The organism is Chryseobacterium jejuense (genome assembly GCF_017877355.1).
GTDB classification, from domain to species: domain Bacteria; phylum Bacteroidota; class Bacteroidia; order Flavobacteriales; family Weeksellaceae; genus Chryseobacterium; species Chryseobacterium jejuense_A.
On the sequence record NZ_JAGIPR010000014.1, the window covers coordinates 1 to 57671 of the forward strand.

The window sequence follows — 57671 nt, forward strand, 5'->3', positions numbered from 1 at the left end:
AGCCTTTATTAGATCTGGAAATCTATCATTCTATTTGAAGCTGTTCAACAATATTCAAGGAAAAGCAGAGGACTAATGCGCAGCATAGTTCTTAACTAGCAAAGTCTAAAGTTCACCTCTGCTTTTCTTTGAATAAATTTATTTTATTTTTTACTTACATCAAAGTAAAGGCAAAGTCTGTGACTTTGAGCTCATAAACAATACCCCCCTGCGTACTGCCGGGGGGGGATATGCTATCGTTGTTTTGAAATATAGATTTACCTCTCAATCAAAATGTTTTTAACAAGAGTTTGATCTCCCACTTTTAAAATTCCCACATAAACGCCTCTCTCCAGGGTTGAAACATTAATTTTAGTTTCATTATTCACTTTCAATAGGGTTCTTCCTGATACATTGGTTATTTCAAAACTGAAATTGGCTGTTTTATCCGGTAATTCAATATTAAGGATATTATTGGCTGGGTTAGGGTAGAGCTTCACATTTTCTAATCCATTTTGTGATGCTGACTTATTCACTGCTACCGTTGTAGAGGCTGTTGCAAAATGCTGTAAAGCTCCCACTGTGGCCTTTCCAATATTATAAACATACACAGGATCTACATTGGCGAAAGTATCTTTGGAACTGTGTGGAAAAGTACTTCTTATTCTTTCAAAAAAACCGGTGATGATTTCACCTTTCCGCTCAAAAGGAATATAATCAGTATCTGCAGCAGGATCTACAGCTGTTTGAAGCGGAGAATAAAGGGCAGTACAGTTTCTGAGCTGTTGTGTTACCACAGCAGAAGCAGCATTGTTACTGGAAAGACCTCCCTGATCTTCGTCACAGTACACCGTATTATTGTTATTTCCCTTTACACCACCTACCTGATCGAGGTTAAAGACCAGCTTTATATCCAGTTTACGAATTCCGTTTTGATAGACCACATTATTAACGTAATGCGAACTTCCAATCAACCCTTGTTCCTCTCCGGAAAAGTGAATAAACTTAATAGAATACTCTGTTGGTACATTTTGTAATATTCTGGCCGCTTCAAGAATAATAGATGTACCACTTCCATTATCATTAACTCCTGGTCCGTTAATGGTATCAAAGTGCCCACAGATAATCACATATTTATTAGGATAAAGGGTTCCGGTTTTAGTAATAATCAAATTTTTTGAAGTTACTGATCCATAAGTGAAAGGGCTTTCTGTAATTTGGCTGGCTGTATAACCATAAGCAAGATACTTGTTTTTGATCCAGTTTAAGGTATTGGTATTGGCTTGAGATCCCGTCTTTTTAATCCCAAAATTACCGAAATCCTGAAGATTCGTTGTAATGTTGGTTTGGGTTACCATATCAGCCCTGTCCTTATAAGCCTGAATAAAAGTTTGAGCGCTAATGCTTTGTGCAATTAATGAAGCGCATAAAAGAGTGGTAATTCTTTTCATATATTTAATTTTTAAATGGTATTACGAATGTAGTAAATAAATCACAACGAAGTGTTTAAAATTTTATGGTATCCATAAAATTTTATCAGAAAATTTAAAAAATAGCAGAGCAGTACTATTGATGCTGGTTAATGTTAATACTAACCAATAAAACCCTTTGAAGAAATTCAAAGGGCTAAGTATTTTAATAAATCTTTTTAATGAGATAAAATTATTTGGCTATAATAACCTTCCTTACTACAGTCTTGTCGTTGGCCTTTATAATCCCAACATAAGCACCGTTTTCCAGGCTTGAAATATTAACTTTAGTTTCATTATATGTTTTAAATAAAGAACGCCCCTCAAAATCAGTGATCTCAAAACTGAAACTTTTTATTTTAGAATCTGGAAATTCAATACTGATGAAATCCTTTGCCGGATTAGGGTAGATTTTAATAGATTCTAAAGTGTTTTTTGAAATAGTTTCCTGAGTTCCTAATGTTTGTGTAGAAGCAACAGCAAAATGTTGCAGTGCCCCTACAGCTGCCTTTCCAATCTTATAAATATACTCCGGATCCGTATTGGCAAAAGTGTCATTAACGGTATGTGGGTAGCTACTTCTGATCCTTTCAAAAAAACCTGTGATAATCTCACCTCTTTCTTCGAATGGAATATAATCTGTATTTTCGGCAGGGTCTACAGCGGTCTGAAGAGTGGAATACAATGCCGTGCAATTTCTTAACTCCTGAGTTATGGTAGCAGAAGCAGCATTATTACCAGGAAGGCCTCCCATATCTTCGTCACAATATACTGTGTTATTATTATTTCCCATTACACCTCCTACCTGATCCAGGTTGAAAACCAGTTTAATATCCAGGACACGATTATTTCCTTGATAAACAACATTGTTTACATAATGGTAACTGCCTAAAAGCCCTTGCTCTTCTCCTGAGAAATGAATGAACTTAACGGAATATTCTGTAGGTATTGTTCTTAAAATTCTTGCCGCCTCTAAAATAATAGAGGTCCCACTACCATTATCATTAACACCTGAACCAGCAATGCTGTCAAAATGTCCACAAATAATCACATATTTATTAGGGTAAACTGTTCCTGTTTTTGTTATGATTAAATTTTTTGAAGTGGTATTCAAATAAGGAAAAGTGTCTTCCGATATTTGGCTGGCTGTATATCCGTAAGAAAGATATTTGGTTTTAATCCAATTGAGTGCGTCAGCATTAACCTGAGTTCCTGTTTTTTTTAACCCCAAACTAGCAAATGCCTGCAGATTCGTGATAATATCTGTTTGAGAAACCGCATCAGCTCTGTTTTGATAAGCTTGAATAAAACTTTGTGCGCTGATACTATGTGAAACTATAGCGATTAATAAAAAAGAAGTGATTTTTTTCATCGTGTGATTATTATACGGCTAAATAATGCATTATTATAGGAACTGAGACCAGTTCATCATTATCATATATTGGTTATTTTTCAATGATAATCTTCTTAATGATATGATCTTTGCTTGTTTTTACAGAGATCATATATGTTCCATTAATCAAAGGGGTAGTATCTATTTTGTTTTGATTCTCAGAACGAAGCACTGTATTTCCGGTCATATCGGAAATTTCAATACTGAATTGCTTAATGTTTTGGGGCAATTCCACCGTTAACAGGTTCTTTGCCGGATTAGGATAAATATTTACAGTCTCTGATGTTTTTTGTCCTGTACTTTCCTGGATTCCAAGAACATTATTTGTAGTAGAAGCTACCGCAAAATGTTGTAATGCTCCCACAGCTGCTTTGCCTACATTGAAGACATAAACAGGATCTATATTGGCAAAAGTATCTTCTGTAGTGTGTTCATTTTCGCTTCGGATATGTTCATAGAAACCGGTAATTGTATACCCTTTGGCTTCAAAAGGTATATAGTCTGAACCATAAGTATTGGAAATAGAAGTCTGAAGAGGAGAGTAAAGGCCTGTACATACAGCCAATTCCTGAGTTACAGTAGCAGATGCAGTATTATTTCCGGACATTCCACTGATATCTTTTTCACATTTAATAGTATTATTGGTATTACCCAGTTGACCACCTACCTGGTCAATATTAAATACTAATTTGATATCCAATGTACGCGTACTTCCCTGATAAGCTATATTATCAGCATAATGATAACTGCCTTTCAGTCCTTGTTCTTCTCCTGAAAAATGAATAAACTTAATAGAGTATTCAGTAGGAATGTCTTTTAATATTCTTGCTGCTTCTAAAAGAATAGAGGTACCACTACCGTTATCACTAACTCCAGCTCCAACGATTGTATCATAATGCCCACAGATAATTACATACTTGTCTGGATAAACAGTTCCTGTTTTAGTAATTACTAAATTTTTAGAACTGATATTATTTCCGTTAAAATTTGTATAAGTAAAAGGGTCTTCTTCAATCTGGCTGGCCGTATATCCATAAGAAGTATATTTGTTCTTCAGCCAGTTCAGCGTACTGGTATTTACAGGCGAGCCTGTGGTTTTTACTCCAAGATTTTCAAAATCAGTAAGATTGTTTGTGATATTTGTTTGGGAAACCATATCCGCTCTGGTCTTATAGGCCTGAATAAGATTCTGAGCCCCGATATTCTGCAACGCTAAGGAGGTAAACAAAAAAACAGCTATTTTTTTCATTTATTCAATTGAATTAATTTTCAGTTGCTAATATAAGAATTAATGGTGATTTTATTTTGCTAATTGATGTTATTTATCAGTATTCAACTGTTTTTTTAATAATGATATAACCTGTGATGTTATTTAATCTTAAAATTAATTTTATTTTCATCTAAATATCATTTCAGCTTTATATTTTACATTTAGGGTGAAAAGTATTGAACAGTGTAAAAAAATGTGGTGTATACATAAAAAAAATCCCGGATAAAAACCCGGGACTATATTGATAACAAAAATAGTATTCTACATTATTTTACTTGATCTACAACAGCTTTGAAAGCTTCAGGGTGATTCATTGCTAAATCTGCTAAAACTTTTCTGTTAAGCTCAATGTTGTTCTTTTTAAGAGCTCCCATAAATTGAGAGTAAGACATTCCGTGCTCTCTAGTTCCCGCGTTGATACGAGTGATCCAAAGTGCTCTGAAGTTTCTTTTCTTCTCTTTTCTACCACGGTAAGCATATTGCATTGCTTTTTCTACCGCGTTTTTAGCTACAGTCCAAACGTTCTTTCTTCTACCGAAGAAACCTTTAGCTTGCTTAAAAATTTTCTTTCTGCGAGCTCTTGAAGCTACCGCATTTACTGATCTTGGCATAATTTAAATTGTTTTTTTTGAAAAGGGCGGCAACTGATGTTACTCTTATTTGCACCGTTTCAGGGTTGAAATTTTGAATTTGTTTTTGAATTCTTATAAACCGAATATAGATTTATAAAAACTACTTAATTGCTAATTGACGTTGAACGCTTTTCTCGTCCACTTTAGCTACGTAAGAAGTACTAGTAAGATTTCTCTTCTGCTTAGTCTCTTTCTTAGTTAAGATGTGGCTTTTGTAAGCGTTTTTTCTTTTGATCTTACCTGTTCCAGTAAGAGCAAAACGTTTCTTAGCACCTGATTTCGTTTTTAATTTTGGCATTGTTTTGCTTTTTTATTGTTTTTGTTATCAATATCTGTTTATGGTTCCCTAAAGACATTAGGAATAATAGTTTGCAAAAGTACGAAAAAAATATCAATATTTCCTTTCCAGAACAAGACTTTCTAAAAACATATGATTTTTTGGAGTAATTTCAATGGTTAACTGTCCATTTTTCATCCGAATATCAGCATTGAAATCTACATTTTTCTCTTCTGAACCTGATATTTTCCAATCTCCGGATGGAAGATCATCTATAGATAGAGTGTAAGTATTTCCTTTACTCATTGTTTTTAACAGTTTATTATTGGAAAAAACATTCACATTATCTGATGAATTCTGAAACAGATATCCTGGAATAATTAATTGATTTCCATTGTTTTTAATACCTGTATTCTTCCCGTATTTATTGAAGAATAATTGATATTCTTCCTCTTTTTCTTTTACCTTAATATAATTGTTATTGAAAATCGTATTTGTCTTCAGCTGATCACCAATATTAAATCTGGGTTCGCTCCCAATATTGAATATAATAATATCAGGATTTCGCTTCATAACATAATTGGCATCCCCTAATTCATGGGCTAAAGATCCCCTTCCAAAGTTTTTAGGTGGATGTCTTGGGATATAATAATCATTTAAGCCCAGCATATCAATAGTAGGCAACTCAGACGAGTAAGGAATACAGCCTGCAGCAGTAACGGCAACCAGTGTTTGATTAGGGAATGTTTTCTTTAAAGTTTCTCCCAGTTTCATTCCTCTGAATTCCCATCTTTCATCCACAGCACGTTTATTATCAATAATTAGAGATTGGATAAACCCGTTTACTATTAAAAGAAAAACAAAACTCCAGCTTACTTTTTTTGAAGTCAGATTGATCTTTTTGAAATAATGTAATCCAAAAATAATGGAAAAAACAAACAGGATAAGGACAACATAATAATGTCTGAAGGCAGGAAATATATCACCGCCAACCAAAGTCACATATCCAACCCAGGCAGCAGTTAACAATGATAAATAATATCCGAAAAGATTTCTGTTTCTTAAAAGATAATAAAGAGATCCTAATCCTAATCCTGATAATACTAAAGTAGCTAAGAAAGCTTTAATATTATAAAAGCCACCACGTAAAACATGATGGATTGTTACTTTTACCTTCACCAATGCTGTATTAGGAACCAATTCCCCGTAAAAATTATAGCGAAATGCAAGTTGCCCCAGTAAAAACAGTGATGGAATAATTGCTGTGGCAAAACCTATTTTAATGAACTGATCTTTCTGCTTTCTATATATTGCTAATAGAAACCCTGAGGTAAGTAGGGTAAATAAAAAACCATCCGGTCTGGTAAGTGCTAAAAGTCCCAGCCAAAATGACAACAGATAAATAGTTTTGAAATGATAATCATTAACGATCTTGGAAACTTCAATTAAAATTAAGGTCAGCAGCAGTACGTATAAAGGCTGTTCTAATCCGCCAATTGCCCAGACGACAAAGCATGGAGTAGTAGCCAACAATGCAACAGCAAGAAAAATATATTCCCTTTGTATATTTTTATTTCTAAAATAATAAAGAATACTTCCTAATATTCCCACTGAACACAAAATGCCTATAATTCGGGCAGCAAGAATAAGATCCACACCTAATTTGCCCAATAGGGATACGGCTAAAACCCAAAGCAAATTGGAATACCCTTCAACCGGATGACCATCATTCCAGGTTAAACCTTTACCTTCAATAAAACGTTGCGCATAGCGTAATGAAATTAAACTGTCATCAGAAAAGAAAGGGTAATAATAGAAACATCCGAGAGAAAAAAGGATAACTGCTATGAAAAAAAAGGATAGGTATCCTAGTCTCATGGTTAATGTATTTATACTAAGAGTTTCCTAAACTTTTTAGGATAACGACTGCAAAATAACGAAAAATATAAAAAACTACAGATATTTTTATCTGTAGTTTGCTTCTATATGTTCAATTACATTATGATTGAAAAAATGCCAAAAGGTCTTTATTGATTGTCTCAGCTTCAGTGGTTGGCATGCCATGAGGAAAGCCGGGATAAGATATCAGCTGACCATTTTTAAGCAGAGTGGCAGCCACTTTTCCTGTGGTTTCAAACGGGACAATCTGATCATCCTCGCCATGCATTACCAAAACGGGTACCTCTACACTTTTAAGGTCTTCAGTGAAATCTGTTTCAGAGAATGCTTTAATACAATCGTAATGAGCTTTAATGGAGCCATTCATTCCCTGTCTCCACCAATTTCTCTGGATACCTTCAGAAACTTTTGCTCCTTCTCTGTTATATCCGTAAAAAGGGAAGGTAAGGTTTATAAAAAACTGCTGCCTGTTATTCGCTGTATTGTTTCGGATATCATCAAAAACAGAAATAGGAACTCCATTCGGATTATTCTCATTCTGAACCATGATAGGGGTTACTGCACTTACTAAAACGGCTTTGGAAACTCTTCCGTTACCATGTTTTGCAACATATCTGATTACTTCACCACCACCGGTAGAGTGTCCAACATGAATCACGTCTTTCAGATCCAATGCTTCTACAATTTCTGCCACGTCTGAAGCGTAGGTATCCATATTATGTCCGTAAGGTGTTTGCTGAGATCTTCCATGCCCTCTTCTGTCATGCGCAATTACTCTGTAACCTTGCTCCAGAAAGAAAAACATCTGTGCGTCCCAATCATCACTTGATAAGGGCCATCCGTGGTGAAAGAAAATAATTTGTCCCTTTCCCCAGTCTTTATAATAGATTTCTGTTCCGTCTTTTAATGTGAGTGTGCTCATTATTTTTTATTTTATTAATTGTTTAATTTTTATATTCACAAATGTAGGTGGAAAATTTTCGCAATATCTTGATATAAGATAATTATTGAACGAAATATAAAAATAAACCCAATATATCATTAACGTTAATTCAATAACGCTTATAGAAAGCCTATGCCTTATGAAAATGTTGCATAACATAAAATATGGCTGATAATTGGGATTGTATTATACTGTACTTCTCTCTAATATTGAGATATATTTCAGAGTATGAAAACAACAGTATGCAGTATCCTTTTTATGTTGACTTCGGCTATAGCCTGTACACAGGAAAAAAAAGATAAGTTGCCATTAATTTACTCAAAAACAAAGACCATCAATAGTGTTCCCTATTTAACAGAGCAGAATAATTTTGTTTATGTAGATAAAACAAGTCTGAAACCCATCACTAATCAAAAATATCAAACCGCATCACTGTTTACTACTACAGGATTTGCCGTTGTTATGAATGAAAAAGATGAATATGCCGTTATAGATGAAAGTGGAAAAATAATGTTGGGATTTTCTGCTGAGGAAATTAATCTAAATGTTATTAATGGACTTACATTTTATAAAAAGGACATTGAATACGAAAAGAAAATGCCGGCCTGGAAATGGGATTGGAATATCTTAGGTGGTGGTATCAAAAAAGAACAGACATACCGTAAAATAGAAATTGGCATTTTAGAAAGCAAACAAGTCTTACTTCATGAAGACGTTCCGTACTTAGAAGATAATTATTATCTCAATGTTATATCTGTAGATCAAAACCATGTTTTCTGGAATGGTACACTTTACGAAATCAAAAAAAGCAGTCTATATAAAATCGAAAATAATATTGTAGAGCTGTTAGAAAACAAACGATTTATCAAAGGCTCCAATCCAAACTTTTCAATGTATGAATTGAATCATAAAAAAGCGATTTACGGCGGACTGAAAGGTACAGAAACACTTTCAATGGTGTTGGGGAAAGAAACCATAACGTTGAAAGAAGTTAATAAAGAACGTTATGAACCAGAAGTTCCTAAACTTTTAACAGATAACAAAACCAAGGATGTCTATGCTTTTCCACAATATGAAAAGGTATTCCCAAAGGAAATTACAAAGGCAACAGCTTCGCAAATCGATTTCATTAAAAATACTTCTTTAGTGTATTCCATCACCAATTCACCTTATTTTTTACTAGGAGTTTTTAATTACGATCATGACATTTGGGCGTACGACTGGCTTTACATCGATACCAAAGGAAATGTTACAGATTCCATTGGCTCCTGCAATTTTAAAGTTTTAGATCAGGTTGGGAATCTTGTTTGGCCTGATAGAAAAATGATTTTACCCAATCAATACGTTGACAAAAACTGGAAATTCGGTAAAATAAATTATTATACAGGGATGAATGACACCTATCTTATCCGAATTGAAAACGAAAAACAATTGAAAACCATGGGCTTGTGGAATAGTCATGAAAAAGCCTGGGAAATAAAGCCTGAATACTATAATATATCAGTTTTGGATACTGAAAAACAAATTTATGCCCTTCAGAAAGAGCAAGACGGATCATATATACTTTTTGACAACAAGAGTAAAAGAAATATAGGATTTAAAGCTTATAAATCTATTAACTCGGAGGGGTTGGTAAGTATTAAGTCTGGTTCAGAGCAAACAATTTACTACTATATTGATATTTACTCCGGAAAGGAATATAAAGAATGATGTAAAGTTTTTACTAAACCGAGTTGGTGAAAAAAATTATGTATAAGTGGGCTGGAAGCTACTTTCAGTTATAATTAGTGACAGCCACAACACAATTAAGTAAAAAAAGATAAACGGTTATTCCATATGACTTCTATAACTCCCTTCTTCCAGCTTCCAACTTCAAATCTTCTAAATATTTAAACATGCTTTCATCCGCAGATTTACACTTGGAAAGAGCATTATTTCTTGCTGCTTTGATGATTTTTTTCGGAGCCGGATTTTTATGTACGCTCATTATTTTTATAATGAATTCCCTACGAAAGAAAAATAAAAATGGCTTATATTATCTTCTTGCATTCCTGATTTCCGGAATTACTGTAGCCAGCTTAGCAGCTACTTATTTCTGCATGTTACTGATTTAATATATGCTTTGATATATCAGATTAGAGGTGAAAAACCACTATTATCAGGGATATTTTGATGTAACAACTTTTATTACCTTTAATTTCAGGATTTATTAAAGATAAGCGGGTGAAACATTTCGTGATTTTAACTTCACTTTTTACACTATTGGGCTGTAAAGGCAATGCTCAGAAATTGCAGGTTTCTGCTATTTACTCAGAACCCAACCGGGTTACAAAAGAAATTCCCGAAACAGGTAAAATGCATACCTATACAACTCGTAAGACGGTTACAGAGCGTCTTTGTCCTATGGTTTTCATGCTTTCTAAAAATGCTGAAGTACTACAGTTTCGTATACAGGGAAATATCAGTTCCGGTGGACATTCCATTCATCAGGTGAGAAAAATCCGTTTTGAAAGGGGAGAGCAAAGTGGGAATACTATTACGCTTAAGTATTATGTGGAAATCAAAAAGAAGCCCGGGAAAGAAAGTGCAAATGTACAGGGATATAATTATACACAGGATGGAATTTACAAAATTCCGAGTGATATTAAAATCATAAGAATAGAATTGTATGAAGAACAGATTAATGATCCATCAGATACAAAATCCAAGCTAGTTGCTCAACAAACGTTTAATTTCTTTGCTAAAATCTAAATGCTGAAACATTTTAATAATGAATGCACACTGGAGGAATAACCAGCGATTATAGAAGGATATTAAAGTAAAATCATGGCCAAAAGCGATAATAAAATAAAACTGAGTGAAGAAGAAGCTATTAAAATAATAGTAGATATTGACCGGATTGTGGTTTCACTCGACAAAATAAAAAGTCATTTTTCAATAGAGAAAGAAGATCAGAAGCACGACAAAACCCTTAGTGACTATATTGTTAATGAAAGAGTGAATCAGACATTGGCACAAATCAGAGGCTTATTAATCTCTAAATTTTTGCTTCAAATGGAGAAAGATGATAGAGATGTTCTGGAAAGAGCATGTGATACGAATCAATATTGGTCTCCTATCAATAAAAAGAATAATAAAAAATTAAAAGAACTATTGGATAGTTTATCTGTTTAAAAGTGCTAATCTTGCAGGTCAAATTTAAAAAGGAAAATTAAATCGTTTATCTATGTCAAATGCTGAAACGATAATAGAAGAGATCGGATTGTACTTGGAAAAATCAAGTCTCAAAAAATCAAATATTACCAAAGAAGAACTCATCACTTTCATTGAAAACAAATGGAAAGAAGCCGATGATGAAAAATACAATATTCATCAAGGTTGCATTTACATTGGAAGAATGACTAACGAGTACATTTGGGTAAAAGATTTTGATAATATGATGCGCTGGCTGGCAGAAGATGATAAACATACCTCTTCTAAAAAGCATGAGGCCTATATCAGAAATTACTACAAAGGGAAATGTTGTTTAGAATGTGGAAATGAAGAAAAAGCACTGGAATTTTTCAATCTTTCATATGCTGAAAACCCTGATTATATTTTTGAAAGAGCTCCTTTTTGTTACGAATTTTTCAACAGGCATCTTGAAAATCCAAGAGATTTAAATTCTGAGATTGATGAAGATGAACCGGAAACAGATTATTATATTGAATTGGATTACTGGAGAACGTTTTTTGAGGAAGAAGGTGAGCTTTGCTATCATTTTTTAGATGATGATGGTGAAATCATTGAAGAACCTTCAGCTTTTCAGGAAAAAGGAATTTTGTATTTAGAAGATCACCAGAAAGAAATATTGCAAAATATGCTTGGAGAGCTTCTTAAAATATATCCTGATCTCCAAAAAGCTTATGGTTACACTGAAGATTACAAAAAAGATTTTATGCCTGATATAAAAACAATCAAAGGTTTTTCCAGTCTATTATCACCAACTATTTTCTATGTGACGTCTGTAATCAAAGACGATTATCCATACATTGGTTTTAGTTTTAACTGCCCATGGGATATTGAACATGATCTGGGTTTTATGGTACACAAAGACCGCATTGTTGAGATTGGTGATGCTGCATTGGCTTTTGATATATTTGCTGCTGAAAGTGATGCTGAAATAAATTAGAATAATATGAAAAAAGAATTAGCAAACCCACCATCGGATGAACGTGATCGTGAATTGTGGATGCAAAACGGGGCCGGATATATTGTTTTCGAAAATATCCGGAAATATGCCATCAACAAAATCCCATCAGAAGCAGACAACATACTTCGGGAAGCTCATATAAAAGCCATAGACAACACTATTTACGGAATGATGATGCAAATGGACGGAATTTTTGGTTCGTTGGAAAATGAAAACTATCGCTTAGCCATGCAAACCAATATTGTCCTCTATAAAGATGACGAAATAATCGAGGAACTCAACACCCTTGATGGTGATGGAATGTGCATGGGATTTCATGGGTGGATTGAAAACGATTTTGGAAGCGATGAAATTGTAAATCATTAAATAAAGGTATCTAAGTTAAGAACTTAAAAATGCTATTAATCAATTATTTATCAAATATGAGTCTTACTTCAGAGCAACAACAGTTTATTAACAATAATTTCTATGAAGGCATTGCACAAAGTGAATTGGATGAGTCAAAATTCAAAGAATTAAAAACTTCAGAAGAGTTGCATTATCTTGCCACTCATCACAATTGGGATGATGGTGTAAAAATCTTACAGTGGATTGCAGAAAGCCCCATTTGCAGTGAAGCCACTGCTTTAGAACTCTTCTGGCTGGCTCAGCCACAGGATTTTCAGCAATATAAATTAGATCAAACGCTCAAAGATGTATCCCAAAATGAGGTGTTTAGCCTTTTAAAAATACTTTTAAAGAACTATCCCAATAACTTTTATCAAAAAACAGAGATTCAGTTTGACCCTGCACCATTGTATGAGGATGAATTCATCATTCCGGACTGGATTTTTCAAAAAACAAATGGCGAAGAAACCTATATATATTACGAAGAGGATGATGTAGATGTGTGGTTTGACAGAGAATGGGAAAAGAACATCAGAGAGGCTGAATCAGCGATTGAACTATTCAACATTGCCTATTTTATAGATGAACCGGAATATGCAGCTCAGATCTTACAACGCCGGTTATGTGATAAAGGGATTGCAGTACTGATATTCTGGAGATTGTATACCGAATGTTCTGCATATACCTATACAAACACAATGCTGCAGGGCATTATCAATAATATTGTAAACAACAAGTATCCCGAAGTATTGAGCTACAACCCTCAGACCGACGAGAAAGTTAAGTATAAAAAGAAAAAAATAGTTTGGGAAGTTCCGGATATCTTTAGAAAAACTGTTTAAAACATATGTATGAATACATTAGAAGACTTAGAGAAGAAATTTAATTTTACTTATCCAGAGCTTTATAAGCAGTTATATGATGATAGAATGATCATTGACGATTGGGATACTAATGTTCCTTTTTCTACGCTAAAAGAAAATCCTCCTTTGCTTTTATTTGGAAACGATATCGAAATTTGGGAGCCAATTTCTTATCGTGAGGGAATTAGGGAAATGATTCATCACGAGATTTACGACATCAGCCCAAAATACCGAATGGTTCCTTTTGCCGGAAATGGAGCTGGTGATATGTATGTTTTTCAATTGGATATGCAGGTAAATGGGGAAGTTCCCATTACTTTTTTTCGGCACGACTCAGATGCTGAAATTCTAGCTAAAAATCTTCAGGATTTTATTTTTAGACAACTTTTGGAATCTTTAACTGAAATGGATGAAGATTCTATGTTTTATGAGGATTCCGAAGAAGAAATCAAACAAAATCTACATAATCAGCTAAAGACACATCGTAAGTATTTAAAACCAGAACAAGTTGAAATTCTGGAGAATCTTTACCAACGTGATATTTTTGAATATACCTACAGAAAACCTAACGGGAGCGAGTTTAAAAGGGAAGGGTTACTCACTTTTGATGAATTTGAAAAGCTCATTAAGCAGGAAACAGCATTTGAAAAATTAAACACAAAATTTGCTTATTGGGAATAGAGTAGCTGACTCAATAATTATAAAAACTATGATGAAAAAGAATGTTAATTTCCCGTTTCTGGGCATCCTGGTGATCCTGACTTTAGAAGAAACTCACTTCGGTGGAGATAACCTAATTGATAAGCCTTATAAAAAGGATAATACCGTAATGGATTAGATAGGGTGTTTAGAAGGTCACAGCTTGTTTTAGTGCAGGAAGTAATAACTAAACAGCCTTGTCAAGGTTCCAAACATTGACAAGGCTAATAAAACGAATTAATGATGAATATCTCATCTTTCGAATATTTATTTTGAAAATAATGATGATGTTTTGAAATGGCTCAATGAAATATCTACCTATCTGAATGTAAAACATAAATAATGGAAGAATGGCATAAGCGAAATCTTGAGAAACTAATAAGTAGAATAGTTGACCAATTTTCGTACTTATACAAAAAATGCACAGAAAATAATGATGAAATATATGGAATGACGATTCATGCCCATTCATTTTGTACAACTTCATATATGGCGGTTGCTGCACATAATCAATTAAAAAAAGAAGAAGATATTGAACTAAAGTGGCAACTTGATGAATGGGTGATTACTGTTGATGATGGTATGTATGCTGATGATTTCTTAGATCAATTTAATAAGGATATGAGAGAATATTTTGGAGATATAATGCTGCCAAAAATTCAAAATGGTGCTGATGAAAAAGAAGAGATTGAAAAAAACATACAGTTTTATATAGTAGGAATGAAAGAAGCTAAAGAGTCATTAGTTAATATTTTAGGTTTAGAGATTGAGAATATTGTATTCATTGTATCGGTAGATGAGCATCCTGATGTAGCATTACGTTCGGCATTAGCAATAAATGTAGATTCTGAGTTGCTACGTGAATTTGTTGAATGTAAAAGTGAGAATAGCTAAATAAATTTTCAAACCTTGACAAGGATAAACATGATAAAATTTGTAGTCTAAATAAAGATTCGACATTAAAAAAATGAAAAAAGACTTCAGAAATGAAAATCTTTTACTGAACAAGATCGTTCCAAAATAGAGTAGAAGTATTTTACTTATATTTACGTTCTTTACTACAATAAAACTTAATAAAGAAAAGGGTTTGAGGTACAGGTTATTATTTATATTTACGTTACTTATTTGTCCGTTTTTTGCTCAGGCACAAGAGGTTTTAAGCAAATTGGAGAAAGAGTATAACAATGCTTCAAACCAAACAGAAGAGCAGCTGAATCTGGCACCCAAATATGCCACTGCTTTATTCTTTCATAATGCTAAACCAAAATCTTATCAGATTTTAACTCACAATATCTCCATTGCATCAAAACAGACCGATGGAAAATATGCCACTATTTTATATGCTGTTCAGGCAATGAACTACCGATTAGACAATAAAGAAGCTGAGTCTTCAAAAAGTTTGGATCTGGCCAGAACTTACAGTTTAAAAACAAATAGCAACGAAGCTAAAGGATATCTGGAATACGCAAAAGGCTGGATTTTGGTCCGTAATAATAAAACCACAGATGCTGTGGCTGCCTACCTGAAAGCGATTAACTATTACGAAAACTCACCAACAACTTCTACACTGTATGGAAGATTTGGTAACGTAGCCAAAGAACTATCCACTATTTATTCTAACCTGAATGAATATCAACTGGAAGAAAAATACAGCAAACAGTTTCTATTGTTAGCATCCAAACAAAATGATCCCGGTCTGATCTTCGATGCCTATATGCGAATGGGATATGTGTATGAACAGAAATATGCTCAAAATCCATCGGATATACAGTTTAGAAATAAAGCAGAGCAGTTTTACCTGCAGGCTATTGCAACTTTCAATAGAAATAAAGAATCTATGCTCAATAAGAGCAATCTTTCCTATGCTGCGATCAATTTAGCTAATTTGTATACCGAATTTAACCCGGAGAAGGCTATGCAATACGCTCAACTAGCCAACAAGGTGAGTCTGGAAACCGGTGATCCTATTCACATTGCTTCTTCATTTGGAATATTGGCAGAATTGGCCATACAGAATAAAAATTACGATTTAGCTAAATCATACTTTCTGAAAGCCTCTATGGAAATCGGAAAAAGCCCGGTGAGAGATCATAATATTGAACTATCTATTCTGGAGTCTTTATCCCGGGTTAGCGAAGAACAGGGCAATTACAAAGAAGCACTGACCTATTATAAAAGCTATGTTGATAAATACAAAAGCATTTACGATCAGGAAAAACTGGATATCACGAAAAGATTAGAATCACAGTTTGAAAAAGAACGACAGGAACAAAAGTATATAAAACTACAGCTGGAAAGCGATAAAAAAGCACAGCAAATTAAGCTGATCAATATCCTTCGTGCACAACGTGAACAAGTCTATAATAACTTAAAACTGGTAGAGGAAAACCAACGGGAACGTTTAAAATTTTCAGAACTGGAATCTGAGAAAAAAGAGCAGCAGCTTCGTTTGGCTAAATTAGAAACCCAACAAAAGAATAACGATATCGACAGCTATAAAAAGCTGTTGGCATTCAAAGAAAAGATCAATACCTACTATATTGTTTTTATTTTCATTTTCATTGTTTTAATCTTCTTATTGCTGTATGCTTATAAACAACGTGTAAAATCGATTAAACAAAGAGATGAACTGCATGCTCTGGCCATGGAAAAAGAGAAACAAAACTCTAAAATATCTACACTTACCGCATTGCTTGAAGGGCAGGAGCAGGAGCGCGGCCGTTTAGCCCGTGATCTTCATGACGGATTAGGCGGATTGCTTTCAGGAACTAAGCTCCAACTGTCTATTTTAGATCCGCATCAATCCGGAAATATAGAGGAGGGAATTTCAAAATCAATCAACCAGATTGATGGTGCTGTAGAAGAACTGAGACGGGTAGCCCATAATTTAATGCCCGATTTATTAATGAAATACGGTTTGGTAGCGGCCATTCAGGAGTTTGCATCACGTATGTCCAACAGTGCATTAAACATCCATACAGAATTTATCAATTATAGTAATTCCATAACAGAAGAAAAACAACTGCTGATCTATAGAGTCATTCAGGAATTGGTAAACAACGCCATCAAACACGCCAAAGCCTCTGAAATCATCATTCAGATCAGTGAAGAAGACAACGTATTACATCTTACAGTAGAAGATGATGGTAAAGGTTTTGAGCTCGCCAATTTAGACTTTAGAAAAACAGCCGGTTTTCACAATATAGAATCAAGAGTCCAGTTTTTAAAAGGAACGATGAATATCACATCCCAATTGAATATTGGCACCAGTATAGAACTTCAAATTCCTACTCATTAAATATGATAAAAGTAGCCATAACAGACGATCATCCGCTTCTATTGGAAGGGTTGAAAAATATTTTAGGAAATAACGATAATATAGACGTTGTAGATTGTTTTAAAAATGTTTCAGAAATGAATGCAGGTTTGAAAAAGCAAGCTATTGATATTTTATTGTTAGACATCAATTTAGCAGATATCAACAGCATCGAACTTATAAAGCCTCTAAAGAAAAAATACGGAAACCTTCAGATCATTATGCTTAGTGTTCACAATGAATTACCTGTAATCAACAGTACTTTAGCAGAAGGGGCTTTAGGCTACATTCAGAAAAATGCTTCAGTTTCTGAAATCCTGGAAGGAATTAATACCGTATATGCCGGTAACCAATTCTTATGTTCACAAACCCGTTCTGTTTTAGAGAAAAAATCACCAGACGGCTTGAATCAGGTTCCTAAGTTGACACGAAGAGAAAAAGAAATTCTGGCTGAAGCGGCAAAAGGACTGACGACCAATCAGATGGCAGAAAAGCTGTTCATCAGCCCACACACCGTAGAAAGTCACCGAAAAAACCTTATTGAAAAATTTCAGACCTCTAATCTTAGTTCAGCCATTAAACTGGCCATAGAATACGGTTTAATTATCGAATAAAATATTCTAAAAGGATAACAAAGACAAAGCAGCTGGCTAAATGTTCGCTTAAAAAGAATCAATGAAATTGATTCACTGCTTTGCTTCCTTAAAATAATACGTTTCTAAAAATAAAACCTTTGCGTCTATAAAATTCAGCGTAAATAATCTGCATTCAATTTTTTGAAACTGATTCATATTTATACCAGCAAAAAGGTCTGCTTACATCGTAAAAGCAGACCTTTTCTATATAAATTTAAAATTAGGTGTTCAATTATTAATCTTTAAATCTCAGTGTTGCCTGAAACAGGTTTTTCTTTCCTGTTAAATCATATTCTTCGTTATATACAGGCTCATACATTAACAGATAAACTCTGCCATCAACATCTTTTAAATTAACGGGCTGATCCACCATGATGTCATAAAACCTTGTGATGGTACGCGCAGCCGTCCATTGTTTTAAATTACCTTTGGGATTTTTATCGAACCTGTGATCTTTCACCCCTGTATAATACCAATAAGATGGGGCAGAATCCATTAAAAACATTTCTTTATCCTTGTTATACAGTTCCTCTGCCATCCCTGTACTTTGGAACCATGGAACCTCAGTATTGAAAACTCCTAAAGCTCCTGCATAAATATCTTTATTTGTTGTTGCTCCAACTAAAAAACCTTCAAGGTTGGCAGCCGTAAATTCAAATATAAAAGGCGATTTTTTCAACTCATAAACATCATTTACAGGTTCAATTACTTTTCCGTCCTGTTTAATAACGACCTTTAATGATTGTGCGAAAGTTATAAAACTTAGTAAACAAAAAAGAATCGCTAAACTTATTTTCTTCATGGTATATCTTTAAATAACTGATGCAAAGATATTGGACTTTACCTCCATAAACACTGGCTGGTTTCAGGGGTTTTTATCTTACTTCTTTCCTAGTGGGGCCAATTGCTATAAGGGTTGTAATACTTTTTTTTCATTCGAAACAGATCAGCCTTCAGCTTAATTTTTATGAAAGCCGCTTTTTGCTTTTTGCCATTTGATGAAGCTGAATTGGTAGGATAAACTTCGGCATAAAAGGTTTCATCATCCGCCCAAAAAGCTTTTGCTTCATCGCCAATTTTGAAGTTGGTGAAGTTTACATATAAAAGGTTTTCCTGAGTATGACTTTGTTCTACATAAGTACTGATATCAAAATTACTTCCTACATCATTATTTGAACCAATGTAAGATATCCAGTTTTTACCAGGAAGAATGTGGGGATATCCAGTTTTTACCAGGAAGAATGTGGGGATATCCACCTGTAAATAAAGAAAAACCTGCTGTTGGCTTTACATTATAAAAAGAATAGTACACATCTGTAGTAGTTTCTGCCGGATTTTCTTTGAAAACCTCCAGATGCAGGGAAGGAGATTGCCCTATATATTCATTGGATAATGTTCCGTCTTCTGTAGATACATTCTCATGTTGTGTAATCACCGTTTCCTTTGAATTTTCAGTATAGATCCAATTATTATCCTTTAATTTAACCTGTGGATTTTTTACCAGAGCTTCATCAATTTTATTTGTGGAAGCAGCTTTAAATTCTTGTTCAGAAACCTCAGTTATCGTGCCATATTTACTGAATGATTTATTTTTAAAATCCTGAGACTTTTTCAATGTACTGCTTCTGATTTCATACAGGTTTATACCTTTCAAAGTCAAATCAAACGAGGTTGTGAATTCTGATTTCAACACAAAAGCTTCAATGCTGTTCGAAATAGTATTATTAATGCTGTAATGAATAGAGTAGAAGTCATCAAACTCTTCAAATCCATAATAATTATCCAGTTTGTTATATGCAGTTTTAAAATGGGCGGCCTCTTTATTAGGGCTCACAAAAAACCGTACAGAATCCAGCTTGGTAAATAACTGAAAAGGAACTTCCTGTACATTATCTACCCCTTTTATCTTTTTGAAATCAGCAAATGTGATGATCTTTTGAGAAACTTCAGTTTCTGCTTTTTGATTTTCTGATGATTTATTCTGCGGATTGCATCCCATCAATACTACTGTAGATGATATGAAAAAATAATATATAGGTTTCATTGTTCTGTTTTTTCGGGCAAATGTATCAGTATTCAATTCAGCGGCCAACAAAACCTCTGAATATTGGCAATAAATGGCTGAAAACAGGGATATATTGAATCGTATATTTTAATCAATTTTACATCTGTTAAAACTAAGTATTGATTGTAGATGAAAAAAACAATAACCAGCTTTTCATTTGCAGTAGTTTTGTTAGCATCCTGTTCAACTTCTACGGAAAAAAAAGTGAACAATGTTGATTCTACTGCTGTAAAAACAGATACAGTTTCTAAACTTACCCCGGAAAAAAATACTATTTCAAAAGTAGAAATACCGGGTGATTTTTCAGAACTGGTTCCTATTGATGTATTGGAAACAAAAAGCAAAAATGTGTATGAAAAATATGGTATAGAGTTCTCCGGTAACTGCTATTCCTGTGATTTAGCAAGCTTTTCTATCACCAAGAATAAAATTAAATGGACCAATATCTGTGATGAAAAGGATGCCTTTGAAATTAATGATTTCTCTGTTTCCGGCGAAGGAAACAAAACGGTTTTAAAAACATCAGACAGAACTTATATTTTAACACAAATCGATAAAGCACCCGTTTATGAGCTGGTTGTAGAAGGCAAAAAACTCGAACTCGACAAAAAAAGAGTAGCCAGGTATTTTACAACCCAAAAAGCTTTACCGCTTTTTAAAGAGCATGATTGTGGCAATTTTGAAGGATAAAAACTACTAAAACCTGTAAGAAAGGGGGGACTAATACAAATGATGTCAACATAACCCCTCTTTCTTTTCTTATGAACTTTTCTGTGAAAATTTTGATATAAAAAAACCTCAAAGTAATTTGAGGTTTTTATATGTAAAATAATGACTTAATTATTTTGCTGGTTTTTTAGGACTCATCATCATAATCATTCTCTTTCCTTCAAGCTTAGGAAGCTGATCTACTTTACCCACATGCTCTAGTTCCTGAGCAAGTTTTAAAAGCAAGATTTCTCCCTGATCCTTAAAGATGATCGAACGTCCTTTAAAAAATACGTAGGTCTTCAATTTAGAACCTTCTTCAAGGAATTTCTCAGCATGCTTCTTTTTGAATTCATAATCATGGTCATCAGTCTGAGGTCCGAAACGGATCTCTTTTACAACCACTTTTACTTGCTTAGCTTTAAGTTCCTTCTGTTTTTTCTTTTGCTCGTATAAGAATTTTTTATATTCCAATACTCTTGCAATAAAAGGTTCTGCCTTATCAGAAATTACTACTAAATCCAATTCTTGTTCTGCAGCAATCTGTCTTGCTTTGTCAATTGGATAAATTCCTGGCTCTACGTTATCGCCCACCAAACGAAGCTCTCTCACACGAATTTTATCGTTGATCAAGTGTAAGTCCTCCTGTACAGGACGTCTTTGTGGGCCCCTGTTGTTAAATCTTTGTGCTATTGTATTATAATTTTATTGGTTAATTACTTATTTATATTTAAAGTATTGAGAGTTTAATCATATACCTCTCAATACCTTAATTTTATTTTTACTTAAACAGCTGCTTCTTTTTTAAAGTAAGCTGCGAAATCTTCCAGATTCATTACTCCAAGATCTCCTTCGCCACGTCTTCTTACAGAAATTGTGCCCTCGTTCTCTTCATTTTCTCCTACTACAAGCATGAAAGGAATCTTTTTCAATTCAGCATCACGGATTTTTTTACCCGTTTTCTCGTTTCTGTCATCAATCTGACCGCTAATATCGTGATTTTCCAAAAATTGTGAAACTTTTTTTGCATAATCTACATATTTTTCACTGATTGGAAGAATGATAAACTGATCCGGGCTCAACCATAGAGGGAAATCTCCCGCAGTATTCTCCAATAAGATCGCGATAAAACGCTCCATAGAGCCGAAAGGTGCTCTGTGGATCATTACCGGTCTGTGTTTCTCATTATCATTTCCGATATAGTGAAGATCAAATCTTTCTGGTAAGTTATAATCTACCTGAATAGTTCCAAGCTGCCATTTTCTTCCTAATGCATCTTTCACCATGAAGTCAAGCTTAGGACCGTAGAATGCTGCTTCACCATATTCAACTACAGTTTTAAGACCTTTTTTCTCTGCTGCATTGATGATTGCTGTTTCTGCTTTTTCCCAGTTTTCATCAGAACCGATATACTTTTCTCTGTTTTCAGGATCTCTTAACGAAACCTGAGTCACAAAATCTTCAAACCCTAAAGATTTGAAAACATAAAGTGTTAAATCAATTACTTTTTCAAACTCTTCAGAAAGCTGATCAGGAGTACAGAATAAGTGTGCATCATCCTGAGTAAATCCACGAACCCTTGTTAATCCGTGAAGCTCTCCACTCTGCTCATATCTGTATACAGTACCGAATTCTGCATATCTTTTTGGTAAATCCCTGTAGCTCCATTGTGAAGTCTTATAGATCTCACAGTGGTGTGGACAGTTCATTGGTTTCAACAAAAATTCTTCTCCTTCATTCGGAGTTTTGATAGGCTGGAAGCTGTCTGCTCCATATTTATCCCAGTGTCCTGAAGTTACATACAATTCTTTAGCTCCGATATGTGGAGACATTACGAATTCATACCCTCCTTTTTTCTGAGCATCTGAAAGGAAATTTTCCAATTTTCTTCTTAAAGCAGTTCCTTTTGGTAACCAAAGAGGTAAACCGGCACCTACTTTTTCAGAGAATGCGAAAATTCCAAGCTCTTTACCAAGCTTTCTGTGGTCTCTTCTTTTAGCCTCCTCCAATCTTTCAAGATATTCAGTAAGTTCTTTCTGTTTAGGGAAAGAAATACCATATACTCTTGTTAATTGAGGGTTCTTTTCATTTCCTCTCCAATAAGCTCCTGCAGCATTTAAAATCTTAACAGCCTTTACAATTCCTGTGTTAGGAATATGTCCTCCACGACATAAATCTGTGAAGTTATCATGGGTTACAAAAGTAATTTCTCCATCATTCAGATTAGAGATCAATTCTACTTTGTAAGGGTTATCTGCGTATGTTTTTAAAGCATCTTCTTTAGAAACCGGGTATAAAGAGAAAGTTGAACCTTTCTTAGCGTTTTCTAGAACTTTCTTTTCAATCTTTTCAAAATCTTTTTCAGATAAACTTTCATCCCCGAAATCTACATCATAGTAGAAACCGTTTTCAATAGCAGGACCAATAGTCAGCTTAGCATTAGGATAAAACTCAAGGATAGCCTGCGCCAAAAGGTGAGCAGAAGAATGCCAGAAAGCTTTCTTTCCAAGATCATCATTCCAGGTCAAAAGTTGTACCGTAGAATCCGTGGTTATAGGTGTGGTTATTTCTACTTGTTTGTCATTAACAATTGCGGAAATGGTATTTCTAGCCAATCCCTCGCTTATAGATTTTGCCACATCTAGAGCAGTTACTGCTCCTTCGAATTCTTTGACACTATTGTCTGGAAGTGTAATTTTTATCATTGTTTACTAAAAAATTTTAAGATGCAAAAATACGCATTTTTTATTTAAAATGGTATATTAACGTATATTTGAATTAAAGAATTAATTCAAACCTATGAAAAGGCTCATAACATTTTTTGCACTTTTATTTTTGATCCTTTCTTTTTCTCAAAAAAAAGGATCAAAATTTACAGTATCCTATCATAAAAATATAGATACTTATTTCCTGGCGGAAATCCTTTCTGCAGACCATCGGAAAGTAAATAAGGATTTTGAACTTTTCAAAATTAAAAACTGTTCTACCTATCAGCCTATCGTTAAAAGAGCATTAGAGAAATATGGACATTTGAAGAACTCTAAAATTGCTTATCTAACAGCAAAAATCAATGATACCTTAATACAAAAATACGGCATTGGAAATGATGCTATCATGAAGCCTCTTTTGTCTTATAACGAATTTCCGTTAAAGGGTTGGTATGATAACTATAAATTTGAAAGCAACACATTGACCAAAGCACAAAATGAGGAAGTTACAAGCCTTATTAAAAGTTATATTGCAGAGCTTGAGCTATTTTATAATCAGGAAAAAATAGGGGGATTCTTTCAGGAAAATAAAGCTTTTTATGAAGGTGCTATAGCTGAATATAGCAGACAAATTCCCGTGAATTTCACTTCAGCTATGGAGGCGTTTTATGGAGAAGGCTTTCGTAAGTATATTGTTCTTATTTCCCCTATGATGATGTGGCCTATTGATGACAACGAAGGGCGTGGAATAGGGACAGATGTGAAAGATAAATCCGGAAATAAAACGATCTATGAAATAGCAAGTCCATTTATGAGGGTCGAAAAGCAAGGGCAGTTTGGATATGATAATCAGTTTCAGGCGAGGTTTTTAACCGTTCATGAATTTGGGCATTCTTTTGTTAATAAAGAAGTCTATCGGCATAAAGAAAGACTGGAAAAATTTAAAGATCTATTTGAAAAATCAAATCTAAAAGAGATCATGACCAAAACAAGTGGCGTGGCTGATTATCAAACCTGTGTTGTTGAACACTTGGTAAGATTAGGTGAAATTCAAACAGCGAAAATTCAAAATGATGATGAACGAGCGAAGAAACTGGAAAAATATCACCTGAATAATTATTTTCTCTTTCTCCCTCAACTAGAAGAAAAAATAAAAGAATATGATGCGAATAGAAGCAGATATAAGACATTTGGTGATTTTGTACCAGAACTTATAAAAGTTTTTGAGAACAGCAATATAGAGTATATTAACAAAGAAATAGAGACCATTAAAAAAACAAGATAATTGAAATTTACGAAATATATGAATACAATGACGGATATAAATATTGATCTACACTGTGATTTACTGTACTATCTATTAAAAAAAGGCTCAAAAATTGACGATAAAGAACTCGGATGTTCGCTGCCATATTTACAGGAAGGAAATGTAAAACTTCAGGTAATGGCTATGTATGCAGGAACCGGCGAAGGAAGTACCACTTATGGACTTCAGCAAAGCCAATTATTCTCAGAACTCATCAAAAATGAAAACTTTTTCCTGTTTGAACATGAAAATTATAAGAATCCTGAGAATGAAAACCGGGTAGGAGTTATTGCTTCCATCGAAAATGCATCTGCTTTTTGTGATGAAAACGAAAGCCTGGACTCAGGATTTAAAAACCTTGAAACCATTATTAAAAATACTCAGAAAGTACTTTATATCGGAATTACCCACCATTTAGAAAACCGTTTTGGAGGCGGAAATAATGCCACTGCCGGATTAAAAGAAGATGGAAAAGTGTTGATTGATTATATTGCAGACCGAAAAATAGCCATAGATCTGGCGCACACAAGTGATCAGCTGGCTTATGATATTTTCACTTATATAGATCAGAAAAATTATTCAATTCCTATTCTGGCAAGCCATTCCAATTACAGAACAGTATATAAAAACAACAGAAATCTTCCCGATGAACTGGCCAAAGAAGTTATTAAAAGAAATGGTCTGATTGGTTTAAACTTCATCAAGGATTATGTAGATATTGAACATCCTGAAAGGCTTTATGAGCATATTCAATACGGGCTTGATCTGGGTGGAGAAAACAGTATAGCCTACGGAGCGGATTATTTTTATTGGAAAGATCATCCGGACACATCACGTCACCCGTTTTTCTTTGAAGAACATTCCAATGCATCAGTCTATCCATCTATTAATAGAGAGATTGAAAAAAGATTCTCTTCTGAGCTTGTAGAAAAGATCAGCCAAAGAAACGCTTTACACTTCATAGAAAGTTTTACGAACTAGATATTAATGGAATTTAATCGGATACTTTAACAAATTACGCATTGAATACCATTTTTTTACATGATAATTTTATGTGCCCTTTAGTTTCTTTTTGCAAACTAAAGGACACATTAGATTAATGCTGTATATTTTTAAATGTTCTTATAGATTATCTGCGCAATCTGCAAAATCAGCGCGAGAAAAATCCATACTAACTTTTCCTTTTATACCTCACTTTCTGCTTGATAATCTCAATTACATCCACATTCTGAACCTTAGATTTGATCCACCCATGAATATCAATATAGAATAAGGATCTTCTGTAATACTCATTTGTAGAAAACTCTTCAAGCTTTTTATCAAAAATTTCAAATGTTTTCTGTCTTTGATCTGGTACCTGATTATTCAGATTTTTAAAAAACTGGATACTCTCAAAGTGAAACTCTTCAGGCTTTTTCATCTTTTTAGCAAATTTCAGCGTAGATGCAATGAATTCATCATAGTCTTCATCATTTCCGGATTCGTATTTAGACATTAAAATCAGAATCCGGGTATGAAACAATAAATCTTCCTGTACATTACCCTTTGATTCTATAACTCTCATTGAATATTCAATGGCTTTTTTATACATTTTACTTCCGAAAAACATGGCAGCCATTTTAAGATAAAGAATCATAAAGTGGTGCTCATCGATTCTTTCCCGAAGTTTTTCCATTTTCAATTCAATCTCAGGAATAATTTTTGTACCTGTGAAAAATTCACCTTTCACAAAATGAATGTTCATCAGTGTATTATAATGCGTAAGGAAAATTAGAGACTGAAGATTCTCATTCTGAGCAAAATTTTCAGCGGTAACCCTTGTATTAAATTCCTTGAAATTCTCTTCCAGAATATCAATATTTCCATATAGGAAAAGGATTTTTAACAGATAGGTGTTTCCTTTGATATACCAAACCGGATGGCTGAAAATCATCTCCGGACTTTTATGAAACAGGTCTACCCATTGATAAGCATATTTCAAGGTATATTTATAATCCTGCAGCAATTGGTTTTTCCAGACATGAGCCTTAAAATACCAAAGCTTCTCTGTAAAATTCAACTTATCCAACCTGATATTCTTAATTTCAGCATTAAAAGTGTTTAAAACTTCTTCACGGTCAGAATCATTTTTTACATAACCATGAGTCAGCATCTCGCTATATAATTTCAGAGAAAGATTGGATAATTTTGTAGTATACCTGTTTTGTTTGCTTAACTCCTGAGACTGTCTGATAAGCTCTTCTGCTCGTCCTTCAATACTTCGTGTAATAAACTGAGATTCAATTACTTTTTCGAGATCTATAATCTCGGAAGCAATACTTTTTTCATCCAGTTCCAAAGCCGTTTGTTTGGTTTTATCCAATATTTTTAAAGCCTGTTTGTAAAGCCCTTTTTGGTACAGAATATTGGCAAAGTCCAACTGTTCCCGAAGCTGGATTCTGTAATTCTGATGGCTAGGGTTCATTCGTAAGCTTACTAATATCTGCTTGTAGAGGTGTGCTTTAAGGTTGGAGAGCTGTTGTTTGGTAGATATTTTCTTTTCAAGAATGATGCTTTCGTCATATTCCTTCATTTTATCCATTTCAGAAAAAAGAAGTAAAAATTTAGCATCTACATTAATTCCGAGACGGTTTACATACAGCTTAAACTGTCGCTTTTCGGAAGTCGTCAATGACTTTACCAGTACAAACAAAAAATCTTTCTGCAATTCTGCCATTGTAAATTTTTAAATTTTAAATAATTAAATATCAGTAATATATACTTGTTTCTTCAACTGTTGAATATTGTAATTTTCTGAAAAACTGAAAGTGAAAAAATATTGCAAGCTGTAGTTTTGAACCAAAATTAAGTAAAAAACTTCATTTATGAATTCCGAAAAAATTGAAATTTTTGATACCACACTACGAGATGGGGAACAGGTTCCTGGTTGTAAACTGAATACAAAACAGAAACTGATTATTGCTGAAAAGCTTGATGAGCTGGGCGTTGATATCATAGAAGCAGGATTTCCGATTTCCAGCCCTGGAGATTTTGAATCTGTTGCTGAAATTTCAAAACTCGTAAGAAATGCAAAGGTATGCGGATTGACAAGGGCTAACAAAAAAGATATTGATACTGCCGCTGAAGCCTTACAATTTGCAAAGAAACCAAGAATTCACACCGGAATCGGAACTTCTGATTCACATATCAAATACAAATTCAACTCAACCAGAGAGAATATTATAGAACGCGCTGCAGAAGCCGTAAGATATGCTAAAAACTATGTTGAAGATGTAGAATTTTATGCAGAAGATGCCGGAAGAACGGATAATGCTTATCTGGCTCAGGTATGCGAAGCCGTAATTAAAGCTGGTGCTACAGTTTTGAATATCCCTGATACTACAGGCTACTGTTTACCGGAAGAATATGGACAGAAAATTAAATACCTGAGAGAAAACGTAAAGGGAATTGAAAAAGCAGTTTTGTCATGCCATTGTCATAACGATCTAGGTTTAGCTACTGCCAATTCTATTTCAGGAGCTATCAACGGAGCACGTCAAATTGAATGTACAATCAACGGATTGGGAGAAAGAGCAGGGAATACCGCCTTAGAAGAGGTTGTCATGATTCTGAAGCAACATAAACATTTGAATTTGCATACAGATGTTAATTCCAGAATGTTAAATGAAATGAGTACTATGGTTTCAGACCTGATGGGAATGGCTGTACAGCCTAATAAGGCCATTGTAGGGGCTAATGCTTTTGCACACAGTTCCGGAATTCATCAGGATGGTGTTATCAAAAACAGGGAAACCTATGAAATTATAGATCCGGCTGAAGTAGGAGTAAATGCCTCATCCATCATACTTACAGCCCGAAGTGGCCGTTCAGCATTGGCTTACCGTTTTAAACATATTGGCCATGATGTCACTAAAGAAGAGTTGGATTATCTGTATCAGGAATTCTTAAAAATAGCAGACCTTAAGAAAGAGATAGGCAATGAGGATCTGGCATTGATCATGGAAACATGCAGTAGAAAAATAGTATAAGGGTTTGATTTAATTCAAGATAAAGTAAAAATGAACAACGATAAAAAGACACTTTTTGATAAAGTTTGGGATGCTCATGTAGTAGATACTGTTCCGGACGGGCCACAGGTCATCTATATTGATAAGCATCTGATCCATGAAGTAACCAGTCCACAGGCTTTTGCCGAATTAGAATCCAGAAATCTGGAAATATTCAGACCGGAACAAATTGTAGCTACTGCCGATCATAATGTTCCAACCCTTCATCAGGAAAAACCAATCCGTGATGAATTATCAAGAAATCAGGTTCAGCAGTTAACTGAAAACTGCCAGAAAAACAATATTGAACTATTTGGCTTAGGGCATCAGTATCAGGGGATTGTTCATATTATTGCTCCTGAACTTGGGATTACACAGCCAGGAATGAGCATTGTTTGTGGGGACAGCCATACTTCCACGCATGGTGCTTTTGGATCTATCGCGTTTGGAATCGGAACCAGCCAGGTCGCTCAGGTTTTTGCCAGCCAGTGTTTGCTGCTTAACAAACCTAAATCGATGAGAATTACCGTGAATGGTAAGCTTAACAAAAATGTTCAGTCTAAAGATGTTATCCTTTATATTATTTCAAAAATAGGAACAGATGGCGGAACAGGCTATTTCTGTGAATATGCCGGAAATGTTTTTGAAGAAATGTCTATGGAAGGAAGAATGACCGTTTGCAATATGAGTATTGAAATGGGAGCCAGAGGCGGAATGATTGCTCCGGACGAAACTACTTTTGAATACGTGAAAGGAAGAAAATTCGCGCCAACAGGAGGTGAATGGGATGAAAAAGTAGCCTATTGGAATACCCTGAAAACTGATGATGAAGCTGTTTTTGATAAAGAATTGTTCTTTGATGCGACCGATATTTATCCGATGATTACTTATGGAACCAATCCGGGAATGGGAATTTCAATTCATGAAACAATTCCAGCACCACAAAATGAATCTGAAGCGAAAGCTTTACAATATATGGGATTGGAAGCAGGACAAACTCCATCAAGCATACCAATCAATTATGTATTTATAGGAAGCTGTACGAATGCAAGAATTGAAGATTTCCGATCTGCAGCTCAGTATATTAAAGGAAAAAGTAAATCTGAAGCTGTAAAAGCTTTGATTGTTCCAGGCTCTCAGCAGGTTGTAAAACAAATTTATGAAGAAGGACTGGATAAAATCTTTAATGATGCTGGATTCCAGATCCGACAGCCCGGATGCTCAGCTTGTCTGGCCATGAATGATGATAAAATTCCGGAAGGAGAATATTGTGTTTCCACTTCAAACAGGAATTTCGAAGGAAGACAGGGGCAGGGCTCAAGAACCATCCTTGCAAGTCCGCTTACTGCAGCCAAAGCAGCAATAGAAGGCAGAATTTCCGCTTTTGAAAGTTTAAATTAAAAACAAAACATGCAAAAATTAGTTATAATAAAATCCAGTGCAGTTCCATTGCCGGCAGAAAATATAGATACAGATCAGATTATTCCGGCAAGATTTTTAAAAAGTATTGACAGAAAGGGTTTTGGAGAGAATCTGTTCAGAGATTGGAGATATAATATTCATACCAACGAACCTAATCCTGATTTTGTTCTCAACAACTCTAAATTCAGTGGTGAAATTTTAGTGGCAGGAAATAATTTCGGATGTGGAAGCAGCCGTGAACATGCCGCCTGGGCATTAACAGATTTCGGATTCAAGGTTATTGTTTCAAGCTATTTTGCCGATATTTTTAAAGGAAATGCTTTAAATAACGGACTTCTTCCAGTAAAAGTTTCTGAAGAATTTTTAAAAGAAATTTTGGAAGGAATCAACGAAAACCCAAATAATGAAATTGCGATTGATGTAGAATTACAATCCATCAGCTTTAAAGATACCACTGAAACTTTTGAGCTTGATTCTTATAAAAAAATATGCCTAATGAACGGCTATGACGATATTGATTTTTTAATCAGCAAAAAACAGGCGATTACAGAATTTGAACTAAAAACACAAAAAACAAATGAACAACAATTATTTTAAAATCGCAGTTCTTCCAGGAGATGGAATCGGACCGGAAATTATCAGTGAAAGCATCAAGATTTTGGATGTGATTGCTGAAGCTTTTCAATACAAATTTCAATTCGATTATGGACTGATTGGGGCGGAAGCTATTTTTAAAACTGGAGATCCGTTGCCGGAAGAAACACTAAAGATTTGTAAAGAATCAGATGCTGTGCTTTTTGGGGCGATAGGAGATCCGGCATTTGACAATAATCCCGAAGCTAAAGTAAGACCTGAGCAAGGTTTGTTGAAACTTCGTAAGGAATTAGGATTATTTGCCAATATCCGTCCTTTAAAAACATATGCTTCCCTGATTGAAAAAAGCCCGCTTAAAAGAGAAATTATTGAAGGTGCGGATATCCAGATTTTCAGAGAACTGGTAAGCGGAATTTATTTTGGAGAAAAATTTACAGATCCCGAAGGAGCTTATGCTTACGATGTATGCCAATACAGCAGAGAAGATATTCTTCCTATTGCCCACATGGCATTTCAGGAGGCACAGAAAAGAAATAAAAAACTGACATTAATTGATAAAGCGAATGTATTGGATACTTCCAGATTGTGGAGAAAAATCTGCCAGGAAATCGCTTCGGAATATCCGGATGTGCAGCTAGATTATATGTTTGTAGATAATGCAGCCATGCAGTTGATCCTTAATCCGAAACAGTTTGATGTTATTTTAACAGAGAATATGTTCGGAGATATTATTTCTGATGAAGCAAGCGTGATCGGAGGGTCTATCGGATTGCTTCCATCAGCCTCAGTAGGAGAGAAGAATGCATTATTTGAGCCTATCCACGGTTCATATCCACAGGCAAAAGGAAAAGGAATTGCGAATCCTATAGCTTCCATTTTAAGTGTGGCCATGATGCTGGATCATCTTGGATTACAGCCTGCTGCCAACAAGCTTAGACAATCTGTAGAGCATGCTATTGAAAACAAATATGTGACGATTGATCTTAATACAAAGCAATATTATTCTACCAGTGAAGTAGGAAGCTTTATTGCAGATCATATTAAATATTCTGAAAAGTCCTATTATAATTTTGAGAATGTAAAGATCGGAAAATCAACCATCGTATAATTAGGTTAAAGTTCACTTAGATAGATAGTTAGAAGAAAGGTTCTGCCTCGTATGAGACAGAACCTTTCAATTTTTATTTCCTGAAATGTTTTAATCCTTTTAGAAAAATGGATCTTAACGACTCATTCTACTCTTTTGTATTATCCGTTTTTCCTGATTTGTTTTTGGACGCTTTCTGAATGTCTTCTTTATTAATATCAGGGGGATTAACCTTTTCCGATGACGCAGGAATATTTTGGAAATCCTGATTTTGTCTTTTGGTTTCTGCTGAGTTAGCAGATTCCTTTTTTTTGTTATTTCCTTTTGAGTCCATTGCTTGAATTATTTTTAGAGTCCAAGAATACCGATCTTTCCGGTCTTATCTTCTATAGTATAATTCAAAGCTTTTGCCAAAACAAAAATATTATCAAGATTTTCCATTAATTGCTTACGCCCTTCGGTTCTCAACTGGTTTTGATCTATAGATTTTATTGCAGTTTCTTTAGCCTTTACCGTTACATTTTTAATATCCTTTTCAGAAATTCTATTAAAAAAAGAGTCATCCAGAGATTGAATTTCAACGCTAGGCGTAATTTTGATATCTGCATCAGGAAGTTCAGTGATGACCAGCTTTTTGTTGATGGAATCTACTTCAATCTTCATTTTATTCAGATCATAAGAAACCTGAGCATTGGTCTTTGTAAAGGTAATGATGCTGTTACTTGAAACTTCCTTACCCATGAATTCATAGCCCATTTTGGTTTTCTGCATGGTAGAATTGTTCTGTTCTATCACCACCATCTTATTCATTTTAGAAATCTGATTGGTCAGAATATAATAATCTGACTTTTCCGTTTTCTTACCAAGATTCAGACAGGATTTAAGCCCAAAAAACAAAAGTACCATAGCACCGGCACCGGCTACAAACGATAAAATTGGTTTATAATTTCTCAAATCTATTTAAAAATTTCTTTAATTACAGATGAGTTATCCTTTTTCAGAATTTCAACTAAATCTCTTTCAATATATCCGCTGGTAGGCATTTCTATGATTCTGCCTAGTTCTTTTCCATATTGTTTCACGATAATGGTAGGAACCTTTTGGATGTTGTAAAGCGTTTCATCTCCACTAGGAGATTCTTTTTTACGATTAACAGCAATAATCGTCATTTTTCCTTCCGGATAACCTACTTCTTCCAATATCTTTGTTAATCTTGGAAAATCTCTGTGACTGTCTTCACACCAGGTTCCTATAAAAACGACAATATCATAGGTCCCTAATTTTTTCTTTTTCAGTTCACTGATCGCTTTCTGATCCAGAGTATATTCATCATGCTCCTTTACGTACCAATCGGCATAGGGAGCTTTTAAAAACTGTTCTTTCAGCTGATGCCCAAGAAGCATTTTACCGTCTTTTTCAGTAGTAACTTCACGGTTAACCACTACTTTTTGAGCACTAAGCTGTTGAGTAGCTAAAAATAAACTTGAAGCGGCAACAATATTTGTAATAAATTTTTTCATATTTTATTTCTCAATAATTGACTTTAGATCAGCAGGAGAGTAGTATTTGTTTTTTAATACTTTATGATCTGCTTTTCTGTAGACATTGAACTTTTCACCAGATTTTTCATAAAAAGATTCTACGTCTTTTTCTTTATAGAATTCAACAGTTTCATTAGCCTGGTCTTCGTTATCACATGCTTTCGACATGTTGGAACGCTGAACTTCGTTGAATAGCTCTACAAATTTGTTGCCAAGTCCGAATTCCAGTACAGCACCACTTAAAACATACTGTAAATCACAAAGAGCATCTGCAATTTCTACAATATTATTATCCGCAATCGCTTGCTTCAGTTCATTAAGTTCTTCCTGTAGAAGTTCTACTCTAAGATTACATCTTTCCGGAGAAGGAATTTGTGGGGTGTCTAGAATAGGGGCTTTGAAAGTAGTATGGAATTCTGCTACTTGGTTCAAACTATCAATTTTATCCATGAAATTTTTTATTTATGACAAAGATAGAAAACGATTTGTTAATGGTGAAATGTAGGATGAAAAATAAGAATCATTAAATGAATGATTATTGGAAATACTTATTTTTTTAATCACAGATTTTCCACAGATGTTTGTGTTTAAAAATGTTGGGCCGGTTTATTATTTGCAATATTAATAGTCTGTAAGATATTCTTATGTATAATCATCTGTGTTAATCTGTGGTTTAAAATTCACATTAATAATTTCTAGCCAAGGCTACAATATTGATATAATTTACGAACCTTTACTTTAAGAGCAATAAAAAACCACAGCTATAGAGCTGTGGTTGTAGTTTGGGTTTAAAATATGCTGATGATATTCAATCATTCAATTTCCTGATATTCCCAGATTCCGGAGATATTTAATATTTCTAAACTTGGCTGTTTCTCTCCATAGCTAAATATACAGATATAATTGGTGCTGCAGGATGTACAGTGTGTTCCGAAGTATAAGGTAGGCAGATCATTAACAGTTAATTCTCCATAATGCTGCATTCTCTGCGAAGTCTCAGTAACCATTTGATTTCTTAATAACTCAGATCTTGATAGTACTTTGTCTTCATTATAGATTTGAAAAATTGGAAACCCTGATTGGTAGGGAGATATTTCAACTGTGTTTTCATGGCCGCATTCACAGCAGGTAAATTGGGTTACTGCAGCCGGAATGGTTTCATCATTGATGAATCTGTCTTTTTGGACCAAAGCTTTTTTACCAATCTTTATCTTTTTCGATATTGAATACATCTGAATTTAATTTAGTTCTGAATAACGGTTCCCTCCAGGTTAGTGTATTTCCCGCTTGGACTTTTCTTAATGGTAATTTTTATATACCCTTCTTCTGCTAATTTATTCCAAGTTTTCGGATATCCGGTATTAATATCAATAGGAATTTTCCACATGGTCTGTTTTCCGTTTCCGGTTTGGTTAAACCAGGGAATAATATCTGCCGTTTGAGATTTAAAAGGCAATGCATTAAGGACATCTATTTGATAATAGAAATCATATTTATTTTCAGGCTGGTTTAATGCTCTTTCGGCGAATGTATACACATACCCATTGATGATTGGGCTGGTAAAGTTTCCACCTAACGTTGGATTTCCGGTTCCATTATAGCCTCCGACAGCACCGCTATATCTGTCATATTTTTGTCCGGCCTGTATGGCAACATCATCCACAATATTATATCCGCCGTTTGCAGGGGGCCATCCACTGTTCAGGTCGTTGGCCTGAAATAGTTTTTCCAATTCCTTCCAGTTTCCCTGTTTGTACAAATCAAATGCCTGAGCTCTGATTGTTGGGTTTACTTTGTTGCCGGGATCATAGGTTGCCGCAAAATCATTAGCATCTTTGTAAAATACAATTTTAACCGGACTTGGTTGGATAACGATTTCTTCTTCTCTGTCATCAGAGCTGCAGGCCATAGAAAAAGAGGCAATGGCCAAAATAAAGAAGTACTTAAATAAATGTTTCATATAAAAAATTTTAATTATGTAAAATTTAAATAGGTATCTTCAGGGATGCAGATCAATGCTAATGCTTGTCTATAGAAAGATTATTTTTTGTGTACCGTTATAAAAATGTTTGATTTCTACTGTGTGAATTGTTTCTCACATCGAAAAAAGAACCAAAATAATAGAATAATTCATTGTTAGAAAAGCTATTGAAAGCTTCCCCTAAATACAAACTGGTAACGGCACAATAAAAGAATATTATTGAGTGATAAAATTAACCAAAAATATAATAATATGTAAAATTATTTTTAACAAATCGTAATTATTGAAATTAATTACATGAATATTAGTGTTTTAAGTAATAAAATATCAAACTCAATAAAAAAGACCACTCATATGAGTAGTCTTTCCAATTTATATCTGAAATGTCTTATTTTTTGATAAACATTTTTGAGAATTTCTCAATCTGGATCACATAATTTCCTTTTACCAGGTTGCTTACATTTACTGTTCCGTTTTGAAGAAAGCCTTCAATGACCAGTTTTCCGGACATGTCATAGATTTTAAATCTTTCTGATCTGGTATTTGAAAGTGTTAAAATATCCTTCACCGGATTTGGATACAGTTTAATTTCTGTGGAACCTGCCGTTTGATTTTCTGCAGTAGATAACTCGCTGGTGGTTACAGAAATATTGGCATTATTAACATCAAAGAAGATATGATTGCTTCCCTTTACCATAATTCTCCCTGAATGTGTTGCAACATTAGGAATGACTACAGCTTCTGAACCATCATTAGGCGTTCCAGCCAGTAGAGTAGCCCAGGTTTCTCCATTATCTGTAGACCAAAGGATATCTACATTGGAAGCATTGATATTATTGGCCGTTGTTCCTGCCACATCCCAGGTTACTGTTTGTGAGCTCCCACCCACATAAGATAGGGCACTGTTCTGAGAAGTGATAAGGAAAGGTCCGGCAAGAGCATTCACTGTGATTTTAGCGTCATCAGAATTGTTTCCGGCTCCCCCTAATCTGTTGTCTCTAACGGTAAATCTGAAATTCAGATCTCTTGAAACAGAAGATAATGCTTCAACATTGATCTCTTCTCCCATTGTTTCTGTAGCTCCTTTTAAAATAGTTTCCATTTGTGGAAAATATCTTATTGGAGAAACTGTAGGTACCCATGATCTGAATGTTGGTCCCGCGGTTTTAGTAGCTGTAGCCGCAGAATTACTTCCTGTTTGAGAAGATGTTCCATGATCCACCTGTTCCCAGATATAGGTAAGTGAATCTCCATCAGCATCAGTTCCCGAACCTGTCAGTACAAATGCCGTGCTTTTAGGAATGGTATAATCTGCTCCGGCATTAGCTGTAGGAACGGTATTTCCTGTAGGTGTATTGACAGAACATGTTTTTGTTTTAATATTATTTGTGATCTGTTCGATACTTTGGGCATGAAAAAACGGATCTGAATGTTTTTGTACATCATAAAGCGTAATTCCCGCATAACCCATAATTGTAGATCCGGAACCAGGTTCTACGGGTTGTAATCCTGCTTCTGTACTATTTGACCATGTGTGGTTTCCTCCAAACTGGTGTCCCATTTCATGAGCCACAAAATCAATATCAAATGTATCCCCTGAAGGAATGCCATTAGAAGGAGAAGTGTATCCACTTCCTTTATAATTTTCAGGATAAGTAGTTCCCTGATAAACATAAGTTGACATATCATCACTGCATAAACAACCTATGCATCCTGCATTTCCGCCGCCGCCTGTAGCACCGAATAAGTGGCCAATATCAAAATTGGCATTCCCTATTTTTGAATTCAGGTCGTTCATTAGCTCAAAATTCCACTTGTTCATTTGCCAGGATGCAGAAAAGGGATCGTTATTGGCATCTGTATAAACAATAGCATCATTATTGGGAATCAAAACCATTCTTGCCGCAAAATCATTCTCAAAAATACCATTGACGCGTGTCAATGTATTATTCATAGCAGCCAGAGCATCAGCTTTTGTCCCCCCAAAATAGGCTGCATATTCTCCTGTACAAGATAGTGCCAATCTGAATGTTCTTAAAACAGCATCATCAGCATTTTTGGCGGTAACTGCATTTGAGGTTCCTTTTTGGGCAGATTCCAGCACTTTGCATTCGAAATTATTCAGATCACTCTTTCTGTCAGAACGTTTATAAACAGCGTAAGTGGAAAGATCTTTGGTGTAAGGTTCAATAAAAACAGCCGATTTATCACCATAAATTTCCATGGAGGATAGACCTAATGAAGAAATACTGAAATAAACCGTTGATGCTTTATCCTCTAATCCCTGGCCGATATAGGATTTAATATCCGGATATTTAGCGGCCAATTCAGGATCAAAATTTGAATTTTCTGTTACAGTGAAACGTTCCATTTTTCCTGATGAATTGGGAAGTGAAATAATAACCGATGATTTTTCCGTTGCTCTTTTAGGCGTTCTTGCCAGCACACTTTTTAATCCATTAATGTCCAGATGAAAAATTCTTGGGTTGTTAATATTTTTCATATTCTCATGAACAGAGGATAAACCTTCTTTAGATTTTCTAGACCATAGGCGATCTGTTTGCGCGGAAGAAACGCCAGATAATATCAGCATCCCCATCATTAATAATTGTTTTTTCATATTGCAGTGAATTTTTTTATATCATTCAAAACTAGTAAAAATTTTATTAAAATGTTATTTTTCTTTAGAATAATTTAAAATAGTGATTAAAGAAAATATTCAACTCCCTGAATATAAACCCATAAAAAAACTGCCCTATAAATAGAGCAGTTTCACATCGTTTACAATTTTTATGGTGACTAGTTTTTAATAAATCTTTTAGAGATCTCTCCAATCTGGATCATATAAGCTCCTTTAATCAAATTGCTTACGTTCACAGATCCTCTCTGAAGTTTTCCTGAGTCAACAACTTTTCCACCCATATCAAAGATTTTGTAATCTTCGGATGTTGTATTGGAGATATGCATGATATCTTTTACCGGGTTAGGGTATAACTTAATATCTGTCATCAAATCTTTCGTATTAGAAAGTTCTCCTCTTCCTGAAGAAACAATATTTACTGAATAATCTTCAACCTGTCCGTATGTATAAGCCTCACAAGATGAAGTAGGAATTGAGCTGTATTTCATCATCACTCTCATTCTTGTTGAACCAAGAGTTGCTGTTGATGGAATCGTAACTGATCCTGTAACCGGGCTTGTTGTAGAACCAGCTTTAGTCCAAACAAGTTCACCACTATCTGTAAAGTCTCCATCTCCGTTATAATCAATATAAACAGCATAAGCTTCACTATACTTCGTAGAAGTCCAAACCGGAGTGATAGAAAGCGTATAAGCAGTTCCTCTTGTTACATTGGTGGAAATAGAAGTAAAGTTTTCATAACCAGCTGTTCCCGTTGAAGTATTGTTGATGGTGCCGAATTTTACATTACCGATTCTTTCATCAGCCGTATTGGATGCTGAAGCTGAACAGTAAGTAACCGTTCCTCCGCCGGCAAGTGTTGTAACATTCACTGTATTACTTGAAGAAGAAGCATTACCTGCTGCATCTTTAGCTTTCACAGAGAAGCTATAAGTAGTGGATGGAGTTAAGCTTGTTACTGTATAAGTAGTAGAAGCTGTAGAACCTATTAATGAAGCCCCCATATACACATCATACCCTGTAACCCCTATATTATCTGTAGCTCCTGACCAGGAAAGGTTTGTACTTGTAGAAGTGGTTCCTGAAGCAGCAAGGGTAGGTGCAGTAGGAGCAACCGTATCAGGTGTTCCGGATCCTGCATTTACAGAAATATTTGAATTATTTACATCAAAGAAAATGTGATTAGATCCTTTTACCATAATTCTTCCTGTAGTGGTAGAAACATTAGGAATTGTTACAGCCTGTGAACCATCATTAGGAGTTGCAGATAGTAAAGTAGTCCATGTATTTCCACTGTCAGTAGACCAAAGAATGTCTACATTAGCAGTGTTTACACCATTGGCTGTAGTTCCTGCCACGTTCCATGTTACGGTTTGAGAACTTCCTCCGGTATAAGTTGTTGCTGAATTCTGAGATGTCACCGCAAAAGGTCCCGCAGTACTGTTTACTGTAATTACAGCATCATCAGAATTGTTTCCTGAACCTCCTGCCTTGTTATCACGAACGGTAAATCTGAAGTTTAATGTTCTGGCTACTGAAGAAAGTGCTTCCACAGTGATCTCTGTGCCTGCAGTAGTAGTAGAACCTGCTAAAACAGATGCCATTCTTGGGAAATATCTTGTAGGAACGGTGTTTGGTGCCCATGATCTGAAGTTAGGACCTGAAGCTTTTGTTGCGCTTGCTGCAGAACTTGCTCCGGTTTGAGAAGAAGAAGCATTATCCATCTGTTCCCAGATATAAGTTAATGAATCCCCGTCTGCATCAGTTCCGGTTCCGGTTAGTACAAATGGAGTTCCTTTTGGAATTGTATAGTCTGAACCTGCATTGGCTGTTGGAATAGAGTTTCCTGTATTTGTATTTACTGAGCAGGTTTTAGCTTTGATATTATTGGTAATTTGTTGGATACTTACAGCGTGGAAAAATGCATCAGAGTGAGGTTGAACATCCTGGCTGGTAATTCCCGCATATCCCATGATCGTTGATCCCGAGCCTGGTTCCATATTCACACCTGTGCCTTCATTTCCATGAGAAAAGGTATGATTTCCACCGAATTGATGCCCCATTTCATGAGCCACATAATCGATGTCGAAATTGTCTCCTGATGGAATGGAATCAGCAGGGGATGTGTAACCGCTACCTTTTGAGCCGTTTGTACAGATACATCCGATACATCCTGCGTTTCCACCACCTCCGGAAGCTCCAAATAAGTGTCCGATATCATAATTAGCTTCTCCAATAACAGAAGTTAATGTACTTTGTAATTGGGAATTCCAGCTGCTCATTCCTGATGCAGCAGAATAAGGATCTGTAGAAGCATTGGTATAAATAACCGCGTCATTGTTAGCGATAAGAACCATTCTTGCAGCAAAATCTTTTTCAAAAACACCATTTACACGGGTCATTGTAGTGTTCATTGCAGCTAACGCCTGTGCTTTTGTTCCTCCAAAATACGCAGTATATTCTCCTGTACAGGATAATGCCAGTCTGAATGTTCTCAATTTAGCATCATCAGCATTAGGTCTGGCTGCAATGCTTGTAGATACTCCTTTTTTAGCAACATCTATTACAGTACATTCAAATTTACTAAGATCATCATTTTTGTCAGATTTTTTGTAAACAACATACGTAGAAAGATCCTTTGCATAAGGCTCAATGAATACTGCTGATTTATCACCATAAATTTCCATGGATGATAGCCCTAGTGGGGAAACACTGAAATACACAGTTGAATTTGGATCTTCAAGTCCCTGGCCTACATAAGATTTAATGTCAGGGTATTTTGCAGCTAATTCAGGAGTGAAGTTGGAATTTTCTTTTACTTTAAAATTTTCCATTCTGCCATCAGAGTTCGGGAATGAAATGATGACTTCTGATTTTTCGCCAGCTGCCAGTCTCTTTGGAGCTTTAGCTAAAGCGTTTTTCAAACCATTAATATTCAGGCTGAATAATCTAGGATTTCTGATTCCTAATTTGTTTTCAAAGGTCTCTGAAGAGGTTTTTGAGAATTCCTGAGACCAAAGGCGGTCAGTCTGTGCGAATGAAACTCCTGTAATAAGAAGCATCCCAAGCAGGGTTAATTGTCTTTTCATATTAAATATTTGTTTTTATTATGGTATATCGAAATTAATAAAAAATATATTACGAAAAACAAAAATTTTTAAGAAAATTTTAGAATATTCATTTAATGTATTATGCAATACATTAAATATACTCAAATTAACATTGTCCCAAAATGAAAAAATGACATGCGTAATTTACGCATGTCATTCATTATCAATTAAAATAATTTCAGTTACATTTTATCATCAGCAGTAGGGCCATAAAGTCCGGGAACTTTATTTCCGGTTGATCTTAAATAAACAACCAATTCACCTCTGTGATGATACAAATGATTATAAAGAAAACCTCTTACTACCTGAATTCTTGGTGAAGCAGGGAAAAGAGCATTTCCATTCATTTCCATCTTCCATTCGTTAAAATAAGTGCTTTCATCAGAGTCTTCCAAAACCTTCTGTGCTTTAACTACATTTTCTTCAAATTTTGCTACAATATTTTCAGCTTTGGAAATATCACCTTTGTCATACTGATATTTTCCCATGTCAAAGACATCCTGGTTAAAGGTAGGAGCGTACCAATTATAAACTTCCGCAATATGAGAAGCCAACTGGCCGGTTGTCCAGTTTTTTTCAGACGGTTTCCAGTCTAAAGCGCTGTCAGGGATTGCTTTTAAAATTTTTCTAGTGTTTTCAGCTTCGTGCAGAAATTCATCTAAAAGTGCCTGTTTAATCATTTGTATGAGGGTTAAAATTATTTTGTAATATCTCTTCCAATCACCAGTCTCTGGATTTCAGAAGTTCCTTCACCAATAGTACAAAGCTTAGAATCTCTGTAGAATTTCTCAGCAGGGAAGTCCTTTGTATATCCGTATCCTCCGAAGATCTGAACAGCATTGTTGGCAATTCTTACACAAGCTTCAGAAGCATATAATTTTGCCATTGCTCCTTCTTTTGTCATTTTCTGCTTAGCATTTTTCAACGTTGCAGCTCTTTGAATCAACAATTCTGCAGCATCAATTTCTGTCGCCATATCAGCAAGCATAAAATTGATTGCCTGGAATTCAGAAATTGATTTTCCAAACTGATGTCTTTCTTTAGCATATTTTAAAGCTGCTTTATAAGCTCCTCTTCCTGTTCCTAAACTTAACGCAGCGATAGAAATTCTACCACCGTCAAGAATTTTCATAGCCTGTTTGAAACCTTCACCCACTTCTCCTAAACGGTGAGAGTCTGGTACACGTACGTTATCGAAAATTAATTCTGCGGTTTCAGAAGCACGCATTCCTAATTTATTTTCTTTTTTTCCTGAAGTAAATCCAGGCATTCCTTTTTCCAAAACGAAAGCAGTAGAGTTATTTTTAGCTCCTTTTTCACCTGTTCTGGTCATTACCACAGCAATATCTCCTGAAATAGCGTGAGTAATAAAGTTTTTAGCCCCGCTAATGATCCACTCGTCACCATCTTTTACTGCAGTGGTAGACATACCCCCTGAATCTGAACCGGTATTGTGTTCTGTTAATCCCCAAGCTCCGATTACTTTTCCGGAAGCCAACTGAGGAAGCCATTTATTTCTCTGTTCTTCATTTCCGAATTCATAAATATGATTTGTACAAAGAGAGTTGTGCGCTGCTACAGAAAGACCAATAGACGGATCTACCTGAGAAATTTCATCAAGGATAGTAACGTATTCATGATAGCCTAAACCGGAACCGCCGTATTGCTCAGGAATTACGATTCCCATAAAACCCATTTCTCCCAGTTGGTGGAATAAGTCTTTTGGAAAAGTCTGGCTTTCATCCCACTCCATAATATTCGGTCGGATATTCTTCTCTGCAAATTCTCTAGCTGTCTCCGCTATCATTTTGATGTTGTCAATTGTCTCTGTATTCATATTGATAATAGTTAGTTCCCAAAGATAACCAAATTGACGGAATGCTAAAAAAAATTATTACATCCATAATATTATCATAGCCAATATTTTAGTTTCCAATTTTTTATATTGTGAGAATTAATGTATTCTTAATAAAATATTCAATCTTTTACGTATTTTATTTTACTAATTTAGCCCTCCAATTTTACAGCATGAAAAAAATTCTACTTCCTATTATTTTGATTTCTTCTTATATCTTTGCGCAGGCTCCTGCCGGATATTATAACGGTACCACCGGATTAAGCGGCTATGCCCTGAAATCTAAGCTTCATGATATTATCTCGGAAAAGGTTGTCAGCTGGCATTATACCAATCATCTTCCGAATCTTTATAACCAAACGGATCTTGATGTCTATTATGATTATACACCAGCTAATAACACAACTATTCTTTTAGATATTTATTCTGAAATACCGAACGGACCGGACGCTTATGAATATACAAGCAGTCAATTGGGTGGAGGTAGTGCGGAAGGTACAGGATACAACAGGGAACATATGATGCCTCAAAGTACTTTTTACAGTAACTATCCAATGTATTCAGATCTTTTCTATGTGATTCCTGCTGATGCTAAAATTAATCAGTTAAGAAGTAATTATCCTTATGGAATTTCCAGCACAGTTCCTGCTAACATTTTAGCTACCTTTACAAATACTTCTAAGATAGGAAAGAGCGCTATTCCTAACCTTCCTTATACAGGGTATGTATATGAACCTATTGACGAGTTTAAGGGTGATGTAGCAAGATCCGTATTGTATTTTGCTTTAAGATATGAAGGAAAATTAGGAACATTTAAGTATAATGCCAATGCTAATCCTGTTTCAGACACCAATCCTTTTGACGGAACCGAAGAGAGAGCGCTTGAACCAGCCTATCTTGCTATGTTAATTCAGTGGCATCAGCAAGATCCTGTTTCTCTCAGAGAAATCAATAGGAATAATGCAGTGTATGTTCTTCAGAAAAACAGAAATCCTTTTATAGATAATCCGGGATGGGTAAATGCTATCTGGAGCCAAACACCGGACGCTATTGCCCCTCAGGCGCCTTCTAATCTTACTTCTACACAAACGAGTGCCTATTTCACAAACTTAAGCTGGACTCCAAGTGCTGATGCTGATGTTTTGGGCTATAAAGTGTATCAGAATGGTACTTTAGTGGCTTCCACAAAAGGAACATCTATCAGTATAGATCATCTTACACCTTCTACAACCTATAATTACACTGTAAAAGCATATGATAATGGATATCTCCAATCTCCTGACAGCAACACAGTGCCTATAACAACTCTAGCTACAGATGTTTACGCTAAGGATCTTTTTATTTCAAAATATCTGGAAGGATCAACTAATGAGAACAGAGCTCTTGAGATCACTAATAAAACAGGCCATCCTGTAGATTTAAATAATTACAGACTATCTATTCAATTACAAGGACAGAATAACAGTCTTTATTTTCCTGCTCCTTTTGAAATGGAAGGAACTATTCAGAATAATGAAACATTTGTGGTATTGAACCCATCCGCTACTTTTTCATGCTTTACCAAAGACCAGGCAAAATTTGTAACTGCTGCTCCTCAGATGACGTTTTATGGATATAATTATCTTGAATTGAGATATAAATCTACTACAGTAGATGCATTGGGAGTTGTAGGGCAGAACAATTCATCAGCTTTAAAAGATGTTTCCTTATATAGAAAGGCTACTATTAGTCAGCCTGCAAATACTTTCAATATCAGTGAATGGGATATTCATCCCGTAGATTATTGCCAGAATCTTGGTGGAACACTATCTACTACAGAACTTATTGCATCCAAAGATAAAAAGTTAGGAATATATCCAAACCCGGTATATGATCGTCTTTTTGTAAATGGAGAAATTGAAAAGATAAAAACAGTCCAGATTATTGATTTTTCAGGAAAAGTGATCCTTACCGAGAAAGATCCGTTCAGAAACAAGAAAAATATTTCTGTGCAGGGAATTCCTACGGGAACATATATCTTAAGGCTGGATGATCATACTCAGCAATTTATTAAGAAATAAAGAAAGAATACTTATTACTTTTTTAAATTATACCCTCCTGACAGGTTTTTGAAACCTGTTAGGTTTTATTTTTTTAAGAGGTTGTAGTCTTTACCCTTGACAAGGTTTCAAACCCTGTAAAGGGTAGTTTGCTAAGAATCATTAGCCCTGATAGCAGCGGTTACCCCACAGCATGCGGAGGAAAAAGACAGGAGCGAGGAGTATGAGCGGATAGCAGGAAACAGCTCCTCGAATAAAAAAAGTATTAAAAAAGTTGAGTTAATATTCAACGCATTATGAGAGTTTTTCATTTTATTTAATCTTTTTACAATTTTCTGATTTCATTTAAAGCCTTAAAAACCTTATGGTTACTATATAATCGATATAAGCAGATTTACTAATAATTAATATCTATAAGTGTTTCTGCTTATATTTTTTATTTATAAGTAATTATGCTTATATTTGCAGTATGATAGCGGTCATTACCGGTGATATTATAAATTCACAGCATGCAGACACTGAAGTTTGGATTACCAAGCTTAAAAATCTTCTCGAAACCTGGGGAAGCGCTCCTGGCACATGGGAAATCTACAGGGGAGATGAGTTTCAGTTCAAGTGCAGTATTGACTCTGTTTTCTGGCATTTTCTAGCCATAAAATCTCTTATTAAAAGTCAGGAAAATCTGGATGTAAGAATGGCCATAGGCATTGGTGAAGAAAGTTTTTCTTCTGAAAAGATCACCGAATCTAATGGTACCGCTTATGTAAATTCCGGGCGACTTCTGAATGACCTGAAGAATGACGGGCACACTGTTGCGATTAAAACATCAAACGATTCTGTTGACAGGGATCTTAATATTTTATTGAAATGGTCATCCAAGGATTTTGATAACTGGACTATGGCTACCTCAGAAATCATTCATGAAATGATTATGAACCAGGATATAACTCAGGAAGATCTTGCCAAAAGATTTGCTATTTCACAGTCTTCTATCAGCCAGAGACTGAAACGAGCCAACTATGAGCTCATCGTGGAAACCAATCAGTATTTCAGAAAGAAAATATCCGAACTATAAACATGATCTTTATCAAACTCATATTGGCACATCTACTCGGAGATTTTATACTTCAGCCAAATTCATGGGTTGCTGATAAGGAGAACTATAAACTAAAAAGTAAGTTTTTATACTTCCATGTTCTGATTCACACTGCTTTAAGCTTTATTTTTCTTTGGGATCTGCAGCTTTGGTGGGTTGCTGTTTTAGTAGGTGTTACTCATTTTCTTATTGACGCTGCTAAACTTAGTTTCCAGACTATCAAAACAAAGAAAAGATGGTTTTTTATCGACCAGCTACTGCATATATTAGTAATTGCAGGAGTATCTTTTTATTTCGGAGAATTTGATTTCAGTTTTTTACAAAATCAGGAATTTTTAAAAATACTAATGGCAGCTTTGTTTCTGACAACGCCGGCTTCTATTTTTATCAAACTCCTTTTATCATCTTGGACACCCGCTCCGGATGGTCCCAACACTATTCAAACCGAATCTTTATCAAGTGCCGGAAAATATATCGGAATTTTAGAACGTCTGCTGGTATTTACCTTTATTATGGTGAATCACTGGGAAGGCGTAGGTTTCATGGTAGCTGCCAAATCTGTTTTCAGATTCAGCGACCTTGCCCAGGCAAAACAGAGAAAACTTACAGAATATGTATTAATTGGTACATTATTGAGTTTTGGACTGGCTGTCTTAACAGGAATAATAATTAAATAAATCAATAAATCTAACTACAATTTAGAAAGTAAAATTATGAGTCAAAAGAAAGAAATGTTGTACGAGGGGAAAGCGAAACAGGTATTTGCTACCGATAATCCTGATGAAGTAGTAGTACGTTTCAAAGACGATGCTACAGCATTTAACGCTCAAAAGAAAGGGCAGGTTGACCTGAAAGGGGAAATGAACAACGCCATTACCACTCTTATTTTTGAATATTTAAATGAAAAAGGGATCAAAACTCATTTCATTAAAAAACTAGACGAAAGAGAGCAGTTGGTAAAAAAAGTTTCTATCATTCCTTTGGAAATGGTAGTAAGAAATTACTCTGCAGGAAGCATGGCACAAAGATTAGGAGTGGAAGAAGGAATCAAGTCTCCGGTAACCATCTTCGATATCTGCTATAAAAAAGACGAATTGGGAGATCCGCTTATCAACGATCACCATGCTGTTTTCTTAGGAGCTGCTACGTATGAAGAACTTGATGAAATGTATGAATTATCTTCAGACATTAATGATATCCTTATTGAGCTGTTTGATAAGATCAACATTATCCTTGTAGACTTCAAAATCGAATTAGGAAAAACGTCTACAGGTGAGATTATCCTTGCTGACGAAATTTCTCCTGATACTTGCAGACTTTGGGATAAAGATACAATGAAGAAGCTTGACAAAGACAGATTCAGAAGAGACTTAGGAGAAGTAACTGAGGCATATGTTGAGATCTACAACCGTCTTAAAAATCTTTTAGAGAAATAAGATTTCAGATACCAGATTTCAGATATCAGATATCAGATGTTGGTACTGAAAATACTTTGTTAGTTAAAACAAAATTAAAATTTGAAGTTAGCTTTTAGTCTGAGGTCTGAAATCTGGCTTCTAAGATCTACAATTAGAAAAAATAGAAATGAAAAGTTTAGACATTCATAAAAGTGAATATTTAAAACAGTTTGAAAACCAAGTCTACGGGAGAAATCTTTTCAGAACTCAGGAAGAGGAAAGACTAGATGCTCCTAATGAAGAATGCGGAATCTTCGGACTCTATTCAGATGAAGATCTGGATACATTTTCTCTTTCACAATTCGGGCTTTTTGCGTTGCAACACAGAGGTCAGGAAGCTTGTGGTATCTCCGTTTTAAAAGACGGAAAAATTACAAACATGAAAGATGAAGGATTGGTTTTAGACGTTTATAAAGACATTCAGGAACCTGAAACTTTTATGGGAAATTCTGCAATTGGGCATACCCGTTATACCACTGCAGGAGATAAAAAGAAATATAACTTCCAGCCCTTTTTCGCGAAAAACGAATATGACCAGATTATACTTTCTATAGCGCATAACGGTAACCTTACCAATGCAAAAGAATTAAAAAATGAATTAGAAGCTGAAGGCGTAGTTTTCAGAGCAACTTCCGATTCTGAGGTGATCCTTAGATTAATTCAGAAAAACCTTGATTTAGGACTTCGTGGAGCTATTAAAGCTACTATGGAGAAAATTGAAGGGGCTTATTCCGTAGTAGGAATGACAAGAAATAAGTTTTTTGCTTTCAGAGACTTCAATGGGATTCGACCATTAGTTTTAGGAGCTATTAATGAAAATTCTTATGTAGTAGCCTCTGAATCTGTAGCACTAGATGCTGTAGGAGCTCAGTATGTACGTGATATTCTTCCTGGAGAGATTATTTATACCAATGAAAATGAGCCTGGAAAACTTCATTCTTATATGATGGATGAAGCTAAAGGAAAACAGAGAATCTGTTCTTTTGAATACATCTACTTCGCAAGACCTGACTCTACCTTAGAAAATATCAATGTGTATGAGATCAGAGAGAAGTCAGGGGAGAAGATCTGGGATCAGGCTCCTGTAGAAGCTGATTTGGTTATTGGTGTTCCGGATTCCGGAGTTCCTGCTGCCATTGGGTTCTCAAAAGCTTCAGGAATACCTTTCCGTCCTGTTTTGATTAAAAACAGATATATCGGAAGAAGTTTCATTGTTCCAACACAGGAGATGAGAGAAAGGGTAGTGAACCTTAAGCTTAACCCGATTATTTCAGAAATGAAAGATAAAAGGGTAGTTATTATTGATGACTCTATTGTTCGTGGAACAACCTCCAAGAGATTGGTTAAAATTCTTAAAGATGCTGGAGTAAAAGAAATTCACTTCAGAAGTGTTTCTCCGCCAATTATTGCTCCATGCTATCTGGGAATTGATACTCCGTCAAAAGATGATCTGATCTCAGCAAACATGACTACAGAAGAACTTAAAAACTATTTAGGAGTAGATTCCTTAGAGTTTTTAAGCATAGACAACTTAAAAGAAATTTTAGGTTCTTCTAATCACTGTTTTGGATGCTTCACAGAAGAATATCCGGTAGGAAAAGGAGAAGAAACAGTATTATTTAATTAATATTTCTTACATAAAATAGAAAGAGTCAGGTAAAAAAATGCCTGGCTCTTTTTGTATGATGTCATTCCGGGGAACCGAGGAATCTCAAAAACTTCTTCCTCTATTCACACCAAACTATATTAAATGTAGCATAACCTTAATATTCCGGTATTATACAGTACATAAGTAAGTTTTAATTTTATCAGATTAAAATTTTCAGGAGTATGAAGCACGCATTTTTATCAGGTATATTTCTTATTGCCTCCCAATTATATTCAGCCCAGTCTTTCGATAATCAGGCTCATCGTGGGGGAAAATCTCTATATCCGGAGAATACAATCCCGGCTATGAAAAACGCTTTAAAAATGAATGTGACGACCCTGGAAATGGATCTGGCCATCACAAAGGATAAAAAAGTAATTCTTTCTCATGATGCTTTCCTTTCTCCTGAATTAATCACCAAGCCAGATGGAACTTATATTCCGAAAGATTCCGGTTTCTACTACAAAATTTACGATATGCCTTATGCAAAAATTCAGACATTTGACGTAGGACAAAAGAAGCTCGACAATTACCCGGATCAAAAGAAAATGAAGGTACAGAAACCTCTTTTTTCAGATATCATAGATACATGTGAATCTTATTCCCGTGAATTGAAAAGACCTTTACCTTATTATAATATAGAAACCAAAACACGCCCATTTTCTGATAATATTTTTCATCCGGAGCCTAAAGAATTTGTAGACCTCATGATGAAGACTATTATAGAAAAAGGAATTCAGGATAGAGTTATTATTCAGTCTTTTGATCCCAGAACGCTTGAGATCATTCATAAAGAGTACCCCAAAATAATGACGGCTTTACTTGTAGAGAAAGTTGATGATAAGAAATTAGAGCAACAACGGGCCAATTTCAAAAATATTCCGGTGGAAAAATTTAAATTATATCCAAACCACCTGAATGGAGTAGCAGGAGATATGAAGTTTTTAAGCTTTACTCCAACCATTTATAGCCCGGACCATAAGCTAGTAACCCCTGAACTTGTACAGGAATGTCATGCATTAGGAATGAAAGTAATCCCTTGGACCGTTAATACCAAAGAAAGATTACAGGAATTAAAAAACATGGGAATAGACGGTGTGATTAGCGATGATCCCAGAATATTTCAATAATTATGGGGTCTGTCATTCCGACGAAGGAGGAATCTCAATGAGCTTACTAGAGTTGACAGCACAATATTAAAACTATACAACAAGTGGATATTAGTATTACAAAAGCTAATTAACCAAAATATAAATAGCCGGAAGAAATTCTTCCGGCTATTTTATGCGATGCAGAAATCTGCATCTGGAGTTAAAAAATTGGTTTATTATTGATTAGAACTTATAGTTCAGACCTAATTGGAAAACTCTGTTGTTATTTTCTGCAGCTGGTCTGCTTTTCTCAATTTTTGTCAAGCTGTTCGTATATCTTGCACTGATTCCGATATTGTTGGTAATATCATATCCTAAACCTAGACCTAGACCAAAGTTGAATCTGTTGATAGCATCTTTATTAAGGTCATCAGATTGAGAGCTGCTTGTTGTTGTAGTTACACCTCCTGTGGTACTTGCTACAGTAGCTTCCCCTTTAGTTTTTCCGTTGATAAAATAGCTGAACTCAGGACCCGCTTCAATATAGAATTTGTCTGTAGGTCTCATCTGAACCATTAAAGGAACTGAAATATAGTTCATTGTTACTTTACTTTCTCCTTTAGTTTTTACAGTAGTTGCTCCTGTAGTAGTTTCTGTTGAATAGGCTACATCTCTTGCTCCCATTTGGTTATATAAAACCTCTGGTTGAAAACTGAATTGTTTAGAGATAGGAATGTTTACAAAAGCTCCGGCATGGAAACCTAATTTTTGGCTGTTCATTCCGAATTTTTGCTCACTGAAATACGCTGAGTTTCCTCCGGCTTTAATACCGAATCTTACAGGTTGAGCGTCTTTTTTAAGAGGTGATGTATTTACAGTTGTTGATTCCTGAGCAAAGGCTAATGTACCAGCAGTTAATGCCAGTCCTAAAAATAACTTCTTCATAATTTTTATTTTTTAATTTTTACTACTTGATGGTCTTTCAACCATTCGCGGTTTATTTTGCAAAATGCTTGCCAAACTTAAAAAACATAGATATACAGCTGTTTTTTAGAGGTTTTGCAATTGGAAAAAAGAAGTATTATCTTTTGTTTATGTAAAATATTTCAATACATATGGAATATTTGTGATAAATTTTATGTTAAATTTATTGTATTTTGAAATATACATTAATTGAGAATAATTATCTTTTCTAAAGATGAAAACTTTAATTTTCAGCACTTCCATCCAAAACAAAAAACCAGGCATTGAAAATGCCTGGCTCACATCGAAAAATAATAAATATCTATTTGAATTTATATGCTACACCCACCTGAAAAGCGTTGTTTCTTGCTTTAAAAGCGTCAAAATCATCCTTCATAATATTGGTAAGTCCTGCAGTAAATCTAGCTGTTACCCCAAATTGTGGTGTAAAATAATATCCAGCACCAACACCTATTCCAACATTGAATCTGTTAAAACGATCCATATTTATTTTGTCTGAATATTTTTCACTTTGATAAGACGTGAAATTTCCCGATCTTTCAGTAATGGTAACATCTCCTTTTGATTTACCCCCTAATAGAAACCCAAATTCAGGACCTGCCTCTACATAAAGCTGAGGAAGAATATTATACTGTACCATAACTGGTAGAGCAAGATAATTTAAGTTTATTTTGTCGTTTGCCTCAACAGTAACCGTTTGATTTCCTTCAGAATTTCTATATCTTGCTTCTGATTTTGACCCTAACTGGCTGAAAAGAAGCTCAGGCTGAACACTGAATTTTTCTGCTACTGGTATATTTACAAATACTCCCGCATTAAAACCTGCTTTCATTTTCTGATCATTATCATAATAGCCATCTTTTTCGTCATTCCTTGAAATAGTGGTTGCATTGAATCCTGCTTTAACCCCAAAAGTAATAGGAGAAGATGACTTAGTTTTTTCCTGCGCATTTATAAAAAGGCTTCCTGCAAATGCCACTCCTATGAATAATTTTTTCATGATTATTAATTTAAATTTTCATTTCACACTGCAGCAAAATTCCCGCCAAAGAGATAAAATTGATAAAAGTCATATAAAAGCGAAAAAGTCAGATTTAACAAGTAAACCTGGCTTTTTCTATTGAAATCAAAATGTATTCTATTTAGTATGGAAATATAGTTTGTATTTCCGTTATCTATTTCTCTGTTTTAAATCAATATGTAATATCATTTTTAAATTACCCTTTCATTTTGAAATCATAAAGTACAAAATGTATCTTAAAGATCCTCTTAAAACTGATATAATTAATACTCTATACGCAAATTCCTTGCCAAAAAAATTAAATAGAGATTTAGATATAAAAAAACCGGATTACATAAATAATCCGGTTATAATTTTTGTTCTTAAAGCTAAACGTTAAGCTTAGAATTTATAAGATAAACCAGCTTGGAATACTCCATTTTTAGCAGAGTCACCACCGATTCTGTCTTTAACAACATCTGTTAAACCTGCAACATATCTCAAGTTAACACCGATGTTAGGAGTGAAGTAGTATCCTGCACCAAGACCAAGTCCGAAATCAAAAGTTTTCATTCCGTCTTTGATATCATAAGATCCAGAGTTATCTTTTCCTTTTGCGCTTACTAGGAATCCAAATTGAGGACCAGCTTCTACATATAAGTTAGGAAGAGCATTGTACTGGAACATTACCGGTACAGCAATATAATCTAAATTAACTTTATCACTGCTGTCATATTTAGATTTTGCTCCTACACCGCTATAAATTACTTCCGGTTGCACAGAGAAATCCTGAGCTACTGGAATTGTAGCAAATAACCCACCGTAAAATCCTACTTTTGAATTAGCCTCGAAGTTTGAAATATTAGAAACGTTAAGACCTGCTTTAATTCCAAATCTCACTGGAGAAGAAGCTGTATTACTTGAAGTTTTTTGTGCGAAAGAGAAAGTACCTGCTACTAATGCTAGGCCTAAAAGAATCTTTTTCATAAGTTTTTATTTAATAGTTTTTAAGTTTTGTTTAACAATTTCTTTATATTCAAATTGCGTGCCAAAAAAGGCATATTGATATTATTTATCTTTATAATAGGGCATTATGGATGGTAATTTTAAATTCATACCATAGAAAAGCAACTATATTTCATTAACATAATTTAAGATTTATAATAAAAAAAGACCAGATTAAAAATTTAACCTGATCTTTTATTGAATATAAAATTTGTTACTGAATGTTTAAGAAGCTTAATTGAATTTATAAGCTAATCCTACCTGGAATACATTGTTTCTGATTGCATCAGATCCACTAGGTCTGTTTTTTGCAATATCCGTTAAACCGGCAACATATCTGGCTGTGATTCCAAAGTTTGGAGTGAAGTAGTATCCTGCTCCTAAACCAACACCAAAGTTAAATGTATTCAGGTTATCTTTATAATTGTCTGTTGTAGAAGACTGACCTGTAGATTCATTTTTAACTTTGTTCTTAGCACTTACCATGAATCCGAACTCTGGTCCAGCTTCTAAATAAAGGTTAGGAAGTGCGTTGTACTGGAACATTACCGGTACTGTAATATAATCTAACTTAGTAGAATTTGAGATGGTTGTACTGTTGTTTAACTTATAGTCAGATTTCTCTCCATACTGAGAGTACAATACCTCTGGCTGGATGCTGAATGAAGACGCTACCGGGATGTTGGCAAATACACCAGCATTGAATCCGATTTTAGATTTTTGGTCATCTAAGCCTTCAGTCTTTGAAATTGAAGAAACGTTCATTCCTCCTTTTACCCCAAATGATACAGGGCTAGAAGAAGTTTTTTGTTGAGCGAACGCTAATGTTCCTGCAGTTACTGCTAATCCTAAAATTAACTTTTTCATAACTTTAAATTTTTAATTTTTACTCTTTCTTAATTTTAAATTTTACTACTTGTCCACATTTCTGTTGAACGCTGGAGATCTTTCAAATTGCTTGCCAAAAAATAATTCTGAGGATAAAATCAATAACAAAACCACCTGAAAAACAAGTGGTTTTGTTGTTACAGTGTTGGCTTACAGTTAATTAAAAAACTAATTAAACATTTGTTTAGAAGTAATCTAAATTGACAATTTTGTTAAAACAATCATTTAAAAAATAGAATAATTCACTAACACCGGTTATGCATCATTCAGTTTTCGGTAAAAAGATAATGATTCAATGATGTTTTTTTGGCTGCACTGGTAATCATAATTACATTCACCAATACCGGTAAGCAGAGAGAAATTAATCTTACTGTCCACATTCTTTTTATCATTTAAAAGCAATGCTGTAATATCTTCATCTTTAAAATCACTGATATCTAAATAAGGATAATATCTCTGGATGTTTTCAATGATTGTTTTTGAATCTTCTTCTGAAATAAGATTTTCAAGATATGCCAGATGGGCTTCACAAATCATTCCCATTGCAACAGCCTCACCATGAAGAATAGGGTTTTCTTGCTGTAAACACAGACTTTCCACCGCATGACCTATTGTATGTCCGAAGTTAAGGGTTTTTCTGATATTGCTTTCATGGAAGTCTTTTTCTACAACGTCCTGTTTAATATCCATAGAATTCTGGATGTAAGGGGTTACAGCTTCCACATCAAGTTTATGAAGCTGAATCAGCTGATTCCAGTGAGCTTTATCTGCAATAAGGCCATGTTTCAACATTTCAGCAAATCCACTTCTTAATTCTTTAAAAGGCAATGTTTGTAAAAATTTAGGATAAATAAAAATTTGTTCAGGGAAAGCAAATGTTCCCACCATATTCTTATAATGCATCAGATCAATTCCTGTTTTCCCGCCAATAGAGGCATCACACATAGATAAAAGGGTAGTAGGAATATTAATGAACTTAATTCCTCTTTTATAGGTAGATGCTACAAAACCACCCATATCTGTAATGACACCGCCCCCCAGGTTAATAACCAATGCTTTTCTGTCTGCCTGCATTTCTGTAAGAATTTCCCAAAGCTGATTGGCTGTCTGGATATTCTTCATTTCTTCTCCTGCTTCAATCTCCAGGATTTCAAACCCAAGATCTGTCTCCATATTGCCTAAAAGAACGGGAAGGCAGTATTCATGAGTGTTTTCATCCACCAAAATAAAAATTTTACTGAATGTTTTCTCGTGAAGAAAGGTGTTAAGCTGAGAAAAATTATCGTTTAATATTGTTATCATTTTCGAAAATATGTAAGGTTAAAATGTAAACTATACTGCAAAGTTATGATTCTTAATTTTTAACTCGTAACTAAATTACTATCTTTGCAGAAATTTTTAGAATGAGCAGAGATAATAATAATTCAGACAGACCAAAGAGACCAAGAATTTCAACCAAGAAAAGTTCTGATGATTCTCGTGCTTCCAGATCTGGAAATTCTTCAGGATCAAAACCTTTTAAAAAGCCTTTCTCTAAAGATGGGGCAAGAAAAGGTCCCGAACATTCAGGATCCAACTCAAGATTTGAAAAGAAACCTTTCAAGAAAAACACCGGAAGTTTTAATACCTCTAGTGATGATTCTGAATCAAAATCTGAAAGTAGGGCTTATATCACGAATAAAAGTGAAAGCTACGAAAAGAAATCTTTTGGAAAACCTAAGAGAGGTGGAAAAAACTTCGATGCCAGAGATAAGTATGAAAGAGGCAGCTTAAAATATGGTAGAAGACCATCTAATGGAGATGATAGAAGTGAGGACAAGACAAGATCTTTTGTACAAAAGAGAAGATTGAATAAAATCGAAAAAGATGTTCATAAAGACAGCATCCGTCTTAATAAGTATATTGCTAATTCCGGAATCTGCAGCAGGAGAGAGGCTGATGAGCTTATCACACAAGGGCTTGTAGAGGTAAATGGAAAGGTAGTAGATGAAATGGGATATCAGGTACAGAAAACCGACAGAGTTGTTTTTGACGGACAAAGTATTACACCGGAAAAACCGGTTTATGTTCTTCTTAACAAACCAAAAGGGTATATTTCTACTACTAAGGACGATAAAGCAAGGAAGACAGTAATGGATCTTGTAGCAAATGCTTCTCCTTACAGATTGTTCCCAGTGGGGAGACTAGACCGTTCTACGACAGGGGTTATCTTATTGACTAATGACGGACACATGACTAAAAAGCTGACGCATCCATCTTTTGATGCTAAGAAGATTTATCATGTAACCTTGGATAAGAAGCTGACTGGTGAAGATTTGCGTCTTATTGCAGAAGGAATCCGTCTTGATGAAGGGGTAGCAGTAGTTGACCAAATTTCATACATTGAAGGTAAGCCTAAAAATGAGATCGGAATTGAGATCCACATCGGATGGAACCGTGTTATCAGAAGAATTTTCCAAAGATTAGGATACGAAGTAGAATCTTTAGACAGAGTAATGTTTGCCGGATTAACGAAGAAAAACATTAAGAGAGGTCACTGGAGAATCCTTACAGAACTGGAAGTAAATAACCTTAAAATGCTTTAAAATAAAGATAAGCTATGAACTCCGGTTCAGGCTTTGATTGAAATCATTATATTTTAAGTGTAAAAAATAAAAAGCGCAGAAACTAGCTTTCTGCGCTTTTTTATATTATTAATTTGCAGCGTCCTGGAGACTCGACCATCAGCATGAGGAGATAGGATTGATTCCATGTGCTGATGGAGGCACCAGTCTTGATGATTGGACCATAAGTGGAGCTTTATTTGAAAATGCGGTATCACAGGCCAAACTTGCACAACGAACAAGTCAGATTGCAGATATCCTTTGGCATCAGGGCGAAAATGACTGTTCTCCGGAAAAAGCTGAGAGATATGGTGAGAAATTTTCTGTAATCATGGAAGCATTACGTCAGGAATTAAATATTCCGGAAGTTCCTCTAGTGATAGGAGGTTTAGGAAACTTCCTATCCGAAGGGATCTTTGGGCAGTATTTTGCTTCATACCCGTTAATTAATCAAGCATTGGAAGGATTTTCGGAAACTCATGCAAACTGTTACTTTATTACGGCAAAAGGACTTACAGCTAATGCTGACAACATTCATTTCAATGCCATGTCACAAAGAGTATTGGGTGTGAGATATTATAGTGCGTTCCGTGATTTAAAACATCTTCTTAATCCTCATCATGATGAAGAAAGTATATTAGCAACAATCTATAACCGTTCTTATACAAAAACAGAAAAAATCAAACTGCTGGAACATGAATTTGCAGTTGGAAATATTGAACCTAAAGATTTTCTGTCAGAATTAACTATACTGAATCAGGAGTGATATATTAATGTCAATAAAATAAAACAGTACCAGTGATGATACTGTTTTATTTTTATACATTTTAGGATGTCATTAC

The 57671-nt window shown here is 34.8% G+C and carries 54 protein-coding genes and 1 pseudogene; 26 read left to right on the forward strand and 29 right to left on the reverse strand.

Annotated elements, in window-relative coordinates:
* Window positions 1-257: 257 nt before the first annotated feature.
* From J2772_RS21095 to J2772_RS21125, 7 genes are all read right to left on the reverse strand, one after another.
* Entirely contained in the window at window positions 258-1430 is a 1173-nt protein-coding gene (locus J2772_RS21095; protein ID WP_209920161.1) for a M28 family peptidase, read from the reverse strand.
* A 211-nt stretch (window positions 1431-1641) separates the two neighbouring features.
* Complete coding sequence (locus J2772_RS21100; RefSeq protein WP_209920164.1) at window positions 1642-2820, reverse strand: M28 family peptidase; 1179 nt, start codon at window positions 2818-2820, stop codon at window positions 1642-1644.
* Window positions 2821-2893: 73 nt separating this feature from the next.
* Complete coding sequence (locus J2772_RS21105) at window positions 2894-4090, reverse strand: M28 family peptidase (protein WP_209920165.1); 1197 nt, start codon at window positions 4088-4090, stop codon at window positions 2894-2896.
* Window positions 4091-4377: 287 nt separating this feature from the next.
* Window positions 4378-4722, reverse strand: coding sequence for a 50S ribosomal protein L20 (rplT, locus tag J2772_RS21110; protein WP_034694451.1), 345 nt, complete (start codon window positions 4720-4722; stop codon window positions 4378-4380).
* Window positions 4723-4843: 121 nt separating this feature from the next.
* A complete protein-coding gene (rpmI, locus tag J2772_RS21115) occupies window positions 4844-5041 on the reverse strand; it encodes a 50S ribosomal protein L35 (protein ID WP_034694453.1) in 198 nt (65 codons plus the stop codon).
* Window positions 5042-5134: 93 nt separating this feature from the next.
* Window positions 5135-6898 carry a hypothetical protein gene (locus J2772_RS21120; RefSeq protein ID WP_209920167.1) on the reverse strand — a complete coding sequence of 588 codons (1764 nt, stop codon included), beginning with the start codon at window positions 6896-6898 and terminating at the stop codon, window positions 5135-5137.
* A 121-nt stretch (window positions 6899-7019) separates the two neighbouring features.
* Window positions 7020-7841: an alpha/beta fold hydrolase gene (locus J2772_RS21125; RefSeq protein ID WP_209920169.1), complete on the reverse strand. Its 822-nt coding sequence runs from the start codon at window positions 7839-7841 to the stop codon at window positions 7020-7022.
* A 249-nt stretch (window positions 7842-8090) separates the two neighbouring features.
* Here J2772_RS21125 and J2772_RS21130 point away from each other — a divergent pair, with 249 nt between their 5' ends.
* Window positions 8091-9572, forward strand: coding sequence for a hypothetical protein (locus tag J2772_RS21130; RefSeq protein ID WP_209920171.1), 1482 nt, complete (start codon window positions 8091-8093; stop codon window positions 9570-9572).
* A 133-nt stretch (window positions 9573-9705) separates the two neighbouring features.
* Here J2772_RS21130 and J2772_RS24225 read toward each other — a convergent pair whose 3' ends face one another.
* A complete protein-coding gene (locus tag J2772_RS24225; protein ID WP_245365288.1) occupies window positions 9706-9849 on the reverse strand; it encodes a hypothetical protein in 144 nt (47 codons plus the stop codon).
* Window positions 9850-10085: 236 nt separating this feature from the next.
* On the opposite strand from J2772_RS24225, the gene J2772_RS21140 reads away from it, so the two are divergent.
* The 10 genes from J2772_RS21140 (at window position 10086) to J2772_RS21180 (ending at window position 17933) form a co-directional block, all read left to right on the forward strand.
* Window positions 10086-10613: a hypothetical protein gene (locus J2772_RS21140; RefSeq protein WP_317194523.1), complete on the forward strand. Its 528-nt coding sequence runs from the start codon at window positions 10086-10088 to the stop codon at window positions 10611-10613.
* Between the two features lie 75 nt (window positions 10614-10688).
* Window positions 10689-11036, forward strand: coding sequence for a hypothetical protein (locus J2772_RS21145; protein WP_209920174.1), 348 nt, complete (start codon window positions 10689-10691; stop codon window positions 11034-11036).
* Between the two features lie 52 nt (window positions 11037-11088).
* Window positions 11089-12033: a DUF6985 domain-containing protein gene (locus tag J2772_RS21150; protein ID WP_209920175.1), complete on the forward strand. Its 945-nt coding sequence runs from the start codon at window positions 11089-11091 to the stop codon at window positions 12031-12033.
* A 6-nt stretch (window positions 12034-12039) separates the two neighbouring features.
* Window positions 12040-12420 (forward strand): hypothetical protein, encoded by a 381-nt coding sequence (locus J2772_RS21155; RefSeq protein WP_209920177.1) that lies wholly within the window; start codon window positions 12040-12042, stop codon window positions 12418-12420.
* A gap of 56 nt (window positions 12421-12476) precedes the next feature.
* Window positions 12477-13283, forward strand: coding sequence for a DUF4274 domain-containing protein (locus J2772_RS21160; protein WP_209920179.1), 807 nt, complete (start codon window positions 12477-12479; stop codon window positions 13281-13283).
* 9 nt (window positions 13284-13292) lie between these two features.
* Window positions 13293-13985, forward strand: a complete 693-nt coding sequence (locus tag J2772_RS21165; protein WP_209920180.1) for an SMI1/KNR4 family protein — start codon at window positions 13293-13295, stop codon at window positions 13983-13985.
* A 28-nt stretch (window positions 13986-14013) separates the two neighbouring features.
* Window positions 14014-14142 carry a hypothetical protein gene (locus J2772_RS24320; RefSeq protein ID WP_262899072.1) on the forward strand — a complete coding sequence of 43 codons (129 nt, stop codon included), beginning with the start codon at window positions 14014-14016 and terminating at the stop codon, window positions 14140-14142.
* A 203-nt stretch (window positions 14143-14345) separates the two neighbouring features.
* A complete protein-coding gene (locus J2772_RS21170; protein WP_209920183.1) occupies window positions 14346-14897 on the forward strand; it encodes a DUF4303 domain-containing protein in 552 nt (183 codons plus the stop codon).
* A 193-nt stretch (window positions 14898-15090) separates the two neighbouring features.
* Entirely contained in the window at window positions 15091-17301 is a 2211-nt protein-coding gene (locus tag J2772_RS21175; RefSeq protein ID WP_209920185.1) for an ATP-binding protein, read from the forward strand.
* Between the two features lie 2 nt (window positions 17302-17303).
* On the forward strand, window positions 17304-17933 hold the full coding sequence (locus J2772_RS21180) for a response regulator transcription factor (protein ID WP_209920188.1): 630 nt from the start codon (window positions 17304-17306) through the stop codon (window positions 17931-17933).
* A 256-nt stretch (window positions 17934-18189) separates the two neighbouring features.
* On the opposite strand, the gene J2772_RS21185 is transcribed toward J2772_RS21180, so the two are convergent.
* From J2772_RS21185 to J2772_RS21190, 3 genes are all read right to left on the reverse strand, one after another.
* Entirely contained in the window at window positions 18190-18756 is a 567-nt protein-coding gene (locus J2772_RS21185; RefSeq protein ID WP_209920190.1) for a hypothetical protein, read from the reverse strand.
* Window positions 18757-18845: 89 nt separating this feature from the next.
* Window positions 18846-19211, reverse strand: a complete 366-nt coding sequence (locus J2772_RS24230) for a hypothetical protein (protein ID WP_245365289.1) — start codon at window positions 19209-19211, stop codon at window positions 18846-18848.
* Entirely contained in the window at window positions 19153-19998 is an 846-nt protein-coding gene (locus J2772_RS21190; RefSeq protein WP_245365290.1) for a resolvase, read from the reverse strand. Before J2772_RS21190 ends, J2772_RS24230 begins: the two co-directional genes overlap by 59 nt.
* Window positions 19999-20148: 150 nt before the next feature.
* On the opposite strand from J2772_RS21190, the gene J2772_RS21195 reads away from it, so the two are divergent.
* The gene (locus J2772_RS21195; RefSeq protein ID WP_209920192.1) at window positions 20149-20709 is read left to right on the forward strand and encodes a hypothetical protein; all 561 of its coding nucleotides are present in this window, start codon (window positions 20149-20151) and stop codon (window positions 20707-20709) included.
* 150 nt (window positions 20710-20859) lie between these two features.
* On the opposite strand, the gene infC is transcribed toward J2772_RS21195, so the two are convergent.
* Both infC and thrS read right to left on the reverse strand, forming a co-directional pair.
* On the reverse strand, window positions 20860-21360 hold the full coding sequence (infC, locus tag J2772_RS21200; RefSeq protein ID WP_027372223.1) for a translation initiation factor IF-3: 501 nt from the start codon (window positions 21358-21360) through the stop codon (window positions 20860-20862).
* Window positions 21361-21512: 152 nt separating this feature from the next.
* Entirely contained in the window at window positions 21513-23432 is a 1920-nt protein-coding gene (gene thrS / locus J2772_RS21205; protein ID WP_209920194.1) for a threonine--tRNA ligase, read from the reverse strand.
* A gap of 94 nt (window positions 23433-23526) precedes the next feature.
* On the opposite strand from thrS, the gene J2772_RS21210 reads away from it, so the two are divergent.
* Both J2772_RS21210 and J2772_RS21215 read left to right on the forward strand, forming a co-directional pair.
* Window positions 23527-24720, forward strand: coding sequence for a DUF4932 domain-containing protein (locus J2772_RS21210; protein ID WP_209920196.1), 1194 nt, complete (start codon window positions 23527-23529; stop codon window positions 24718-24720).
* Window positions 24721-25722, forward strand: a complete 1002-nt coding sequence (locus J2772_RS21215) for a dipeptidase (protein ID WP_245365291.1) — start codon at window positions 24721-24723, stop codon at window positions 25720-25722.
* A gap of 190 nt (window positions 25723-25912) precedes the next feature.
* Here J2772_RS21215 and J2772_RS21220 read toward each other — a convergent pair whose 3' ends face one another.
* Window positions 25913-27457 carry a hypothetical protein gene (locus J2772_RS21220; RefSeq protein WP_209920198.1) on the reverse strand — a complete coding sequence of 515 codons (1545 nt, stop codon included), beginning with the start codon at window positions 27455-27457 and terminating at the stop codon, window positions 25913-25915.
* Between the two features lie 148 nt (window positions 27458-27605).
* Here J2772_RS21220 and J2772_RS21225 point away from each other — a divergent pair, with 148 nt between their 5' ends.
* The 4 genes from J2772_RS21225 to leuB are packed head-to-tail and all read left to right on the forward strand — an operon-like array spanning window position 27606 to window position 31911.
* Window positions 27606-28769, forward strand: coding sequence for a 2-isopropylmalate synthase (locus tag J2772_RS21225; protein WP_209920199.1), 1164 nt, complete (start codon window positions 27606-27608; stop codon window positions 28767-28769).
* 30 nt (window positions 28770-28799) lie between these two features.
* A complete protein-coding gene (gene leuC / locus J2772_RS21230) occupies window positions 28800-30188 on the forward strand; it encodes a 3-isopropylmalate dehydratase large subunit (protein ID WP_209920201.1) in 1389 nt (462 codons plus the stop codon).
* 9 nt (window positions 30189-30197) lie between these two features.
* Window positions 30198-30806 (forward strand): 3-isopropylmalate dehydratase small subunit, encoded by a 609-nt coding sequence (gene leuD, locus J2772_RS21235; RefSeq protein ID WP_209920203.1) that lies wholly within the window; start codon window positions 30198-30200, stop codon window positions 30804-30806.
* On the forward strand, window positions 30787-31911 hold the full coding sequence (leuB, locus tag J2772_RS21240) for a 3-isopropylmalate dehydrogenase (RefSeq protein WP_209920204.1): 1125 nt from the start codon (window positions 30787-30789) through the stop codon (window positions 31909-31911). Before leuD ends, leuB begins: the two co-directional genes overlap by 20 nt.
* A 127-nt stretch (window positions 31912-32038) precedes the next feature.
* Here leuB and J2772_RS21245 read toward each other — a convergent pair whose 3' ends face one another.
* The 10 genes from J2772_RS21245 to J2772_RS21290 form a co-directional block, all read right to left on the reverse strand.
* Window positions 32039-32224, reverse strand: a complete 186-nt coding sequence (locus J2772_RS21245) for a hypothetical protein (protein ID WP_209920206.1) — start codon at window positions 32222-32224, stop codon at window positions 32039-32041.
* A 14-nt stretch (window positions 32225-32238) separates the two neighbouring features.
* Window positions 32239-32844, reverse strand: coding sequence for a DUF4230 domain-containing protein (locus J2772_RS21250; RefSeq protein WP_209920208.1), 606 nt, complete (start codon window positions 32842-32844; stop codon window positions 32239-32241).
* A 2-nt stretch (window positions 32845-32846) separates the two neighbouring features.
* Window positions 32847-33410: a TlpA family protein disulfide reductase gene (locus tag J2772_RS21255; protein ID WP_209920210.1), complete on the reverse strand. Its 564-nt coding sequence runs from the start codon at window positions 33408-33410 to the stop codon at window positions 32847-32849.
* Window positions 33411-33413: 3 nt separating this feature from the next.
* Window positions 33414-33881, reverse strand: a complete 468-nt coding sequence (locus J2772_RS21260; protein ID WP_209920212.1) for a nucleoside triphosphate pyrophosphohydrolase family protein — start codon at window positions 33879-33881, stop codon at window positions 33414-33416.
* Between the two features lie 362 nt (window positions 33882-34243).
* Window positions 34244-34663, reverse strand: a complete 420-nt coding sequence (locus J2772_RS21265; RefSeq protein WP_209920213.1) for a hypothetical protein — start codon at window positions 34661-34663, stop codon at window positions 34244-34246.
* A gap of 11 nt (window positions 34664-34674) precedes the next feature.
* Window positions 34675-35391 carry a glycohydrolase toxin TNT-related protein gene (locus J2772_RS21270; protein ID WP_209920214.1) on the reverse strand — a complete coding sequence of 239 codons (717 nt, stop codon included), beginning with the start codon at window positions 35389-35391 and terminating at the stop codon, window positions 34675-34677.
* 409 nt (window positions 35392-35800) lie between these two features.
* The gene (locus J2772_RS21275) at window positions 35801-38032 is read right to left on the reverse strand and encodes a zinc-dependent metalloprotease (RefSeq protein ID WP_209920215.1); all 2232 of its coding nucleotides are present in this window, start codon (window positions 38030-38032) and stop codon (window positions 35801-35803) included.
* A 179-nt stretch (window positions 38033-38211) separates the two neighbouring features.
* Entirely contained in the window at window positions 38212-41142 is a 2931-nt protein-coding gene (locus J2772_RS21280; RefSeq protein WP_209920216.1) for a reprolysin-like metallopeptidase, read from the reverse strand.
* A gap of 203 nt (window positions 41143-41345) precedes the next feature.
* Window positions 41346-41843 carry a DinB family protein gene (locus tag J2772_RS21285; protein ID WP_209920219.1) on the reverse strand — a complete coding sequence of 166 codons (498 nt, stop codon included), beginning with the start codon at window positions 41841-41843 and terminating at the stop codon, window positions 41346-41348.
* A gap of 17 nt (window positions 41844-41860) precedes the next feature.
* Window positions 41861-43000 carry an acyl-CoA dehydrogenase family protein gene (locus J2772_RS21290; RefSeq protein ID WP_045496607.1) on the reverse strand — a complete coding sequence of 380 codons (1140 nt, stop codon included), beginning with the start codon at window positions 42998-43000 and terminating at the stop codon, window positions 41861-41863.
* A 191-nt stretch (window positions 43001-43191) separates the two neighbouring features.
* Here J2772_RS21290 and J2772_RS21295 point away from each other — a divergent pair, with 191 nt between their 5' ends.
* From J2772_RS21295 to J2772_RS21320, 6 genes are all read left to right on the forward strand, one after another.
* Window positions 43192-45078: an endonuclease gene (locus J2772_RS21295; RefSeq protein ID WP_209920221.1), complete on the forward strand. Its 1887-nt coding sequence runs from the start codon at window positions 43192-43194 to the stop codon at window positions 45076-45078.
* A 448-nt stretch (window positions 45079-45526) separates the two neighbouring features.
* Window positions 45527-46132 (forward strand): SatD family protein, encoded by a 606-nt coding sequence (locus tag J2772_RS21300; protein WP_066692550.1) that lies wholly within the window; start codon window positions 45527-45529, stop codon window positions 46130-46132.
* Between the two features lie 2 nt (window positions 46133-46134).
* The gene (locus J2772_RS21305) at window positions 46135-46830 is read left to right on the forward strand and encodes a DUF3307 domain-containing protein (protein WP_209920223.1); all 696 of its coding nucleotides are present in this window, start codon (window positions 46135-46137) and stop codon (window positions 46828-46830) included.
* A gap of 36 nt (window positions 46831-46866) precedes the next feature.
* Complete coding sequence (gene purC, locus J2772_RS21310; RefSeq protein ID WP_045496615.1) at window positions 46867-47589, forward strand: phosphoribosylaminoimidazolesuccinocarboxamide synthase; 723 nt, start codon at window positions 46867-46869, stop codon at window positions 47587-47589.
* A 148-nt stretch (window positions 47590-47737) separates the two neighbouring features.
* Entirely contained in the window at window positions 47738-49237 is a 1500-nt protein-coding gene (gene purF / locus J2772_RS21315) for an amidophosphoribosyltransferase (RefSeq protein ID WP_209920224.1), read from the forward strand.
* A 203-nt stretch (window positions 49238-49440) separates the two neighbouring features.
* Window positions 49441-50388, forward strand: a complete 948-nt coding sequence (locus tag J2772_RS21320; protein WP_209920225.1) for a glycerophosphodiester phosphodiesterase family protein — start codon at window positions 49441-49443, stop codon at window positions 50386-50388.
* Window positions 50389-50592: 204 nt separating this feature from the next.
* Here the strand turns inward: J2772_RS21320 and J2772_RS21325 are convergent, their stop codons facing one another.
* The 5 genes from J2772_RS21325 to aroB form a co-directional block, all read right to left on the reverse strand.
* The gene (locus J2772_RS21325; RefSeq protein WP_209920226.1) at window positions 50593-51294 is read right to left on the reverse strand and encodes a porin family protein; all 702 of its coding nucleotides are present in this window, start codon (window positions 51292-51294) and stop codon (window positions 50593-50595) included.
* A 340-nt stretch (window positions 51295-51634) separates the two neighbouring features.
* Complete coding sequence (locus J2772_RS21330) at window positions 51635-52333, reverse strand: porin family protein (protein ID WP_209920227.1); 699 nt, start codon at window positions 52331-52333, stop codon at window positions 51635-51637.
* Window positions 52334-52735: 402 nt separating this feature from the next.
* Window positions 52736-53320: a porin family protein gene (locus J2772_RS21335; RefSeq protein ID WP_209920228.1), complete on the reverse strand. Its 585-nt coding sequence runs from the start codon at window positions 53318-53320 to the stop codon at window positions 52736-52738.
* Between the two features lie 252 nt (window positions 53321-53572).
* Window positions 53573-54205 (reverse strand): porin family protein, encoded by a 633-nt coding sequence (locus tag J2772_RS21340; RefSeq protein ID WP_209920229.1) that lies wholly within the window; start codon window positions 54203-54205, stop codon window positions 53573-53575.
* A gap of 276 nt (window positions 54206-54481) precedes the next feature.
* Entirely contained in the window at window positions 54482-55528 is a 1047-nt protein-coding gene (gene aroB, locus J2772_RS21345) for a 3-dehydroquinate synthase (protein WP_209920230.1), read from the reverse strand.
* A gap of 101 nt (window positions 55529-55629) precedes the next feature.
* Between aroB and J2772_RS21350 the strand changes: the two genes are divergently transcribed.
* Window positions 55630-56811 (forward strand): pseudouridine synthase, encoded by a 1182-nt coding sequence (locus tag J2772_RS21350; protein WP_209920231.1) that lies wholly within the window; start codon window positions 55630-55632, stop codon window positions 56809-56811.
* A 124-nt stretch (window positions 56812-56935) separates the two neighbouring features.
* Window positions 56936-57595 (forward strand): annotated as a pseudogene (locus J2772_RS21355) (sialate O-acetylesterase); the annotation flags it as partial.
* Window positions 57596-57671: the final 76 nt, after the last annotated feature.

Coding starts and splice junctions, on each gene's coding strand:
- J2772_RS21330 (WP_209920227.1), bottom strand. CDS start 52,333: ATGAAAAAATTATTCATAGGAGTGGCATTTGCAGGAAGCCTTTTTATA.
- J2772_RS21210 (WP_209920196.1), top strand. CDS start 23,527: ATGAAAAGGCTCATAACATTTTTTGCACTTTTATTTTTGATCCTTTCT.
- leuB (WP_209920204.1), top strand. CDS start 30,787: ATGAACAACAATTATTTTAAAATCGCAGTTCTTCCAGGAGATGGAATC.
- J2772_RS21300 (WP_066692550.1), top strand. CDS start 45,527: ATGATAGCGGTCATTACCGGTGATATTATAAATTCACAGCATGCAGAC.
- J2772_RS21305 (WP_209920223.1), top strand. CDS start 46,135: ATGATCTTTATCAAACTCATATTGGCACATCTACTCGGAGATTTTATA.
- leuD (WP_209920203.1), top strand. CDS start 30,198: ATGCAAAAATTAGTTATAATAAAATCCAGTGCAGTTCCATTGCCGGCA.
- J2772_RS21165 (WP_209920180.1), top strand. CDS start 13,293: ATGAATACATTAGAAGACTTAGAGAAGAAATTTAATTTTACTTATCCA.
- rpmI (WP_034694453.1), bottom strand. CDS start 5,041: ATGCCAAAATTAAAAACGAAATCAGGTGCTAAGAAACGTTTTGCTCTT.
- J2772_RS24320 (WP_262899072.1), top strand. CDS start 14,014: ATGATGAAAAAGAATGTTAATTTCCCGTTTCTGGGCATCCTGGTGATC.
- J2772_RS21185 (WP_209920190.1), bottom strand. CDS start 18,756: ATGAAGAAAATAAGTTTAGCGATTCTTTTTTGTTTACTAAGTTTTATA.
- J2772_RS21265 (WP_209920213.1), bottom strand. CDS start 34,663: ATGTATTCAATATCGAAAAAGATAAAGATTGGTAAAAAAGCTTTGGTC.
- J2772_RS21220 (WP_209920198.1), bottom strand. CDS start 27,457: ATGGCAGAATTGCAGAAAGATTTTTTGTTTGTACTGGTAAAGTCATTG.
- J2772_RS21245 (WP_209920206.1), bottom strand. CDS start 32,224: ATGGACTCAAAAGGAAATAACAAAAAAAAGGAATCTGCTAACTCAGCA.
- J2772_RS21095 (WP_209920161.1), bottom strand. CDS start 1,430: ATGAAAAGAATTACCACTCTTTTATGCGCTTCATTAATTGCACAAAGC.
- J2772_RS21125 (WP_209920169.1), bottom strand. CDS start 7,841: ATGAGCACACTCACATTAAAAGACGGAACAGAAATCTATTATAAAGAC.
- J2772_RS21320 (WP_209920225.1), top strand. CDS start 49,441: ATGAAGCACGCATTTTTATCAGGTATATTTCTTATTGCCTCCCAATTA.
- J2772_RS21130 (WP_209920171.1), top strand. CDS start 8,091: ATGAAAACAACAGTATGCAGTATCCTTTTTATGTTGACTTCGGCTATA.
- J2772_RS21335 (WP_209920228.1), bottom strand. CDS start 53,320: ATGAAAAAGATTCTTTTAGGCCTAGCATTAGTAGCAGGTACTTTCTCT.
- J2772_RS21290 (WP_045496607.1), bottom strand. CDS start 43,000: ATGAATACAGAGACAATTGACAACATCAAAATGATAGCGGAGACAGCT.
- J2772_RS21195 (WP_209920192.1), top strand. CDS start 20,149: ATGAAAAAAACAATAACCAGCTTTTCATTTGCAGTAGTTTTGTTAGCA.
- J2772_RS24225 (WP_245365288.1), bottom strand. CDS start 9,849: ATGAGCGTACATAAAAATCCGGCTCCGAAAAAAATCATCAAAGCAGCA.
- J2772_RS21160 (WP_209920179.1), top strand. CDS start 12,477: ATGAGTCTTACTTCAGAGCAACAACAGTTTATTAACAATAATTTCTAT.
- aroB (WP_209920230.1), bottom strand. CDS start 55,528: ATGATAACAATATTAAACGATAATTTTTCTCAGCTTAACACCTTTCTT.
- rplT (WP_034694451.1), bottom strand. CDS start 4,722: ATGCCAAGATCAGTAAATGCGGTAGCTTCAAGAGCTCGCAGAAAGAAA.
- thrS (WP_209920194.1), bottom strand. CDS start 23,432: ATGATAAAAATTACACTTCCAGACAATAGTGTCAAAGAATTCGAAGGA.
- J2772_RS21260 (WP_209920212.1), bottom strand. CDS start 33,881: ATGGATAAAATTGATAGTTTGAACCAAGTAGCAGAATTCCATACTACT.
- J2772_RS21350 (WP_209920231.1), top strand. CDS start 55,630: ATGAGCAGAGATAATAATAATTCAGACAGACCAAAGAGACCAAGAATT.
- purF (WP_209920224.1), top strand. CDS start 47,738: ATGAAAAGTTTAGACATTCATAAAAGTGAATATTTAAAACAGTTTGAA.
- J2772_RS21190 (WP_245365290.1), bottom strand. CDS start 19,998: ATGAAACCTATATATTATTTTTTCATATCATCTACAGTAGTATTGATG.
- J2772_RS21280 (WP_209920216.1), bottom strand. CDS start 41,142: ATGAAAAGACAATTAACCCTGCTTGGGATGCTTCTTATTACAGGAGTT.
- J2772_RS21270 (WP_209920214.1), bottom strand. CDS start 35,391: ATGAAACATTTATTTAAGTACTTCTTTATTTTGGCCATTGCCTCTTTT.
- J2772_RS21105 (WP_209920165.1), bottom strand. CDS start 4,090: ATGAAAAAAATAGCTGTTTTTTTGTTTACCTCCTTAGCGTTGCAGAAT.
- J2772_RS21180 (WP_209920188.1), top strand. CDS start 17,304: ATGATAAAAGTAGCCATAACAGACGATCATCCGCTTCTATTGGAAGGG.
- J2772_RS21295 (WP_209920221.1), top strand. CDS start 43,192: ATGAAAAAAATTCTACTTCCTATTATTTTGATTTCTTCTTATATCTTT.
- J2772_RS21340 (WP_209920229.1), bottom strand. CDS start 54,205: ATGAAAAAGTTAATTTTAGGATTAGCAGTAACTGCAGGAACATTAGCG.
- J2772_RS21225 (WP_209920199.1), top strand. CDS start 27,606: ATGAATTCCGAAAAAATTGAAATTTTTGATACCACACTACGAGATGGG.
- J2772_RS21145 (WP_209920174.1), top strand. CDS start 10,689: ATGGCCAAAAGCGATAATAAAATAAAACTGAGTGAAGAAGAAGCTATT.
- leuC (WP_209920201.1), top strand. CDS start 28,800: ATGAACAACGATAAAAAGACACTTTTTGATAAAGTTTGGGATGCTCAT.
- J2772_RS21120 (WP_209920167.1), bottom strand. CDS start 6,898: ATGAGACTAGGATACCTATCCTTTTTTTTCATAGCAGTTATCCTTTTT.
- J2772_RS21275 (WP_209920215.1), bottom strand. CDS start 38,032: ATGAAAAAACAATTATTAATGATGGGGATGCTGATATTATCTGGCGTT.
- J2772_RS21170 (WP_209920183.1), top strand. CDS start 14,346: ATGGAAGAATGGCATAAGCGAAATCTTGAGAAACTAATAAGTAGAATA.
- J2772_RS21100 (WP_209920164.1), bottom strand. CDS start 2,820: ATGAAAAAAATCACTTCTTTTTTATTAATCGCTATAGTTTCACATAGT.
- J2772_RS21155 (WP_209920177.1), top strand. CDS start 12,040: ATGAAAAAAGAATTAGCAAACCCACCATCGGATGAACGTGATCGTGAA.
- J2772_RS21150 (WP_209920175.1), top strand. CDS start 11,089: ATGTCAAATGCTGAAACGATAATAGAAGAGATCGGATTGTACTTGGAA.
- J2772_RS21285 (WP_209920219.1), bottom strand. CDS start 41,843: ATGATTAAACAGGCACTTTTAGATGAATTTCTGCACGAAGCTGAAAAC.
- J2772_RS21255 (WP_209920210.1), bottom strand. CDS start 33,410: ATGAAAAAATTTATTACAAATATTGTTGCCGCTTCAAGTTTATTTTTA.
- purC (WP_045496615.1), top strand. CDS start 46,867: ATGAGTCAAAAGAAAGAAATGTTGTACGAGGGGAAAGCGAAACAGGTA.
- J2772_RS21325 (WP_209920226.1), bottom strand. CDS start 51,294: ATGAAGAAGTTATTTTTAGGACTGGCATTAACTGCTGGTACATTAGCC.